Origin of the sequence: Duganella zoogloeoides, from assembly GCF_034479515.1 — a bacterium.
Classification (GTDB): domain Bacteria; phylum Pseudomonadota; class Gammaproteobacteria; order Burkholderiales; family Burkholderiaceae_D; genus Rugamonas; species Rugamonas zoogloeoides.
On record NZ_CP140152.1, the window covers coordinates 913,461 to 971,131 of the forward strand.

40 protein-coding genes (2 of these 40 cut by a window edge) are annotated in these 57,671 nt (G+C 59.8%); 12 read left to right on the forward strand and 28 right to left on the reverse strand.

What is annotated here, in order from left to right:
- Positions 1 to 1,561, reverse strand: the 5' portion of a protein-coding gene (locus tag SR858_RS04025) for an ABC transporter ATP-binding protein (RefSeq protein WP_019923026.1). 194 nt of this gene lie to the left of the window's left edge; 1,561 of the gene's 1,755 nt are visible here — the first part of the coding sequence; its start codon is at positions 1,559 to 1,561; the stop codon falls past the left edge of the window.
- Between the two features lie 342 nt (positions 1,562 to 1,903).
- Positions 1,904 to 2,815, reverse strand: a complete 912-nt coding sequence (gene phaP, locus SR858_RS04030) for a phasin family protein (RefSeq protein WP_019923025.1) — start codon at positions 2,813 to 2,815, stop codon at positions 1,904 to 1,906.
- Positions 2,816 to 3,098: 283 nt separating this feature from the next.
- On the opposite strand from phaP, the gene SR858_RS04035 reads away from it, so the two are divergent.
- The 3 genes from SR858_RS04035 to SR858_RS04045 all read left to right on the forward strand — a co-directional run bounded on the left by SR858_RS04035 (position 3,099) and on the right by SR858_RS04045 (position 5,482).
- Entirely contained in the window at positions 3,099 to 4,373 is a 1,275-nt protein-coding gene (locus SR858_RS04035; RefSeq protein ID WP_019923024.1) for an amidohydrolase family protein, read from the forward strand.
- An 81-nt stretch (positions 4,374 to 4,454) separates the two neighbouring features.
- Complete coding sequence (locus SR858_RS04040) at positions 4,455 to 4,976, forward strand: GNAT family N-acetyltransferase (RefSeq protein ID WP_019923023.1); 522 nt, start codon at positions 4,455 to 4,457, stop codon at positions 4,974 to 4,976.
- Positions 4,973 to 5,482 (forward strand): GNAT family N-acetyltransferase, encoded by a 510-nt coding sequence (locus SR858_RS04045; RefSeq protein ID WP_019923022.1) that lies wholly within the window; start codon positions 4,973 to 4,975, stop codon positions 5,480 to 5,482. Before SR858_RS04040 ends, SR858_RS04045 begins: the two co-directional genes overlap by 4 nt.
- A gap of 55 nt (positions 5,483 to 5,537) precedes the next feature.
- On the opposite strand, the gene wbaP is transcribed toward SR858_RS04045, so the two are convergent.
- The 4 genes from wbaP to SR858_RS04065 form a co-directional block, all read right to left on the reverse strand.
- Complete coding sequence (wbaP, locus tag SR858_RS04050; RefSeq protein ID WP_019923021.1) at positions 5,538 to 6,998, reverse strand: undecaprenyl-phosphate galactose phosphotransferase WbaP; 1,461 nt, start codon at positions 6,996 to 6,998, stop codon at positions 5,538 to 5,540.
- A gap of 257 nt (positions 6,999 to 7,255) precedes the next feature.
- The gene (locus SR858_RS04055; RefSeq protein WP_084670047.1) at positions 7,256 to 7,618 is read right to left on the reverse strand and encodes a diacylglycerol kinase; all 363 of its coding nucleotides are present in this window, start codon (positions 7,616 to 7,618) and stop codon (positions 7,256 to 7,258) included.
- A 91-nt stretch (positions 7,619 to 7,709) separates the two neighbouring features.
- Positions 7,710 to 7,988, reverse strand: coding sequence for a hypothetical protein (locus SR858_RS04060; RefSeq protein ID WP_084670046.1), 279 nt, complete (start codon positions 7,986 to 7,988; stop codon positions 7,710 to 7,712).
- A gap of 193 nt (positions 7,989 to 8,181) precedes the next feature.
- The gene (locus tag SR858_RS04065) at positions 8,182 to 10,809 is read right to left on the reverse strand and encodes an MGH1-like glycoside hydrolase domain-containing protein (RefSeq protein WP_322534436.1); all 2,628 of its coding nucleotides are present in this window, start codon (positions 10,807 to 10,809) and stop codon (positions 8,182 to 8,184) included.
- Positions 10,810 to 11,155: 346 nt separating this feature from the next.
- On the opposite strand from SR858_RS04065, the gene SR858_RS04070 reads away from it, so the two are divergent.
- Positions 11,156 to 13,900 (forward strand): TonB-dependent receptor, encoded by a 2,745-nt coding sequence (locus SR858_RS04070; protein ID WP_019923019.1) that lies wholly within the window; start codon positions 11,156 to 11,158, stop codon positions 13,898 to 13,900.
- A 136-nt stretch (positions 13,901 to 14,036) separates the two neighbouring features.
- Here SR858_RS04070 and SR858_RS04075 read toward each other — a convergent pair whose 3' ends face one another.
- The 13 genes from SR858_RS04075 to SR858_RS04130 form a co-directional block, all read right to left on the reverse strand.
- Positions 14,037 to 15,305 (reverse strand): glycosyltransferase family 4 protein, encoded by a 1,269-nt coding sequence (locus tag SR858_RS04075; protein ID WP_084670044.1) that lies wholly within the window; start codon positions 15,303 to 15,305, stop codon positions 14,037 to 14,039.
- A gap of 1 nt (position 15,306) precedes the next feature.
- Complete coding sequence (locus tag SR858_RS04080; protein WP_019923017.1) at positions 15,307 to 16,407, reverse strand: glycosyltransferase family 4 protein; 1,101 nt, start codon at positions 16,405 to 16,407, stop codon at positions 15,307 to 15,309.
- 51 nt (positions 16,408 to 16,458) lie between these two features.
- Complete coding sequence (locus SR858_RS04085; RefSeq protein ID WP_084670042.1) at positions 16,459 to 17,490, reverse strand: glycosyltransferase family 2 protein; 1,032 nt, start codon at positions 17,488 to 17,490, stop codon at positions 16,459 to 16,461.
- Positions 17,491 to 17,580: 90 nt separating this feature from the next.
- Complete coding sequence (locus SR858_RS04090; protein ID WP_154819972.1) at positions 17,581 to 18,864, reverse strand: hypothetical protein; 1,284 nt, start codon at positions 18,862 to 18,864, stop codon at positions 17,581 to 17,583.
- A 42-nt stretch (positions 18,865 to 18,906) separates the two neighbouring features.
- Positions 18,907 to 19,590 carry an acyltransferase gene (locus SR858_RS04095; RefSeq protein WP_084670040.1) on the reverse strand — a complete coding sequence of 228 codons (684 nt, stop codon included), beginning with the start codon at positions 19,588 to 19,590 and terminating at the stop codon, positions 18,907 to 18,909.
- The gene (locus SR858_RS04100) at positions 19,583 to 20,536 is read right to left on the reverse strand and encodes a glycosyltransferase (RefSeq protein ID WP_019923012.1); all 954 of its coding nucleotides are present in this window, start codon (positions 20,534 to 20,536) and stop codon (positions 19,583 to 19,585) included. The genes SR858_RS04095 and SR858_RS04100 overlap by 8 nt, the downstream gene beginning before the upstream one ends.
- The gene (locus SR858_RS04105; protein WP_026637499.1) at positions 20,529 to 21,794 is read right to left on the reverse strand and encodes an O-antigen translocase; all 1,266 of its coding nucleotides are present in this window, start codon (positions 21,792 to 21,794) and stop codon (positions 20,529 to 20,531) included. Before SR858_RS04105 ends, SR858_RS04100 begins: the two co-directional genes overlap by 8 nt.
- A gap of 108 nt (positions 21,795 to 21,902) precedes the next feature.
- On the reverse strand, positions 21,903 to 22,232 hold the full coding sequence (locus SR858_RS27720) for a DegT/DnrJ/EryC1/StrS family aminotransferase (RefSeq protein ID WP_084670038.1): 330 nt from the start codon (positions 22,230 to 22,232) through the stop codon (positions 21,903 to 21,905).
- 191 nt (positions 22,233 to 22,423) lie between these two features.
- Positions 22,424 to 23,335, reverse strand: a complete 912-nt coding sequence (locus tag SR858_RS04110; protein ID WP_019923009.1) for a GDP-mannose 4,6-dehydratase — start codon at positions 23,333 to 23,335, stop codon at positions 22,424 to 22,426.
- Positions 23,332 to 24,372 (reverse strand): GDP-mannose 4,6-dehydratase, encoded by a 1,041-nt coding sequence (gene gmd / locus SR858_RS04115; RefSeq protein WP_019923008.1) that lies wholly within the window; start codon positions 24,370 to 24,372, stop codon positions 23,332 to 23,334. Before gmd ends, SR858_RS04110 begins: the two co-directional genes overlap by 4 nt.
- Before the next feature lie 60 nt (positions 24,373 to 24,432).
- Entirely contained in the window at positions 24,433 to 25,644 is a 1,212-nt protein-coding gene (locus SR858_RS04120) for a GumC family protein (protein WP_040377973.1), read from the reverse strand.
- Positions 25,645 to 25,719: 75 nt separating this feature from the next.
- On the reverse strand, positions 25,720 to 28,041 hold the full coding sequence (locus SR858_RS04125; protein WP_040377926.1) for a polysaccharide biosynthesis/export family protein: 2,322 nt from the start codon (positions 28,039 to 28,041) through the stop codon (positions 25,720 to 25,722).
- 251 nt (positions 28,042 to 28,292) lie between these two features.
- Positions 28,293 to 31,256 (reverse strand): YjbH domain-containing protein, encoded by a 2,964-nt coding sequence (locus SR858_RS04130; protein WP_026637498.1) that lies wholly within the window; start codon positions 31,254 to 31,256, stop codon positions 28,293 to 28,295.
- A gap of 525 nt (positions 31,257 to 31,781) precedes the next feature.
- Here SR858_RS04130 and SR858_RS04135 point away from each other — a divergent pair.
- The gene (locus SR858_RS04135) at positions 31,782 to 33,200 is read left to right on the forward strand and encodes a mannose-1-phosphate guanylyltransferase/mannose-6-phosphate isomerase (protein ID WP_026637497.1); all 1,419 of its coding nucleotides are present in this window, start codon (positions 31,782 to 31,784) and stop codon (positions 33,198 to 33,200) included.
- Positions 33,201 to 33,288: 88 nt separating this feature from the next.
- Here the strand turns inward: SR858_RS04135 and SR858_RS04140 are convergent, their stop codons facing one another.
- Complete coding sequence (locus SR858_RS04140) at positions 33,289 to 35,103, reverse strand: M2 family metallopeptidase (RefSeq protein ID WP_019923003.1); 1,815 nt, start codon at positions 35,101 to 35,103, stop codon at positions 33,289 to 33,291.
- 67 nt (positions 35,104 to 35,170) lie between these two features.
- A complete protein-coding gene (locus SR858_RS04145; RefSeq protein ID WP_019923002.1) occupies positions 35,171 to 37,615 on the reverse strand; it encodes a glycoside hydrolase family 31 protein in 2,445 nt (814 codons plus the stop codon).
- Positions 37,616 to 37,777: 162 nt separating this feature from the next.
- Between SR858_RS04145 and SR858_RS04150 the strand changes: the two genes are divergently transcribed.
- The 3 genes from SR858_RS04150 to SR858_RS04160 all read left to right on the forward strand — a co-directional run bounded on the left by SR858_RS04150 (position 37,778) and on the right by SR858_RS04160 (position 42,560).
- The gene (locus SR858_RS04150; RefSeq protein WP_026637496.1) at positions 37,778 to 39,103 is read left to right on the forward strand and encodes an MFS transporter; all 1,326 of its coding nucleotides are present in this window, start codon (positions 37,778 to 37,780) and stop codon (positions 39,101 to 39,103) included.
- Between the two features lie 79 nt (positions 39,104 to 39,182).
- Positions 39,183 to 40,814 (forward strand): alpha-D-glucose phosphate-specific phosphoglucomutase, encoded by a 1,632-nt coding sequence (locus tag SR858_RS04155; protein WP_019923000.1) that lies wholly within the window; start codon positions 39,183 to 39,185, stop codon positions 40,812 to 40,814.
- An 18-nt stretch (positions 40,815 to 40,832) separates the two neighbouring features.
- Positions 40,833 to 42,560 carry an alpha-amylase family glycosyl hydrolase gene (locus SR858_RS04160; RefSeq protein WP_019922999.1) on the forward strand — a complete coding sequence of 576 codons (1,728 nt, stop codon included), beginning with the start codon at positions 40,833 to 40,835 and terminating at the stop codon, positions 42,558 to 42,560.
- A gap of 3 nt (positions 42,561 to 42,563) precedes the next feature.
- Here the strand turns inward: SR858_RS04160 and SR858_RS04165 are convergent, their stop codons facing one another.
- The 3 genes from SR858_RS04165 to SR858_RS04175 all read right to left on the reverse strand — a co-directional run bounded on the left by SR858_RS04165 (position 42,564) and on the right by SR858_RS04175 (position 49,152).
- On the reverse strand, positions 42,564 to 44,471 hold the full coding sequence (locus SR858_RS04165) for a sensor domain-containing phosphodiesterase (protein WP_019922998.1): 1,908 nt from the start codon (positions 44,469 to 44,471) through the stop codon (positions 42,564 to 42,566).
- A 205-nt stretch (positions 44,472 to 44,676) separates the two neighbouring features.
- On the reverse strand, positions 44,677 to 47,442 hold the full coding sequence (pulA, locus tag SR858_RS04170) for a pullulanase-type alpha-1,6-glucosidase (RefSeq protein WP_019922997.1): 2,766 nt from the start codon (positions 47,440 to 47,442) through the stop codon (positions 44,677 to 44,679).
- Between the two features lie 108 nt (positions 47,443 to 47,550).
- Complete coding sequence (locus SR858_RS04175; protein ID WP_019922996.1) at positions 47,551 to 49,152, reverse strand: POT-type proton-dependent oligopeptide transporter; 1,602 nt, start codon at positions 49,150 to 49,152, stop codon at positions 47,551 to 47,553.
- Positions 49,153 to 49,347: 195 nt separating this feature from the next.
- On the opposite strand from SR858_RS04175, the gene SR858_RS04180 reads away from it, so the two are divergent.
- From SR858_RS04180 to SR858_RS04195, 4 genes are all read left to right on the forward strand, one after another.
- A complete protein-coding gene (locus SR858_RS04180; protein WP_026637494.1) occupies positions 49,348 to 50,985 on the forward strand; it encodes an alpha-glucosidase in 1,638 nt (545 codons plus the stop codon).
- 218 nt (positions 50,986 to 51,203) lie between these two features.
- Positions 51,204 to 53,075 carry a glucokinase gene (locus tag SR858_RS04185; protein WP_019922994.1) on the forward strand — a complete coding sequence of 624 codons (1,872 nt, stop codon included), beginning with the start codon at positions 51,204 to 51,206 and terminating at the stop codon, positions 53,073 to 53,075.
- Between the two features lie 173 nt (positions 53,076 to 53,248).
- Entirely contained in the window at positions 53,249 to 53,782 is a 534-nt protein-coding gene (locus tag SR858_RS04190; RefSeq protein ID WP_019922993.1) for a PadR family transcriptional regulator, read from the forward strand.
- The gene (locus SR858_RS04195; protein ID WP_019922992.1) at positions 53,779 to 55,062 is read left to right on the forward strand and encodes an MFS transporter; all 1,284 of its coding nucleotides are present in this window, start codon (positions 53,779 to 53,781) and stop codon (positions 55,060 to 55,062) included. Before SR858_RS04190 ends, SR858_RS04195 begins: the two co-directional genes overlap by 4 nt.
- A gap of 36 nt (positions 55,063 to 55,098) precedes the next feature.
- Here SR858_RS04195 and SR858_RS04200 read toward each other — a convergent pair whose 3' ends face one another.
- The 4 genes from SR858_RS04200 to SR858_RS04215 all read right to left on the reverse strand — a co-directional run.
- Positions 55,099 to 55,587 carry an acyltransferase gene (locus SR858_RS04200; protein ID WP_019922991.1) on the reverse strand — a complete coding sequence of 163 codons (489 nt, stop codon included), beginning with the start codon at positions 55,585 to 55,587 and terminating at the stop codon, positions 55,099 to 55,101.
- Complete coding sequence (locus SR858_RS04205) at positions 55,584 to 56,705, reverse strand: DegT/DnrJ/EryC1/StrS family aminotransferase (RefSeq protein WP_019922990.1); 1,122 nt, start codon at positions 56,703 to 56,705, stop codon at positions 55,584 to 55,586. The genes SR858_RS04200 and SR858_RS04205 overlap by 4 nt, the downstream gene beginning before the upstream one ends.
- 13 nt (positions 56,706 to 56,718) lie before the next feature.
- Complete coding sequence (locus SR858_RS04210; protein WP_026637493.1) at positions 56,719 to 57,138, reverse strand: sugar 3,4-ketoisomerase; 420 nt, start codon at positions 57,136 to 57,138, stop codon at positions 56,719 to 56,721.
- A 405-nt stretch (positions 57,139 to 57,543) separates the two neighbouring features.
- Positions 57,544 to 57,671, reverse strand: the 3' end of a protein-coding gene (locus SR858_RS04215) for a hypothetical protein (RefSeq protein ID WP_322534447.1). It continues 439 nt past the right edge of the window; only the last 128 of its 567 coding nucleotides appear in the window; the start codon falls outside the window, past its right edge; its stop codon occupies positions 57,544 to 57,546.

Here is a 57,671-nt window from a genome sequence, read left to right on the forward strand (position 1 = left end):
GGCGCAGTTCTTCCAGGTGTTCGAGGATGCGCGTCTCGGTGCCGGTATCGACCGCCGACAAGGCGTCATCGAGCAGCAGCAGGTCGTTATCGGCCAGCAGCGCGCGGGCAATCGCCACGCGCTGGCGCTGGCCGCCGGAAAGCGTGATGCCTTTTTCGCCCACCTCGGTCTCGTAGCCCTGCGCAAATTTCAGGATGTCGTCGTGCACCGCCGCCAGGTTGGCCGCATGTTCCACCTGGGCGCGCGTGGCCTGCGGGCGTGCCAGCGCGATATTGTCGGCGATCGAGGCCGAAAACAGGAACGACTCCTGCGGCACCCAGCTGATACCGGCGCGCAGCGTGTGCAGCGTGTATTGGTCGAGCGCGTGGCCGCTCCAGGTCACCGTACCTGCCTGCGGCGTGAGCTGGCGCATCAGCACCCGCAGCAGCGTGGACTTGCCGCTGCCGGTGGGGCCCACCAGGCCCAGGGTCTGGCCCTGGGCCAGCGTGAGCGAGATGTCCTGCAACGCGGCCACCGACTGGTCGGCATACGCATAGCGCACGTGATCGAGCACCAGCGCGCCGGGGGCGATGGTGGTCAGGGTGCCATGATCGTCGATGGCCAGCGGCGCAGCGAGCATCGGTTGCAGGCGCTGCCAGGCGGCGCGTCCGCGTTCGATCAGCGACAGCACCCAGCCGGCGGCGAACATCGGCCAGATCAACTGGCCCAGATACATGGTAAACGCGGTGAGCGAACCGATGGTGAGCTGGTCGTGCCACACCAGGTAACCGCCCAGGCCCAGCGTGAGCGTGCTGGCGGCAGCCAATGTGAGGCCCACGGCCGGTTCGTACGCCGCTTCCCACACCTGCGCGCGCAGGCTGGCGTCCGATGCGCGCTGCGCCAGTTCGGAGAACTGCTTTGCGCTGCGCTGTTCCAGGCCCAGCGCGCGCAGCGTGCGCACGCCCGACAGGGTTTCCTGTACATGGTCGTTCAGGTCCGAGAAGCGCTTGAGCGAATCGGTGGACGCGGTGTGGATGTGGCCCGAGATGTACCAGAACGCCCACGCCATCAGCGGGAACGGCAGCAGCGCGATGCAGGCCAGGCGCCAGTCCACGCCGAGCAGCATCACGCCCAGCACCATCACCAGCGTGAGCGCGCCGTCGAAGCCGGCCAGCATCGCTTCGCCGGCCACCATTTCGATGGCGTCAATATCGTTGGTGGCCAGCGCCATCAGGTCGCCGGTGCGCTGGCGCTGGTAAAAGGCGGAGCCCTGTTCGGATAAACGGGCGTACAGGCGCGTGCGCAGCGACACGCCGAGTTTATAGGCAGCGCCGAACAGCAACTGGCGCCATGCCACGCGCAGGAAATAAATCGCCAGGCCGATCAATAGCAGCGAACCGATTTCCAGCAGCAGGGCGTCGCCGGACAGGGTGTGGGCGGCCAGCCCGTCGATCATGGCGCCGACCTTGCGCGGCACCCAGATACTGAGCGCGGCCACGCCCGCCAGCATCAGGCCGGACAGGGCATAGGCGCGCTTGTGCTGGCGGATGAAACCGCCCAGCAGCGCGGAGAGAGTTGACATGTTGCCTCGGTAGCGTTGGGGCTGGCAGCGTACTGCCAGCGCGTAGTCCGCTAGGATACAGCAAGGCAAGCGATCGGGTGGGCGCACGGTCCGAATCGGGATCCGGCGCAGCCCGTTCAGGAGGCCGTTGAGGACCCGTTCGGGACCGTTCGGGAACCCAGGCGGGACCCCAATCGGGAACGCTTCCGGGACCGTTTTGGAACCCAATCGGGAACCCGTTGGGAACCTCTTCGAGGCGCTGTCGCGGCAACGTTCGGGAGCCCGGGGGGCATCCGAACGGCGCGGCGCCAGAGGGAGGGGGGAGGCTTGGCGGGCAGTGATTGCCGGTGGTGCTGACTGCTTTTACTTCTTGTGTTTACCGGCAGGCGCGTCGGCGGACTTGGCTTTTGGCGCGATGGTTTTCAGCTTGGAAGTCTTGGTGTCGACGGCCAGCGCGATCGGCTTGGCGGCCGGGAATGCCGGTTTCACTGCTGCGGATGGCGCGGTATCGGCGGCCGGTTTGAGCGCCGGCTGGATGGCTTCCGGCGCGGTGGGGGCGACGGTAGCGGCCAGCGGCTGCGGCGCCAGTTGCGCCGGGGTGTCCGCGACGGCGGGCCCTGCATCCGAATGCACCGCTGCCGACACGGCTGCCTGGATCGTGGTGGCAGGTGGCGCCGGCTCCTCGGTCACGGCGGCGGTCGTTGGTGCCGCTGCAGGTTCCGCTGCAGGTGCCGCTGCAGGTTCCGCATTAGGGGCTGCGACCGGTGCCGCCGCCCGCGCCGGGGCAGGTTCTGCTGCGGGCAGTACTGCTGCGGTCTCGGTGGGCGTAGCCGCCTGCACTGCCGCGGCCACTGGTGCTGCCGCTGTTTTAGCAACTTCGGCCACTGGCGCTGCTGCTGTTTTAGCCGCCTCGGCCACTGGTGCCACCCAAGGTGCGGCCAGTTGCGGCAAGGTAGTGCCTTGGGTGCTCTTGATCAGCTCGGCCTGGGCGCCGCTGGCGATGGCAAACAGTTCGCGGCTATAGGCCAGCAGGCTGTCGATGCCGGTCGGGGTCTCGCGGCTGGCGCTGAACAGTTCCTTGGCGTCCTTAATGTCCAGCAGCTTTTTGGCGGCGGCGGACGATTTTTCCACCGACGCCTTGGTCGTGTTGATATGCAGCGCAATCAGCTTTTCCGCGCTGTCGACCGCGGTGTGGGCCAGGCTGTTAAAGATCTGGAACTGGGCTTCCAGTTGCGATTTGGTAACGGCGGAAAACTGTTCGGTAATCGAAGACATGGTTTCTCCTGGCGGCGGGTCTGTTGCGATGCAATATTGGAACATTCTAGCCATGAACACCGGGCTTGAAAAGTTATTTTTTGTGCTATGGGGATAAAGGGCGCAATAAGAGTGCTGCAAGAGTGCCATATGGAAAAATGCGGTGTCCAGACTTATTGTGGCACATTTGATCTATCGCAAATTTAAGTCAGAAATATCGGCTGTCGATTACCGCGACGCAACAATTAGTGCAAATCGTTGAAACTGTCTACAATCAATGTCATCAATTACTGAGGGGTGGTTCATGGATGTGGTCATACGTAACGCCAACCTTGCCGACGGCCAAACCGGCGTCGATATCGCCATCGAACACGGCCGCATTGCTGCCATCGGCCATGCCCTGGCCGTCACTGCCGGGCGCGAGATCGATGCCGGCGGCGACCTGGTCAGCGCGCCGTTCGTCGATGCCCATTTCCACATGGACGCCACGCTCAGCTATGGCCTGCCGCGCGTCAACGCCTCCGGCACGCTGCTCGAGGGCATTGCGCTGTGGGGCGAACTGAAACCCGAGCTGACCCAGCAGGCCCTGGTCGAGCGCGCCTTGCAGTATTGCGACTGGGCGGTGGCGCGCGGCCTGCTGGCGATCCGCTCGCACGTGGACGTCTGCGACGACCGCCTGCTGGCGGTCGAGGCGCTGCTCGACGTCAAGCGCCGGGTGGCGCCGTACCTGGACCTGCAACTGGTGGCGTTTCCGCAGGACGGCGTGCTGCGCAGTCCTACCGCGTTCGCCAACCTCAAGCGGGCGATTGCCATGGGCGTCGATGTGGTGGGCGGCATTCCGCACTTCGAGCGCACCATGGCCGACGGCGCCGAGTCGGTGCGCCTGCTGTGCGAATTTGCCGCCGACAAAGGTTTGCGGGTGGACATGCACTGCGACGAGTCGGACGACCCGCTGTCGCGCCACATCGAGACGCTGGCGTACCACAGCCACCGGCTCGGTTTGCATGGCCGCGTGACCGGCTCGCACCTGACCTCGATGCACTCGATGGACAATTATTACGTCAGCAAGCTGCTGCCGCTGATCCGCGAGGGCGGGGTGGCGGCGATTGCCAATCCGCTCATCAACATCACCCTGCAAGGCCGTCATGACAGCTACCCCAAGCGGCGCGGCATGACGCGGGTGCCGGAAATGCTGGCGGCCGGCATCGACGTCGCCTTCGGCCACGACTGCGTGATGGACCCGTGGTACAGCCTGGGCTCGGGCGACATGCTGGAAGTGGCGCACATGGGCTTGCACGTGGCGCAGATGACGGGACAGGACGCCATGCGCGCCTGCTTCACGGCGGTGACCGACACCCCGGCCCGCATCCTCGGCCTGGACGGCTACGGCGTGGCGGTGGGTTGCCATGCCGACCTGGTATTGCTCGACGCGGCCAACCCGGTGGAAGCGCTGCGCCTGCGCGCGGCGCGCCGGCTGGTGATGCGGCGCGGCGAAATCGTGGCCGAGTCGCCGCGCGCCCAGGCGCGCCTGCACCTGGCGGGACGGCCAGACGGCGTCGATTTCCGCCTCGGCCGCTAGGCGGGCGGGAGCTGTGGCGCGCTGGACTTGCCAGCGGAAATCCATGACAATCAGACACCGACGCCATCGCATGGAGCTGTCTTGAAAGAAATCGCGATCCGCCCCGCCACGGAAGCCGACTTCGGCGCCATGTGGGCTATCTTCCAGGAATTGATCGCCACCGGCGACACCTATTATTTTGCCGCCGACACCAGCCGCGACGATTGCCACGCCTACTGGTTCGGTCCCGGCATCGAAAGCTTTGTGGCCGAACTCAACGGCGACCGCCTGCTCGGCATGTACCGCCTTACCGCCAACCAGCGCGACCGTGGCGCCCACGTGGCCAACGCCTCGTTCATGGTGGGGCCGGCGGCGCAGGGCGTGGGAGTGGGCACCATGCTGGGCCGCGACTGCCTGGCGCGGGCGCGCCAGCACGGCTACCTTGCGATGCAATTCAACTACGTGGTCAGTTCCAACGTCGCCGCCGTGCTGCTGTGGAAAAAGCTGGGCTTTGCCATCGTCGGCACGCTGCCGCGCGCCTATTACCACCAGTATCTGGGCTATGTCGATGTGTACGTGATGTACCAGTTACTGGAAGATCCCTCGCACTGGCCCGACGCATGATGATCCTGGAGACGGCGCGCCTGCGCCTGCGCACCATCACGGCCGATGACGCCCCATTTTATTATGAGCTGGTCAACGATCCCACCTGGCTCGAATTCATCGGCGACAAGGGCATACGCAGCGTCGAGCAGGCCCGCGCCGCGATCATTGACGGTCCGGTGGCGATGCAGGCGCGGCATGGCCACTCGCTGTACGTGATGGAGCGCAAGCAAGACTGCAGGGCGCTCGGTCTGTGCGGGCTGATCCGGCGCGATTTCCTGCCCGATGTCGATATCGGCTACGCCATCCGGCCTGAGCATTTTGGCCAGGGCTATACGTTTGAAGCGGCGCAGGCGGTGCTGCAACTGGCGCGCGGACCGCTCGGCATCACCCGCGTGCTGGGGCTGACCGCGCCGGGCAACATTAACTCGATCCGGCTGTTAAACAAGCTTGGATTGCGGTTTCAGGAAATAAAGTTATTACCGCCGGGAGATCGGCCGACGAATATTTATGCGATTGATTTTTGAGACGGGAAAATGCCGAACTGCGGCAAAAGTCCCGCCTCTGTCTTTGCCAGGCCGGTTAGTAAGCGCCGTCTTTCACCAGCAGTACCTTGACGGTACGGATAAGTATCACCAGGTCGGTAAATAGCGACCAGTTTTTGACATACCATGCATCCAGGTTGACCCGGGTTTCATAGCTGACGTCATTGCGCCCACTGATTTGCCACAGACCCGTAATACCCGGGCGAGCTTCAAGATAATAGATGACCTGGTCACCATAGCGCTCCAGCTCAGCCTGGATTACAGGGCGTGGGCCCACCAAGCTCATCTGACCTTTGAAGACGTTCCACAGTTGCGGCAGTTCGTCGAGGCTGGTTTTGCGCAGGAAGCGGCCGATCTTGGTGACACGTGGATCGTTCTTCAGCTTGAAGTCGCGTTCCCATTCTTCACGGGCGGCAGCATCGTTTGCCAACAATTCTTTCAGCAAGACATCGGCGTTTACCGCCATGGTGCGGAATTTATAGCATGGGAAAGGCACGCCGTTCTGGCCAATGCGCATGTGGCCGAAGAACACACCACCACCACCACCCAGTTTTACCTGGAGCGCCACCCACAGGAACAACGGGGACGTCATGGCCAGCAGGATGCCCGAGCAGATTACGTCGAACGCGCGCTTGAGCATTTGCGGACCGCGCTGTGCCAGGTTGTTGCGCATGCCCAGCACCATAATGTCGTGCGCAAAAAAATGGTTGATCGACATGCCGTGCAGGGGCAGGCCGCGCAACGATGGTACGATTTGCAGGTTCGGGCAGTCGCGGTTCAGTTGCTGGATCAGCGTTTGCGACGATTCCATCCCACCCTGGTCCAGCGCCAGCACCACGTGCGGCGAGCCGAGCTGCTTCAGAGTGATGTCGCTTTGCGCCCCCAGATGCAGACAAGGCACCGAGCGTCCACGGCGATCGTGGTACTGGGTGGAGGTGGGGGCGCTGCCCGGCAGGTCCAGGAAGGCGATCAAGTGGTATCCCATCAGGCGTTCGGCTTCGAATACGCGCGCGGTTTCGCGGGCGTTGGCGCCGGTGCCGACGATGACCATCGGGCGGCTCCAGCTGCCGCTGCGCAGCATGCTGAATTTCAGGGTTGCGCGCATGGTCAGCAGCAGCACCGGCGCCAGCGTCCATTGCACCAATGGCAACACGCGAGCCATATCCCAGCCGCTGAAAAACGCCAGGGCTACCTGTGCCAGGAACAAGCCTGCGCACGCGTGCAGCATTTCGCGCACTTCGCGGGCATAGGGCTTGCGCTTGTTGTAGTGGCCTTGATTCCAGAAAATCACCAGCGCCAGCGGGACCAGGACCAGCGATGCCAGCATGCCTTCGGCATTGCTGACAGCGCTCGAGCCGGTTGCGATCAGCAAGGCATGGGCAATGACGGTGGTCAGGACCAATGCCAGAACGTCGCTGCCAAGCAGCAGGCTACGTTCGGCGATTTTACTGGCATGCCATGCTTTGCTTGGCAAAAGGAATGCATCAATCGGCTTCATGCGTCGCGGCTCCGTGCGAAAAAGAAATTGACGCCGGAATCGGCGACATGTGCGCAGATTGCACGCGGCAAGCTACGACGGCATGAGCCGCTGGTGTGTGGAATCACGGTATCAAATACGATCATGTGATCGCTTCATTGTGTTGTTGAAAAGAGAATTTAAACGTTAACGCATTGTACTAGTCGGTGGCACTCTCTGCAATTTCGCTCATGTAACATTCCATATTTGCTAAGCGAGCGATGTTGCGACGCAACACGTCAATATTGCACAAGAAATGTTTCACATAAAAAACATGCAAATAAGGCAACTCCAGTGACACTGAGCAGCAATACGGCACCTGCTGCACAGTCTTTGGCCAGGCCGATGGCGGGATGGGGGGCGGGATGCAAATGGTCGAGCGCATGCTCGAGCGCGCTATTGAACAACTCAGCAGCTAGTACCAGGCCACAATTGAGCAACAGCAGGGCCCACCACACGGGGGCAGGTCGCAGCCATAGCAGGGTGATGATGACACCCACGGCGGCGACAGATTGTTGGCGCATACTCATTTCGGTGCGCCATGCACTGACGATGCCATGCCACGCAAACCCGAGGCGCCTGTAGAAGGGCTGGTTTTTCATGGGGGAGAACAAGAAAACTGCGGCCGGCCCAAGGGCCGGCCGCAGTGCACGATCATTACCGCACCACGTGGCACGGTAGCAAACGCAATAATTAACGAGCGTGGTGGCTGGTTGCGTGGTGGGTGGTGCCGGAGGTCGAATCCGAAGCAGCAGCGCCAACAGCTGCTACGGCTGCGCCGATAGCAACCAGGGCGCCGGTGCTCAGGCCAGCTGCGGCGCCAACGCCGGCAGCAGTACCAGCGCCAGCACCGGCACCAGCGCCAGCAGCGCCGGTCGTGGTGGTGCCAGCAGCTGGAGCAGGTGCGGTTTGAGCGAAAGCTTGGCCAGCGGCGAATGCCAGAACTGCGGCGGTGATAGCGATTTTTTTCATGTTGGTCCTCTGAGGTAAGTAAAGAGACATCTTGACTACGATAACCATTGTACCGGCTTTTGTTTATCAATCAATTGGATATCAAAAATAATTTCTAAATTGCAAGTGATTATTGATAACCTTGCGTTGTTTTTGCATCGATTGTGATATTGGCGCGACAAGATTGAGCGCATCGGCGTGCGTTTAGGGCTGGTCATTTATCGGAGTCAAGGCCGTTTCGGCGCGTGATGGTATCACCGAACTCGCTTGCCTGAGGCTCTGGACGAAAAACGGGGATGATGCGCACCCCGTGCAGATCGACATGGTTGGACGCCCCTTGGGCGCCGCCGGCATCGCCATAAGTACTATTGCTCTTTAAGTAACTCATATTGTAAAAATCGCGCAACTCGATCCGGTAGTTGCCCGGCTTCAGGTTGGCGTGCAGTGGAGTCGAGTATGACGGCCCCGCGCTTTCCGGCGAGTGTGGCATTTGCACCACGCCACCTGCTACCTGGCGTCCCGCCGCATCCGTCACCGCCAGCCATTTCACGCCGCCGCTGATGCCCAGGTTGATCTGGTGTGCGGTATTGCGATACAGAATTTGCAGCGCATAGTCGCCGCCGCGTGCGATACGGATGTTGCGCACGCTAAAAGTGTCGGCGGGGGCGCCCCAGTGGGGAATGCGGCCGGTCCTGGTCTCGGCGCGGCGGTTCGACCGCACGCGGGCGTCGCCGGCGCCGATGGTCTGGCCGGCTTGCACGCACGCCGGTGCGCTATGGTGGCTGCGGTTGCCCGAGCTTGTGTACATCGCTTCCACCGCATAGCAGGCGTTGCCGGCCTTGCCCGGTGAGCGGTCGGTCCAGGTGCTGGCGCTCAAGCCTTGCGCGACCGGTTGGCCGTTGCGGTAAATGTTGTACACCACGCCCTGGGGGGCGCCGGGATAGGCGATACGTACCGTAGCGGCGCCCCTGGCATCCTGTGCCAGCGTGGCGCGCGGCTCGAACGGCGCATACAGCGCGGGATCGACGTGGTATGGCTGGCCGTCCACGCGGCGGATCGCCTGCTGGCCGGGCAGCAGTGCGCCCAGGCGGATCTCGACCAGGTTGTCGTCCGCCAGCGCCGACCAGTCCAGTGCCGCACCGGCCTGCTGGCCGTTCACGGTGATGCGGTCGATGGCGTAGTAGCCATGCCGGCCCACAGGGGCCGTGGCGAGCGGTGGCAGCAGCAGCTTGACCTGCAGGCGTTTGCCGCGCAGTTGCAGGTTGTTCAGGGTGGCGGTATCGCTGGCGCCGAACGCTTCGCGCCGCAGCTTGGCCGTCACGAACGGCCGCAGGGCGAGGCCGGTGTCGGTGGTATGCACGCCGAAGATCTCGCCCACCACCATGCCCAGGTAGCCGCCGATCGACCACAGCATCTGGCGCGAATTGACCACCGGTCCGCTCATGTCCGCTTGCGCCTGCTTGTCGGCCAGCAGCGGTTCGCCCGACAGCCATTCGAAGTTTTCCATGTTCGACAGGTTGAGGGCGGCGCCGCGCAGCAAGGTGTCGTAGGCGGCATCGGCCACGGCTACATTGCCGGTCATGGCGGCGGCCCGCAGGCCGTGCGCCGTGACGAACGGCCACATGGCGCGGTTGTGATATACCGCCACGCCCGGCTGCTGCGGGAAGATCACGGGCGCACCGAGCGGTCCGTGCGGGTAATGGGCCAGGATGCTTTGCGCCTGCGCGGGGTCGGCGATGCCGTGGATGATGGCCAGCGACTGGCCCAGCCAGTCGTACTTGTAGAGCGCCGCACCGTCGAAGTGGCCGGCGGTCAGGCTGCTGTACATGCCGGCGTCAGCCTGCCAGAAGCGGCGGTTGATGGCTGCCTTGAGGTCGGCCGCCCAGCCGGTGTAGCGCGCCGCCAGGGTGGACTCGCCCTGTTCGCGCGCCAGCTTGGCGGCCAGGGTCAGCGCCTGGTAATGGGCGACGTTGGTGGACAGCGCCTTGGCGGTGGCCATGCTGGCCAGGTCGCCGGGGATCCAGGCGGCATAGCTTTGCTCGCGCCAGTCGAGGAACGATTGCTCGCCGTTGTACAAGCCGTCCACCGGATCGAAGGCGGCAAGGCGGTCGTTCTCCAGCGTGTTGCGCAGGGCTTTCAGTGCCGTGACGGCAAATGTCTGGCGCTCGGCGGGCGGCAGCGCCTTCAAGGCTTCAGCAGCGCCGAAGGCCCAGCTCATGCGGTCGGTGCTCACCGGCCAGCTGCCGCCGCTGCCCGTATCCTGGACGATTTGCAGGCCGTCGGCCGTGCCTGCTACTTCGGGGCCGGGCGTGACGCCGGCGCGGTAGCCGGCCAGTTTGAATGCGAGCGAGTTGCGCACCCGTTGCGGGTCGAGCATGGCGAGCGACAACGCGGCGGCGTACGACAGGTCGCGGGTCCACACGTAATGCCACAGCTCACCGGTCTTGAAACAGTCGCAGGCGATCGGCTGGCCGCCGTTGTAGCTGCCGTCCTGGATCTGGCTGACCGCATCGCGCCGCATTTCCACGCCTGCCAGCGCAAACAGCGCATCGAACCCGAGATTGCCAGTGCGGACGGTGGGGAGTTGTGCGGTTTCCGCGTAGCCGGTTTCCTGCTTGCCATCAAGGGCCTCGCCCTGGCGTACGCGCTGGGTGGTCGCTTGCGTGTAGTTGCGCAGGAAAGCGCCGGCGTCGGGCGTGGCATAGCGCACGGTGTTCTGCTGGCCATCCCAGGTGGGGTAGTGCACCGTGGTGCTGGCCGGGGTTTGCGCCATGGCGGGCAGGATCAGCGCCATGGGGAGCGCGGCGACGAGCGCCCGCAGTTGCAACTGTCTGGTGTGCATGAAGTTCTCCGTTGCCGTTCGTAGTCGTACTACACGGCGATTTTTTAGGGAAGGCAGTTTTCTGGCATTTGCTTTCAGAAATGGATGGTTTTTGCGAGAAAACTGTAGTTCTGCTACATATACTTTGCTAGGCTATTGTAGCTGAAATACAACGAGAACCGCGTAATCCCCGGCTGAGCCCTGCAGGGCGCCACTGGTAAAGTGTAGTTGGCGGGAAGTTCAATTGACATTGAATCTAGTTTTAGTACAAAATTCCTTCCGGAACGTCTTTAGAACGTTATTTTCTTGGTTCTCATGTAGTAATTGACTACAGAGAAATTATTAGTGTCGTGTAGAGGGGACATCAATGAGTATCTTCGCCAACAAGCGCAGCACAGCTGCCTTCCAACTCAATCCGGTCGCAGCGGGGTGCGCGTTGTTTGTCGCCGCCTTCGCCATGCCGGCTTTCGCCCAGAACGCGCCAGCCGAGGACGCCCCTGCGGCGGCCCAGGCGCCGATCGCATCCGTGGTCGTGTCGGGCATCCGTCGCGGTATCGAGGACGCCATCTCGGTCAAAAAGGATGCCAATTCCATCGTTGAGGCGATCTCCGCCGAAGACATCGGCAAGTTGCCCGACGTCAGCATCGCCGAGTCGATTTCACGCCTGCCTGGCCTGTCGGCCCAGCGCGTGGCCGGTCGTGCCCAGGTGATCAGCGTACGTGGCCTGTCGCCGGACTTTGCCACCACCCTGTTGAACGGCCGCGAGCAAGTCTCGACCGGCGACAACCGCAGCGTCGAGTTCGACCAGTATCCGTCGGAACTGATGGCGGGCGTGACCGTCTATAAAACCCCGGACGCCGGCCTGGTCGGCCAGGGCTTGTCGGGTACCATCGACATGCAGACCGTGCGTCCGCTGGCGTTTTCCGGCCGCACTGTGGCACTCAACGCCCGCGGCGAGAAAAATTCGCTGGGCAAGATCGGTAACGCCAAGGATACCGGCACCCGTTTCTCGGCCAGTTACATCGACCAGTTTGCCGACCGCACCATCGGTGTCGCGCTGGGATACGCCCGCCTGGAAACCCCGATCCTGTCGAACGAGACCGGCCTGTACGAGCCCTGGAAGCGCGATACGCGCACCGGTCTGCCGGCCGGCACCTTCGCTTCGGATGGCATCAAGGCCGTGGCCCGCAGCGGGCGCAATGAGCGTGACGGCCTGATGGGCGTGCTGCAATACCGTCCGAACAAGCAGTGGACCAGCATCATCGATGTGTACGCGTCGCGCTTCAAGGCTGAAGAGACCGCCAACCAGCTGGAAATCTCCCTGTCACAGTCGGAGTCGAACTATAACCCGGTCACGGTCAACAACGGCACCATCGCTGGTGGCACGCTCAACAACGTGCGGCCGCTGGTGCGTGGCATGTACAACAAGCGCAAGGACGACATTCGCGCCTTTGGCTGGAGCAACGAGTACAAGTCGAGCGACTGGACCATCTTCGGCGATATCAACTACTCCAAGGCCAAGCGTAACGAAACCGGCCTGGAAAACAATCTGCAGTACAGCAATGGCGGCGCGTCGGCCATCCTGGACAAGGTCAACCTTGCTTACGGCAACGGCGGTTACTCGCAACTGACCCCAAGCCTCGACTACAGCAATTCGAACAACCTGTACGTGGGTAATACCATCTACGGCTCCGGCTACGGCAAGGTGCCGAGCGTGGAAGACGAGCTGAAAGGCGCCAAGCTGACGGCCAATGTACGCGCGTCGGGCGAGCTGGAAAAAGCATTCTCGAGCTTCGACTTCGGCGTCAATTACGCCGACCGCAGCAAGAGCAAGACCCAGGCCGAAGGCGCCATCGACCTGGTTGGCGGCGCGGTGGCCGTGCCGGGCAACCTGCAATACGGCGCAGTTGACCTCGGCTTCGCCGGCGCCGGTTCGATCCCGAGCTGGAACGTGCCAGGCTTCGTCAGCCAGTACATGTCGTTCCGTCCGAGCGCGGACCTGACCTACCTGATTCCGAAAGCGTGGACCGTCAACGAGAAGGTCGTCACGACGTTTGCCAAGGCCAATATCGAGGCGGAACTGTCGCCAGCGGTGAGCCTGCGCGGCAACATCGGCGTGCAGATGCAGAACACCAAGCAGTCGTCGGACTCGCGCTACCTGGACAACAGCAAGCCTGCCGGTAACCAGATCCAGCCGATCCACGATGGCAAGAGCTACACCGACATCCTGCCGAGCATGAACCTGGCCTTCGGTTTCGACGGGCAGCAGACCGTGCGCGTGGCCCTGGCCAAGCAACTGGCGCGCCCGCGCGTGGACCAGCTGCGCTCGGCACTGGAAATCAACGTCGACACCACCAAGGGCGAGCCAAACGGCAGCGGCGGCAATGCGCAACTCGATCCATGGCGCGCCAAGGCGTTCGACATTTCGTACGAAAAGTACTTCGACAAGAAGGCCTATTTCGCGGCAGCGGCGTTCTTCAAGAAACTCGATACGTACATCTTTAACCAGACCCGTCGCACCGATTTCTCGAATTATTTCCCGGCCGACTTCTTGATGACCAACGGGCTGCCGCTGCGCTCGCGCATTGGTGACTACAGCGCTGCCTACAACGGTAATGGCGGGATCCTGAAGGGTGTGGAACTGTCGGGCTCGATGCCGCTGAACATGCTGACCAAGACCCTCGACGGTTTCGGTGTGTCGGCCAGCGCCACCTATACCGACAGCAAGATCACCATCGAAGATCCAAGCGGCAGCATCGGCAACAACATTCCACTGCCGGGCCTGTCCAAGCGCACGACCAACCTGACCGCCTACTACGAGAAGAATGGTTTCGAAACTCGCGTGAGCCAGCGTCGTCGTTCCGACTTCGTTGGCGAGATCGGCAACTTCTCCAACGACCGCGCGCTGCGCTATGTTGTCGGTGAAAACATCGTCGACTTCCAGATCGGCTATACCTTCAACACCGGTGCGATGAAGGGTGTGGGCCTGGTGCTGCAAGTGAACAACCTGCGCAATGCCGCCTACGAAACCTATAACGGCGACCGTGCCCAGCAGTTGGAATATGCGAAGTATGGTCGTACCGTGATCGCGGGCATGAACTACAAGTTCTAAGCTGCTGTCTCCGCAGTGTATTTGGACCTCCGCCGGGAAACCGGCGGAGGTTTTTTTATGGTGCGCCCCTCCGACACCTCATTCCACTCAGGGAGCCGGTCGGTTATGCCGGTCGCCGCGACGCCAACGGTAGAAATCAGATATCGAAGATCTGCTTGTATCGGGCTTTGATGCTCTGATCCGCGTAACTACGCAGATAGAGCTGGTAAGAATTGCGCGAGATGCCGTGGTTGAAGTCTTGATCGAGGAGCTTTGCCATCCAGGAGCCGTACTTGGATAGATCATTTTCGACGATACAGTCTTCATTTGCTGCCGATACAGCGACCCCTTCCACGCCGAAATCGGTCGCGATGATCGGCAAGCCGTAGGACAGAGCATCGATCGTCTTGAGCTTGACACCACTGCCAAACAATAACGGCACCAGCATAGCGCAAGCACTATGCAAGACATCATCGAGGCTTTCGACGTAACCCTCGATGCGTACATTTGCAGGAAATTTCTTAACTAATTCCAACAACGACGCGGCCGGATTTTTGCCGATCACCCTGATCATGACATTCGGTATGACCTTCACGATACCGGGCAGATGCAAATCGATGAAGCTCTCGAGACTTACAGCATTATGGGGAACATCAAGGCCACCAAGAAATACAAAAGTGGGCGACTGCTTCCAGGTACGCTCATAAGGACGCACGTTCGAGGAGATATAGGGCGGGAATACATGCACCCCACGTCCACCCCATGAACTCAACAACTGCGCTTCTGCCCTGTTGATCAATAAGTTATCGGGGAAAGATTTCGCCTGTGAAGACTCGGATTTCGCCACCAGCCGGGACTCATAAGAGAGCAGTAATTTCTGTACGAACGAGAATTTTTTAATATATGGCCGCAGGACGGTCGGAACATGCTTTTCAAAATTTCCCAAGGGATTAAAACTCTTCATCTCTGGTAAATTCAACGCGCGTATCATGCTCTGATACCTGACGGAAAAAAGATCTTCGAGGTAGAGTACGTTTCTGGCCCTGCCTGTATCAAGCAAAGGCAAATATTGGCCCATGCGAATGGTATCGAAAACGATAATATCCGCATCAATATCGTCAATAATTTTTTGAAGCTGGGCAGTAACATTTTTCGAAAAAAACAGCGATTCCTGGATGCTTTTTTTTCTCAGGATTGCTGTATGCAAAAAAATATTGATCAATTTTCTTGCACCGCTTGGCAAACTGTAAGTGCAATTTTTGAAACGTTGTGAATTTTGCACCGAAGAATCGGTGATAGGATGGACGAGGAAGAAATTTTCCGGCGAAATAGTTTCGCAAAAGAAGCGTATCATTCCTGTCATTACCACTTTTTTACCAACGTCTGCGGGATACGGGTATAACGTTGAAATCAGCGCAACTTTCATCTTATTTCACGATCCCATAAACTGCGAACATCTTTTCTGCCATCTTGGCGGAGGTAATTTCTTTCATCCGCAGATAGCCCTTTTCAACCAGGGCCGCACTACCGGCCTGATCGCATACCATGCTCAAAATACCGTCGGTCAACTTTGGTACCGACGTCGGATCGACCAAAATAGCCGCGTTGGCCGCCAGCTCATTCATTGGCGGGAGATTCGACGTCAGCAAGGGTTGACCCGAGGCGAAAGCTTCCACAATCGGCAGGCCATACCCCTCCATCAGACTTGGAAACAGCACGCCGTTTGCATGGCCAAGTATGGTCCGCATTTCATGGTCGCTGACCCAGCCGGGAAACTGGATTGCCGGATTACTTGCGTGCTCCTGAGCGAGTGCGCAGTTGGAAGGCATGCCGAGCACCGCCAACTGCCATCCATCGAGCTTGGCCTCAATAAAGGCCTGGACACACCGGGCCGAATTCTTATGTGGACTGACGCCGCCGATATGGAGCAGATAGTTCTTCGACGATATCCATTTCTGGACAATAGCACGCTCGCCAAATTGTTTCGGACAGGTCCGTTCAACAGGAATATAGACGACCTCGGAGTCGAGCTTGAGGCGTGACTTGATCTCGGCAGCAGAATAATGGCTGTCCGTGATGACATTGGTCTTGTACTGTGAGATTAACTGGACGCAAAACTTCCGATATCGGTTGCCCCATCCCTGATAAAAATTACCACCAGAAGAGGTCATGTAGATCAGATCATGAACAGTCACCACGCGTCTGCTTTGAAATAATCTTCCCAAGCCCGGAAAATTCATCAGGACCGGCATGGTGTTGTAAGGGAAGTGAACAACATCTGCGCGTTCCGCTAACACTGTGAACGGTACTGAAAATTGCTCCCACACGGGAAAAGGCAGACGTTTTTTCCGGATATAGCTGATACGCTCGGGGGATACCAGCAAGGTATCAGGGGTGTCGTCAGGTATCATGACCCTGATTGCACAATGCACCGGAGCATATCGTGCAACCGCTGATAGTAACTCCTGCAGGTATCGGCCCATGCCACGCGGCTTATCCAGATAATAACCGTCTATCAACAACTTCATAACTTCAGATTTCCATAATTAGATCAACATGAGAACGCGGAGAATGCGGGCTTATTTTCGACCGCCCAGTTTTGGTGTATAACCCAAAGTATTTCTCGCAAAATTGATCATTTTTTCCACCGTGCCGGCGCCAACGATCCTGATCAGGTAATAATAAACATGGAACATGGGGAAAGCCTTCAAGCCCATGTTGCCGAGTTCTTGATAGTACTTCTTGAACACAGCAGGCTTCTTGTCGGCGTGATAAGCCAACCACGGGAACGAGTAGTTTGCGATATCACGCAAGATGCCGGCCAATGCGCCTTTATGTGTCTTGTCTATCGATTTGGCGATGGTGACGACGCCGGTCATCATGTGGATGCGGGCATCTATCGTGTATTCGCCAGGCGTGTATTTGCCTTTTTCGGTGCTTGAGTGACCGAAATCGGGCGCCTCGTCCGCCCGGCACAGCGCAATGATTTCCGGCGTGAACACACCGTTGTGCTTCAAAATGATATTACCGACCAAGTGCAACTGATAAAACAGAGAACCATCAAATTCCGATGACTCCAGCGCCAATGCGGGCTGACGAGCCACAGTCAGACCAGCCAGAACACACGAACGGCGGAAGAAGAATGCCAGGCTATCGAGTCCCGCTGGCATAAAGCGCTCATCCGGGAAATATTTTACAGTTTGCACGACATTGTCAGGGGTACCATTGAACCAGCCATAGCCGCGCAAAATGACACCGACATCTTCATTGCGTGCAATGACTTCGGAAAGGTTCTTCAGCGCGCCAGGACACAGCACGTCGTCATTTCCAAGGAAGACGCAGTAGTCGCCACTCGCGGTTTTCAACAACTGGCGCAAATTACGGTCAAATCCGAGATTGGTGGCATTTTCGTGATAAACGATCAGGTCGCCATGAATGCTTTGATATTCCCGGGCGATCGCACCAATTTCCTGACGCTGAGGAGAAACATCTTCGCAGATGACGATTTCAAATAAATACTCTTTTTGACTGACCACAGAGTCCAGGACTTGCTTCAGATATTTTGCTCTATTATAGGAAGGGATGCAAACTGATAATCTAGGGGATTTCATATTTTTCCAAAAAATTCTATGCCATCTGAATGGCTATTTAGCTACTGATGTTTTATGCAAGCGTCGTAGTTGTCGCCCAGTTAAATTTTTTCATGCTGATGCTGATGCTGCTATGGTCTTGCTGCCGGGGCGGCGTGAATGAATGGGCAGGAAAATTATCGCTGCGATGAAAATGAATATGAACGCAGATAACACGACATCATTCACGGCATGGTCAGGGCCCAGAATGAGCAGGAACGATTTATAGTAGAAGAACGCAATGACAATAAATCCAAGTCCCAATCTCTTCATCTGGTTTAGTGCCCGGTTCAGCAAGCCTATGATTGCGCCTACCACAAACGATAATATGGTTGTCAGTACCGGGCTTTGTGTCAGCAACAGCCATAACACGTTGTAGCGGAATGTTGGGCCGAACAAGAGATCATTTTTATTAACTACTTCATTGATTGCATAGCCGTAATTCAGCGGTGCCGCATCCCAACTGACCACGCGAAAAGATGCCAAAAGCGAACCAAACAGCTGATAGAAAAATCCCTGAGGTGGCAATAGATCAATTGTATCGTCGACAAACGCCATATAGTAAACGTCGCCCGAGGCAAGCAGCCTTGTCATCAAACCGCCTATCATTGCTCCAATGTCGGTCGTGCCCAACACCACCGAGAACATCATGAGCATTACAACGATTCCACCCAAAGTCAGAAGAAATTTTTTCTTGAATGAAAGCGGTGTCGTTCTGCCGTTGGTCAAGAAATAAATAAATATATAGAACAAGAAAAATGCCTTGTAGCCGCTTAATGCACCGAACATTATGCTGATCAGAAACAGCAGGCGTTCAATTTTGGAATTCGGCTTACCGGTGATTTTTTTCTTCACATAATAAAACAGAACGAACAGCGCCGTGGCAACTTGCGACAGACGCAGCATGACCCCAAAGCCACCGGCAGACGCGTCGTTACGGCTTTCTAGCAGTAGCGGAATTCCGTTGGTAACATATACCATCAGGTTCGCCCCAATGGCGATGATCATCGTAAACAGCATCCCGAATTTAAGTTGTTTGACGAATTGCTCCGAAGGTGTCTGCACCTGAAATGTCGGTTGCGGTCGTGCAAACAGTAAAATTCCTAAAAGCAGTGCTGCTTCCGAAAATATGTAAGTCAGCGTGTAGTACATCTTTATTTCGTTGTACATCGCCAGAAAAATTACATTGGCCGTGCAAATCGAATTGGTAAAAATAACGTAGAAATAAAGCGGATCCAATATTGACTGGACAGTTTTCCAGAACAATAGCCGATATAGCAAAAAAAGCCCCAGCCATAGCGCAATATATGCCTCCATGTGTTGAAGCGCCAGAAGGGAAAATTCAAGGGTTGTCATGTTAGTTGGTATTTTTAACCGAAAGACACAAGTCCGGCATGATTAGATTTTCTTCCACGTGCCCGACTCTTTATCGAATCGTTTGATGGCTTTGGCGGGCGCCCCGGCGACCATCGTCGCTGCCGGCACATCGCCCTTGACCACGCAATTAGCACCAATTACAGCGCCCGCACCGATTCTGACAGGTCCCAAAATAATGACGTTATCACCGATCCACACATTGTCTTCGATGATGACATCGCCGCGCTTTGCCAGTTCACGTTCTGCAGGCGGTTCCTCGGGACGACTCTGGCCCACGCCTGTGTAACGGCCGTGGTTATGATCGGAAACGTGGACGCGGCTGCCGAACAGGACACCGTTGCCTATTTCAATCTTATTGACGCTGGTAATATGGACATCCAATGAGAAAGAAACATTGTCGCCGATAGTAATCGTCGGGGAAAATGATTGATGACGGTAATGCTGAACCGCCTCCAGCCATAATCCACCATAAATGGAAACGCCGCTGCCCATGGAAATACATTGGGTACCACGAATGGAACAGCGCGGGCCGATATTCAAGCCTGGGGCTTTGAGCAAATGCGCGTACACTTTGTTGCGCAACCGCGAAAAGATCCATGCGCACAGCATGTACAGCGCCCATGGCAGCGGCTCTGATGTGAACTGCTTAATGCGTCGAGCCAGCTTGCCCTGCTTCGCACGAGGCATATTCTCTGAATCAGACATCTTGAGTCTGCCCTAAAATTTTTGTTCTATAAAAATCATAAGCGACACGGGCACCCAGAATTCCTGCGTAAGCCGCTGCCACGAACGGCAATAACAAGCGCGATGCCAGTCCATCTCGCCAGCGATTATACGTAAACGCTTGCATGCCTACTACGGCGCGACGCCATATCGGCATGCCGATCATTGCGTGTTTACGGGAGTGGTAAATGTTTTTTCTTAATTTTAAAACATTGCTCTGGGTATGCGATGTATTCGTAGTATGGATGCGGTATTTTGCCACCGGTTGATTCAGGTAGCGCAGAGAATCTTTCGAGCTCAGGAGATAATACAGCTGCATGTCCTCGCTGAATATTTCCAGATTTAATACGGAACTGCCATCCGGTTTCAGTATTCCCTCGCGCCGACACATCAACACGGAGCCATAGATATTCCAGCGGAAAATCAGTTCCCAAGGCAGCGTACGGGGATCGCACAATGCCACGCGCGAACTCGGTTTGCCGATCTCGCCAATGGCGCTGGCGCCCGTGATTTTGCTCTGCGCATCGATTGGAATCGCATCGCCGAATACGGCCATGACACCAGGCTCGTTAAGCAAGCTCAAACGTGCTGCGATGGAACCGGGTAGCAGTACATCATCACTGGCTACGATCGCAATAATATTGCCGGTACTGTTGCGCAGCAGTCGGTCAAAAGTGTGGGTAATTCCGGCATTTTCCTGGCGTTGGAATTCGATGCGTGCAAAGCGGCTACCGTGCGTTTCCTTCCACTGCTGCGCCACCTGAAAGCCATTATCCGAAGAACCATCGTCGATGAGCAAAAGCTCGATGTTTGAGGGGTCCTGTTGCAGGACGCCGTCAAGACATTCGACAATATACGCGGCATGGTTATAAAGCGGGATTAACACCGAGGTGAGTTGCCTGGTCCCGTGCGAATTTAAACTAGACATGTTTGGTTTCCATTTTGTTCATTTCATTTCTGACTAGTATCCACATGGCAATCCAATATAGTAAATAGTTGGCAGCATATGCCATCGCGACGCCCTGGAAACCATATATTTTGGAAAGCATCACAGTAAAACCGTAAAAAGAAAGTGAAAAAATTACTTCTGTCAGGACAAAGGCGCGAACCATGGCTCTTCCCAGCATGATGTAACTGAGGATCCATGAACCAATTTTCAAAATATCGCCAGTTAGTTGCCAGAAAAATAACTCTCGCATGGGTGCAAAATCCTTGGAGAATAATTTTTCAATAATGAAGTCGCGTAAAAAATACATCACAACTGCGCCAAGTATAACCATTGGTAGCACTACGCTATAGACCTTGGCAATCTCTTTGCCCAGTTCCGTGCGCGTCTTGATTTCGGCCAGGCGTGGAAGGTAATACATGGATAATGTGAGCGTAATCAGCATCAAATAAATCTCGCTGATTTTCCAGGAGGCTTGCCAGTAGCCGGCGGCATCCAGGCCCAGGGTCTGCGACAAATGATTTCGGATGAACATGAAGGCGAGGGGAGACATGATGGCACTTGTCAGACCCATCAATCCGAATCCCGACAGTTCTTTTACAACCGGCCGGTCGAGCTTGCCCCATAAGTACGCGGCCTTGAACCAGCCGCGGCGCGCTACCAGCGCGCCCGTTGCCAGCAACGATGCAGCGGGACTGATGGCGATGGCCAGCAGAGCGCCGTACAGGCCTCCCAGATAGGTCAGCGCACCCACTACCAGCAGGCTGAGGAGGCTGCCCACGATATTGGCGCTGACATAGGTGACCACGTCCTTTTTACCATTGATAATGGCAAGCAGGAGATTATTCAGGGCAATCGCTGGCAGAGCAAGGCCAAGTCCTATGAACACTGTATCCATATCGGCACGCTCCAGCAACTTTCCTGACAGCCATTGATGGGCGACGATAAACAGCAGGCTTGCCACCAACGTAGCCGACAGGGTCAGCTTTACTGCTGTTTGCCAGATAGTATGCTGCTGCGATTGATTGTCAAAATGCTGTGCAGTACCCTTGGTAACCCCGGGGCCCATCACGCCACCACTCAAGCTCAAGGCGACGGCAAGGGCGTTTTGAAATTGCCCTATCACCGCATAACCGGATGGTCCCACGTACAGTGCAAGCACCTTGTTCAGGATCATTGCGGCACCGACCTTTACTACAACGGCAATACCGTTCAGCAGGCTTGATTTAACTAGACTCATTGTTTAAACGCACGTACGCCCGAGGCAATCAGTGCTCGGGTGATGTTGAAAGTACGGGCGCCAGGCTCGACCGGTGCCACGGGGCGCTCCGCATTGAGTAACGGCGAGTCAGGTCGCAATAGACGTGTTGGTTGGCACAATGATTTCGTCGCCAGGTTCCACATCCATGACGCGCAATGCCAGGTGCGTTGCGTCAAGCCCGTTGACCAGGCCCCTGCACTGGGTGGCACCGTAAAACTGTGCATATTCGGCTTCGAACGCCGCCACTTCGGCGCCGCCGATGTAATATCTGCTATGCAAGACCTGCTGTATGGCCGAGTAATCTCGGTCTGGCATTCGATATAGGCAGCTTTCAGGTCCAAGAAGGGAACAGTCATGCTCATGCCTTCGCGGGCACTGGGAACTTCGGCAGGGCGACCGTCTTGCAGGCGTCGACATAAAAGTTGTTGATGATAATTGACATATCGTAAATCAAGAATGAAACGGGCGTCGCCCACTGACCTTAGCGCCATAAATTGTTCGCAGCAGCAACAGCAACGCCAACAACCGCGCATGCGGAGGGAACTAGCAAGAATTTCGGCAAACACATAACTTAGGGCAACAAAACGGCATTGCACACCTTAACAGTATTACCGGTGCGTGACATCCTGTTCGTCTGTAGTCCGTTGCTGTAACTCCTGCTCTTTAACCAACAACATGTTACGCAAGGTTTGTTCCAGGCTCAGTGGTGCGGGCAGGGGAATGGCAGGAGGGGGTAATGCCGTCAAGCGTGATGGGTTGCCGCAAAGCCGATGTACTTCGCCGGCGCGGACGAATGCCGGGTTGACGGTGACGTCCATGCGGTGACCCGTGATCCGGGTCAGCAGTTCGATGACCTGCTTTAGTGCGTAGGCGTTCCCCGAGCAGATGTTGTAAGTTTCGCCTGCCACACCATGCTCAATCAGTTGTAAATAGGCAGCACTGATCATGCTCACGTCGTTGAACTCGCGTTCAACATGGAGATTCCCCAGTTCGATCGACGACGCGCGGCGCGCAAAATGATTCACCAGCTTCGGTATCAAGAACTGATTCGCCTGCCCCACGCCGGTGTAATTGAACGGCCGAGTAAACACCAGCGGCAGCCGATCACCGACAGTCCTCGCCATGTGTTCCATGGCCAATTTGCTCGTGGCATAATGGTTCATCGGTGAAGGCGGCTGGTTTTCTCCAATGGGCGAGGCATCACAGTTCCCATACACGTTGGCACTGCTGGCTAACAATACGCGCTGCGGCAACTTGGGCAGCGCCAGCAACGCGTCAAGCAGATTCATCGTGCCTACCACGTTGACAGCATAAAACGCGTTCTCGTCCGCCTGCCCTACAAAACTGATTGCTGCCAGATGCACCACGCTGTCAGGCGCGGCAGCCAACACTTCTTGCCGCAACTCGACTTTGTCGGCGAGGTTACAGGCGAGCGCGACTACCTCGTGACCTGCTTCACGGGCCATGTTGGCGAAGTGCCTCCCCGTGAAACCGGATGCGCCTGTCAGCAGGATCTTCAAAACGAGAAGCCCAGCTTGTTGCGAGCCAGATCTGCATCGTACATCAGTTTACACAGCTGTTCGAGCGTGGTCTCAGGCTTCCAGCCCAGCACGCGCTCGGCTTTGGCAGGATCGCCGATTAACAATTCCACTTCGGCCGGGCGGTAGAATTTCGGGTTGATGCGAACAATGGTTTTGCCATTGCTTGTATCGACACCGAATTCGTTTTCGGCAGCGCCTTGCCATTCCAGCGTGATGCCAGCAGCCTTGCAGGTCATGGTGACGAAGTCACGGACAGTTTCGGTACGGTTGGTGGCGAGCACGAAGGTGTCAGGCTCATCAACCTGCAGCATCTGGTACATGCCCTCGACGTATTCCTTGGCAAAGCCCCAGTCGCGCTTGGCATCGATATTGCCCAGTTCGAGACAGTCGAGCTTGCCCAAGCTGATCTTGGCGATGCTGTCGGTAATTTTACGGGTCACGAATTCACGGCCGCGCAGCGGCGATTCGTGGTTGAACAGAATGCCGCTGGCGCCGAAGATACCGTAAGACTCGCGGTAGTTGATCGTCATCCAGTGGGCGTAAAGCTTGGCCACACCGTACGGGCTGCGCGGGTAAAACGGCGTTGTTTCCAATTGCGGAATCTCTTGTACTTTGCCGAACATTTCCGACGTCGAGGCCTGGTAGAACTTGATTTTCGGATTGACGAAGCGAATCGCTTCGAGCAAATACAGCGCGCCCAAGCCGGTGATGTTTGCCGTGGTTGCAGGTTGGTCGAAGGAAACTCCGACGAAGCTCTGCGCCGCCAGATTATAGATCTCGTCCGGTTGGATACGATCAACCAGGCGCAGCACACCGCTTTGGTCGGTCAGGTCGAATTCGACCAGGTGAAGATCCGGGTGGTTTTGAACGCCCAGCTCCTCGAGGCGCCAGAAATTTGTCGAGCTGGTGCGACGGAAAGTTCCGTAGACGGTGTAGCCGAGTTCCAGCAAGTGTTGAGTCAAGTAGGCGCCATCTTGGCCCGTAATGCCCGTGATGAGCGCGATTCTTTTGGTCATTTTTTTAATAAGTTAGTTAAAAATAAATATTTTTCAATGCTACTAATGCTGATTTGATGATTATCTTGATCGTACCAGGGCCTTCAATTCATCCCATTGGGCTTTACCCTCGGGATCGGCGAGAAGTTTTTTTCGCTTTTCTAACATAAAGGATAATCCTATCGCCGCAAACAAACCCAGTATTGCGGAAAGCAGAATGAGCATCACGCGTTTTGGCTTGAATTTACGTTCCGGTTCCATTGCAGGATCGAGTACTTGCACCAAGGCTGTATCCTTGGCTTCTTCAAGGCGTGCCATTTCATATTGTTTTGCAAGCAACTCGTAGAGCATCTGGTAATATTTTACATCACGTAATATCTTTATATTTTCCAGGCCAACCTGTTTGATCGAACCCTCCGCCTTATCGCTATCGATGGCCGGACGGCCATTTTCCAGCCTGGACAGTTCGGCACGCAAGCTGCTGAGCTCTTCCTGGGCGCGTTTGAACTCGGGGTTGTTAATTGTGACAAACGCCCTCATCGAGCTCAGCTGAATTTCCTTGGCCGAAATCTGGGCGCGCAGACGGCCCACGGTCTCGACGATGGCGCGGCTATCGGCGTCGACACTGATTACCCCGTGGGTATCAAGGGCGCCCTTCAGCGCCATTTCGGCTTTGGCAAGATTATCCTTGGACTGCTCTAGCTGCCGCTCGAAGAATACCCGGCGCTGCGACGCCTCGGTAACGGCAAGCACCTTGGTCAAATTCACCAACTCAGTTACATATCCGTTGGCAAGTTTGGCGACGAGTGTCTTGTCTTCGTCCTCCACGTCGATCGTGATGAGTCCGTCTTTCCCCGCGACGATATTGCTGTTAGCTTCGAGAATGGTACGCGCCTTTTCCCGCGACTCCACGTCATACACTTTTTTCAGGTCAAATTTTTCAACCAGTTTATCCGATACGCTACGGCTTTTTAACATGCCTACGTAGAGATCATTGGGATTCTTCAGACCTGCTGCTCCGGCCAAGGCACCCGCCGCGCCGCCCAGCTGCGACAGCAGGGCCGATGCCCCGGATTGCGCTTGCTGCGGTGGCAATAGCTTCGCATTCGCCTTATACACACTCGGCAGGGCAAAGCTGATTCCAGCCCCCAGAATGGCTGCCACTACCGGTAGCCCAAAAATCAGTTTTTTGTGCTTTGCCAAAACAACCAGGATATAGAGCAAGCTAAAGTCGCGTTCGCTCGTGTCCCCGGTATCCGGTAACGAAGGGGGTTGTATCTGATTAATACTCATGTGCTGTTTATACTGTAAAGACCAACTGGAAAGTATGAGGCTGAATGCAGGCTTGAAGCTCAAGCCTGCCTTTCATTAGTCACGCAACGTTTTGAAAGCTGCCGCACCAAGGCCGAAGTTCGCCAGGATTTGCGTCCATTCGCGAGCGCCACCCATGAATTTTGTCCAGCCCGTTTCCTTGTCAAACTTCTCAGGAACGACAATGTTGTCGCCGGGCATGACTTCTGTGCCGCCGAAGCCGCCGGACAACCAGCTACCGGAATCGCGCGACACGACACTGCCGTCCACCCGCAACAGGAAAATATTGTCTTGATCGGCATCTGCCGTCAGTCCCGATTTCTCCAGATAGTCTTTCACGCGTAGACCTTTACGCCACAATTGAGAGGATTCGACATTGACCGCACCGTAAATTTCGACAAATGCCGGGCGCGCAGGTACCAGCAAACGGTCACCATTTTCCAGTTTCAGCTGCGGCAGAATGGCAAAGCGCGTCTCCTGCGGATCTAGTCCGAAAGATATACGACCGGTTGGTTTAAGCCGGCGCAGGCGATCTACTGCCTGTTGTGCTGCAACCGCTTGTGCCTGAAGCCTTACCTCGGCCAGTTGAGCATCGGCGACGGAGCGGGCATTGGACGCTGCGCGCGATTGGTCAGAGCGTGCTTGGCTTTCCAGCCGATTGGCAAGCTTTTCAAGATTTGCTTCCTGCTGCTTGCGCACCTGTTCTCGATAGAAACCCGTACCGAACAGGTAGGCATTGCTGGTAGGCCCCCCAGCCTTTGCCAGCATCGACTGCAAGGTTTCACCAGCCGTCATCTGGTACACGCCGGGCGTCTTGACTTCACCTTCAATCCGGACAAAGATACGGCGCTTGTCCATCGGTACGGCGACGTCCTGTTGCGAAAAAATTGTTACCGTGTCGCCAGGCTGCAATAGTACATTGTCGGCGCCGGACGGGTTGCTGAATACATTGCCAAGGTTGAACGGCACCAGGCTGACACTCAAGTCATCCCTATTGATGCGCTCGATGACCGCATAGTCCCAATTGATCTCGTCGATCAGGCCGCCGATACGAGCGGCAATATTGCCAGCCTGGTCATTGGTACGATTTTCATCCTCGGGATTGACAGCTTCATTTTGTCGTTTAATAGATTTGCGAGAAATAAGGTACTGGCGGTTTGGAATCAGGTCGCTGATACGCATGCCGGACGTGAACGGTGTGCGCACCGACTGATCTACATTACCACGCAGTACAACCGCATTCGAAAAATCAGGAGTGATCGAGGTGATGTTAAGGACGTCGCCATCCTTCAGGGTCCGCTTCATTCCTGCAGTATTCAAAGCAAATTGCTCGACAGTGCGTGGCTGACTCTTGCCAGCATCTATACGCTCCAGAAATGCGCGGCGCGGATCTGCCAGTACCGGCACACCGCCAGCGTAGGCAATCAACGATTCTATCGTGTCGCTACTACTTTTCAACTCATAGATGGCCGGCGTGTTAACCTTGCCGATGAGTGCCACGTGGCCAACTGCGGCAGGGATAAAAATCGTATCACCATCCTGGAGCTTGATGTCGGCCGACTTGTCGCCCTTGCCGATGAAAGCGTACAGGTCGAGTTCGGCTGCCACCTTGCCGCCGCGCTTGATTTGCACATGGCGCATGCTGCCGTTGGCATTGGGACCGCCGCTAGCGAACAGGGCAGTGACCAGTGTGGACAGACTGGACATATTGTAAGTGCCCGGACGGCTGGCCTGGCCAACCACATACACGGTAATCGAACGCAGGCGCCCGAAGTTCACGTTGATCGTGACACCTTTGTACAGGCGGCCCACGGCGTTGCGAATGACTTCTTCAGCATCGCCGGCACGTACGCCGGCCAATGGCACGCTGCCGATGGTGGGAATCGAAATCAGGCCGTTGCGATCAATGGTTGCACGATAATCGATATCGATGCTGCCCCAGCCACGAATCATCAGTTCATCCCCAGGGCCGAGGGCATAATCGTTCACCACGGGCGCATTGGCGACAGGAGAAAACACCGGCTGCGAGTTGGCAAAAAATTCAGCGCCGAAAATCGGCAGGGTGGTATTGCCGCCTACACGATCGGAAACAAATTGCTGGAACTCGCTAGGATTGCTTTTGCGTGGCGCTACTGGACGAGGGGCATCGGAAGCGGAGCGCCCAGGGCTTGGCCTGGTTGCCTGATTGTCGGCTGCGTCATCACCAATCGTAGGCTGGTTGACGATACTCACCCGCTTGGGCGCTGCGACAGGCAGACTATTGCCCGTGTTGGAATCCTGGCCGAACAAATCATCTCGGTCCGGGCCGCTCTGTGCTGAAACGGCCAGCGAGGCAGAGGTCAAAGCAACGGCGATGAAACAATTTTTAAGTTTTGACATTAAACTGTGTAAGTAAATAGTGAACCATAAGGGACAGGTTTCTTCAGTCGGGCATCTTACCGCATATCGCTGGTTTGAAGAACAAATACTTGGCGTTAGACAAAGATTATGCCTGGCCCAGTGACGCCTTTACGACATGAGAATGGCGCTGATTTATTATTGCATGAGGGAATTTTTAATTTGTAATTTGTAATTTAATATATCAAGAAGTAATTAAAAATAAAGCAATTCTATTTTTATTTAATTAATCATTAATAACTTTTTTGCCAGGTTATACTGATTTCCTTCGGCCCTGGCGCGATTGTCAACCCGGACTTGCTTTGGTCTCGTTGTGCTTCCCATAACCAACTTCCCATTGCATATCCAATAATGCCGCCAGCAACAGTGTCTGACACCCAATGCTTGCGGCCTGCAACGCGCCCCGCTGAGCCCAGTGCTGCCAGACCATATAGCCATGGCGCATCGTATTCTTTGGCCAACGGAGTCACGGCGGCGAAGGCTATAGCGGAATGGCCTGAGGGAAAAGCGGCGTCCGAGCGCGATTTGCCATCGCCTACGCTGGTCCATGGACCGCGATTTTCGTCGGGGCGCGCACGGCCCACTGCGTATTTGCCGAGCACTGCCATACCGGTCGCGGCTGCTACGGACTGCATGGAAATCATACCGATGTTTTGCCCGCGCTCATCACCAAATGCAATCGCAGCACCTGCTGCTCCGACCAGCACGAACGGCATTGCCTTGCCTACCTTATCCCAGTTGCGAAGCACGGTTGAATCCTGGTGTTTTTTTACGAACCGGTCGACGGGCTTGTCGCTGAGTGCGGATGCCACCACTACCCCCCCGATCAGGGCGGTTGCCTTGACCCACTGGGCCGGCTCGGGCAATGCGGAGGACGACTGTTCCAGTCGTGCCCGCATGATTGGCCAAGGGTTGGCAAATGGGCGTACCGGTGGATTGACCGCTGGAAGGTTTTGCTCATCGGCACGTTCGGCAAAATTACCCAAGCCATCGTAGCTGAGCATGTCGGCGCGAGGGCGTTCGATCATGTTATACAGATCGCCTGGCGACGCTACCATTTGGCCGATATCGCGGGTCCATGGAGAGAGCGAAAATCCCGCATTGGCCTGGGTATCCATTGCCAACATGGTATTGAGCGGAACCGACAGGAAGACGCCGCGATCCTGGTACGGTTTGGATGGCGTGCCCGGCGAGGTAATATCGTTGCCGTTTGTATGGGTGTACCAAGCGCCAACTTCGATGCCGGACTGGAACCTGCGCTTGAACTCCATGCGCACCCCGGTATCCTTCGCGAGGAAGCGGCCGGCGCGCGCAGTAATCGTAATGTCGTGTGGCAGGCGATAGTGTAGCGAACCAATTGCCGTCACCGTCTTGTAGTCGCGGGTTGAGAGGATGCCGTCATAGCCACGCTGTTGCAGGGCATCGATGCTCAGATCTACCGCCCAGCGCTTGTCTTTGGGCAGGTACAGCATCTGGCCACCGACTCCGCGGAACATATCCTCGTAAAGCCCGGCCGACAACCGGGTGTACACCCGTTCTGCGGGATTGTCATACTTGTTGAGCAGCACGCGGTTAACCGTGAAACGGTTGCCACGCAAGTATTCCGCCACATCGCTGCGCACGTGTGGCAGGGTGCTGTTGGAAGGTTGCTTGACGCCTGAAACGGTTTCGACCAATTGTAAACTGGCCGCGCTGTTTAGATAGAGGCCGTCGCCGAGGCGCCGGTCATAATTTGCTGCTGCCGAGATAGAATAGCGGAATGCGCCGCTGGGGTCGTTGAAGAAAAAGCCGATCTTGGGAGCGATTTTAAAGCGATTGGCTTCACGATCCAGTGATTTTACCTGGACCACATCGCCATCCACACCCACGCCTATGGCCAGTGTGCTGGCAGTAATATCAGGCTCGGGGCGCTTCACCAGGGCGGGTACCGGGATGATGGATGCCGATGTGGCCGATGGCTGCGCCGGCGTGGTAGCCGAGGTAGTCGCTACCGGCGCCGCAGGTAGCGCACGGACTGCTGCAACCGCAGTCGCTGGTGGCCGATCCAGGAATTCGTTGAGCCATGACTGTTGGGCGTCGCGTATCACATCGCCTTTATCAGGATAGCGTAGCAGCACGAAGTTGAGGAACTCTTGGCGATCGATCTTGCCCTCGAAATAGTCGTTGAGCTTTTGCAGGTCCAGGAAATCATAAGTGGCAACGGGTTGGTCCAGCGTCGTATAGGTGATGCGCAGACTGGTCACGCCAACCGGTGTAAACGCCACTGCGGTGCGTGCGGCGCGGCCAACGGCGCGCCCCAGGTTCGAAATCCGACTATTGGTCAGCGTCAGGGCGAGCGTATTACCTTCTTGCTCAACGCGCACATTTTTGTAATCCTGCTTTACCAGCGCGTTGACCAGATCGGCCCCGTAACCGGGGTTGCTGTGCCATGCATCGCGGCTGGGGCGAGGCGGCGGATCCTTGTCATCGATAAAGTAAGCGGGTTCGAAGATCTTGGGAACGAATTCACGTTCGTTAAACGGGATGCTGATAAAGGCATTGACACTGAACTGGTCGCGGTTGCGGGCTGCCTGCAGCGCAAGCCAACCCCAGCGGTACTCGATGCCGGCGGAGACTCCCTTGTTGCGCTTGCCGGCATTGGTCTCGGCGGCGCGGAAGTCGCGTCGATAATCGGTTGTGTCGTATTCAGCCACCAGCGACCAGCGGGGCAATCCGGTCGGCGTCCAGCGCATCCCGGCAAACGGCCCATCGGGCCGGTGGCGTGCATAGCCCAGGCTGGCCTCGATATTTTTGTTCGCCCCCAAAGTCTTGGTCGCGACGATATATTGCCCTTTGAATAATTCGGTGCCAAACAAGTCGGTCATGCCAACGGCAACCGATGGCATATAGTCTGTTTCGGCCCACAGGCGCAATTTTCCGTCGACTACCTTGTCCTTGTAACGGCCATAGTTGCTGCCAATTTCACCTTTCTCATTGGTGAAACCTGGAATTCCGGTAATCGACACGTACCGTCCCGTCATTTGCAGGAAAGGCAGGAGATTCGCAGTTGCCCACATCTGTCCATATGGACTGTCATAGCTGTAACCGGCGCTGAAAGTGCCATCGGCTTCCACCACCGCGCTGGGCATGTTGATGTAGCCAGACTGTCCCCCGTGGTTGGGTGTGGCTGCAAGAGCGCCGGGAGCGCCAAGGATCATGCATCCACACCAAGTGTATTTAACTGATTTTCTAAGTACGCTTAACAATTTGATTCCTAACCTGTCTTGCATCTGGAATTTCTGACAAGGTACTAGAGTCTGGCACTCCAGAGAGACTTGGAAGAAACAAAAAAGCCAACCACAGGGGAAGGGTTGAGTAACGCCAGACATCAGTTCGCCACTAAAGAATCGTTCGTAGGGTCTTCGCCTGGCGTCAGAAATCTATGCGCCGGGATTTTAACATTGTTTCTTGTGTAAATTGTTCGTGCTGACAGAGTGGCGGGCATTTTTTCGCTGTTGTCGATGTGACTGCGCTTATCTCAGAGTGGCATGGCTGTCCATCGGCGCTGGTTGCATAATATGCCATCCGGGCACTATAATTGCGCCCACTTTAGTGGTCTCGGCGGAGCTCTGCTCTTTGGCGTGAAGATCGTAAGCGGTGCGTTATTCGAGGCGCGATGTTTTCGTACGACGTTAAAAATTTCGCGCCGGGGCTGAGGCCGTAACAAAAAAAGAGAGTGTCACTTGAAAATTTATCCAGTCATTTTGTCCGGCGGCGCCGGTACCCGTTTATGGCCGCTGTCGCGCGCGATGATGCCCAAGCAGCTGTTGCCGCTGGTATCGGAGCGCTCCATGCTGCAGGAGACGGTATTGCGCTTGCCCGAGGGCGCCACGATGGCGGCGCCGCTGATCGTTTGCGGCAATGAACACCGCTTCATGGTGGCCGAACAAATGCGCGAAATTGGCATTACACCGCTGGGAATATTGCTCGAATGCGTCGGACGCAACACCGCGCCTGCGGTGGCCGCCGCCGCCCATTTCCTGCTGGCGCAGGATCCCGACGCAGTCATGCTGGTACTGCCGGCCGACCACGTCATCAATGACCGCGCCGGTTTCCACGCCGCTATCGCCCACGCGGCCGAGCTGGTCAAGGATGGCGCGCTGGCCACCTTCGGCATCGTGCCGACCGGGCCTGAGACCGGCTATGGCTATATCCGTCGCGGCGACGCTGTGGCGGCCGAGTCCGGCAGCTACAAGGTCGAACGCTTTGTCGAAAAGCCAGACCTCGCCACCGCGCAGGGCTTCCTGGCCGACGGCGCGTATTACTGGAACAGCGGCATGTTCCTGTTCCAGGCCAAGACCTATCTGGACGAGCTGCGCGCCCTGCAGCCAGCCATGGAAGCGTCCGCTGCCGAAGCAGTGCGCCTGGCGTACCGCGATCTCGACTTTTGCCGCCTGGACGAAGCATCGTTCGCCGCGTCGCCGTCCGAATCGATCGACTACGCGGTCATGGAGCACACGCGCCGTGCGGTCGTGGTGGCTGCCGACATCGGCTGGAACGATGTCGGCTCGTGGTCGGCGCTGTGGGAAGTGCAGCAGCGCGATGCCGAGGGCAACGCCAGCCGTGGCGACGTGTACCTGGACGGCGTGACCAACAGCCTGGTGCGCGCGGAAAGCCGCATCGTGGCCGTGATCGGCGTGCAGGACCTGGTGGTGGTGGAAACCGCCGACGCGGTACTGGTGACCCATCGCGACCACGTGCAGCGCGTCAAGAAAGTGGTCGAGCATCTCAATGCCGACGACCGTACCGAGCACCTGCACCACACCAAGGTGTACCGCCCGTGGGGTTCGTACGAGGGCATCGACATCGGCGAACGCTTCCAGGTCAAGCGCATCACCGTCAATCCGGGCGGCAAGCTGTCGCTGCAAATGCACCACCACCGGGCCGAGCACTGGATCGTGGTCAGCGGGACCGCGCGCGTGACGTGCGGCGAGAACGTCACCTTGTTGTCGGAAAACCAGTCGACGTATATTCCTATCGGCATGAACCATCGCCTGGAAAATCCGGGCAAGTTGCCGCTGCACCTGATCGAAGTGCAGTCCGGCAGCTACCTCGGTGAAGACGACATCGTGCGTTTCGAGGACGTGTACCAGCGCACCTGATCGCTGGCGGTCATGATGACAGCGTAGTCGAGCACGAATGCAATGCAGAGGACCTCCACCGGGAAACCGGCGGAGGTTTTTTTTGCTGTTACTTTTGCTGCGCTGCGAATGCCGCGTTCTGCTGGTCGAGCCAGACCTTCAGCGGCGCGAAATACTCGAGCAGGGCGCCGCCGTCGATTTTATCTTCGCCCGAAATCGCCTTCAGCGCTTCCGGCCACGGCTTGCTGGCGCCCATGGCCAGCATCTGCTGCAGCTTGGCGCCGGCTTTGGGGTTGTCGTACACCGAGCAGCGGTTCAGCGGTCCCGTGTAGCCGGCCTCGCGGCACAGCGCGCGGTGGAACTGGAACTGCAGCATGTGGGCCAGGAAGTAGCGCGCATACGACACGTCGGCCGCCACGTGGTACTTGGCGCCCGCATCGAAGCCACCGGCGGCCATCGGAGCCGGTCGGCTCACGCCCATGTACTGCTCGCGCAATTGCCACCAGGTTTTGTCGAAGTCGTCCGGTTTGGTTTTGCCGGCGTACAGGTCCCAGCGCCATTTATCGACCGAGTAGGCAAACGGCAGGAACGCCACCTTGCCCAGCGCGCGCTTGAGCAGGTCGCCGATGTCGGCGTCGGCCGGCGGCGTCTCGTCCATCAGGCCCACTTTTTTCAGGTAGTCGGGGGTGATCGACAGCGCGATGGTGTCGCCGATGGCTTCGTGGAAGCCGTCGTTGGCGCCGGTGCGGAACAGCAGCGGTTGCTTGTTATAGGCCAGGAAGTAGTACACGTGGCCCAGTTCGTGGTGGATCACCGTGAAGTTCTCGGCGGTGGGCGTGATGCACATCTTGATGCGCACATCGTCCTTCTCGTCGATCGGCCACGCCGACGCGTGGCACACCACGTCGCGGTCGCGCGGCTTGGTCAGCAGCGAGCGTTCCCAGAACGTGGCCGGCAGTTTTTGCATGCCCAGCGACGTGTAGAAGCGCTCGGCGTACTGCGTCATCTGTTTGGCATCGGTCTTGCGCTCTTCCAGCACGCGGGTCAGGTCGTAGCTGCTGGCGCCGGTGGCCGGTTTCAGGATCGGGTACAGGTTGTCCCAGTTCTGTGCCCACATATTGCCGAACAGGTGAGATGGAATCGGTCCGGTCAGCGGCACCACGTCAGGGCCGTAGGTCTCGCGCAGCTTGTAGCGCGTGTACGTGTGCAGCGATTGATAGAGCGGCGCGACCTGCTGCCACAGGCGTTCCATCTCGGCGGCAAAGGCCTCGGGCGGCATGTCGTACTGCGAGCGCCACATGGCGCCGGTGTCGGCAAAGCCCATCTGCTTCGCGCCTTTGTTCGACAGCGCGATGTAGTCGATGTACTTCTGCTTGTAGGCCGGCGACTGCGCGTGCCAGCCCACCCACATCTCCCTGAGTTTTTTCTCATCGTGGCTGTCGGCCAGCACTTTTTCCATCTCGCCCAGGGCCAGGCACTGGTCGGCGCCGTCAGCTTGCTTGACGCAGTACTTGGCCTTGCCGTAGGCGCCGTTGAGGGCGGCCTGCAGTTGCGCGAACTGTTCGCGTTCCTTCGGATCGGCAAACACCAGCGACTGCTGCAGCAGCATGATCTTGCGCGCCTGGTCCGGCGCCAGTTTCAGGCCGTTGAAGCGGCGCGCCCCGATGGCGGCCTCGCCGGTCGCGGTGAGATAGCGCTCGGCGAACCAGGAGCTGATCGCCTCGGTGTCGTCGGTGATGAAGTTGGAGCCCACCCAGGCGGCGCGGGCCTGTTCGTTATTGAGCTTGTTGAGGCGTGCTTCGGTGTCGGTCAGGAACCGCTGGGCTTCGGCGGTGGTAGGCTTTTTCTCTGCGGCGGCATGCGCGGTAACGCTGGCTGCCATGGCCGCTACGGTCAGCAGCGTGCCGATGGTACGTGATGTCATTGCATCTCCCTGGTGGATATTTGCGGGCCACCGGGCTGTTGCCCGATGGCCCGCAAATCATACACGGCTAGAGAACGATGGCGACACTCCGCGCTGCTGCCATGTTGGCCGGCAGCGTCACCGTCAGCAGCTTGCTGGCAGCATCCCACGCAAAGGCAGCAGCCTTGCCATCGACCTTCACGCTGGCCGGCTTGTTTGCCACGTTATGCACGCTGACATCGAAGGCGCGGGGCTGGCGGGTTTGCTGCCGGCCCAGCTCCGACGCCACGTTCAAGGTCAAGGTGCGGCCTTTGAGTACGCTGGCAAAGCGCAGCAGTTCGTACTTGCCCTGTTCGTAGGCCTGCGCGGTGGCGCCGTCGTCGTCATACAACTGGCCGCTGCCGGCGGTGGCCGAGGCGTCGTGGTAGTAGTGCAGGGCGATGCGGCGCGTGTTGTAGTCGCGCGTGGTCTGCACCACGGTCGTCATCGGAATGAAGGCGCCAGCGCGTACGTACACGGGAATGTGGTCGGCCTTCAGTGCCACGGTTTTGCTGGCGCCGCCCGCATGGCGCTCGCCGGTATAAAAGTCGAACCAGGCGGCGGTGGCCGGGAAGTACACATCGGCCGTGGTGGCGCCCTTGGTCATGACCGGCGTGACCAGGAAGTCCTTGCCCCACAGGTAGGTGGACGACATCGACTGCGCCCTGGGATTGCCCGGTTCCTCGTACACCATCGGGCGCATCAGCGGCAGACCGCGCTGGTTGTTGTCGAAGCCCAGCGTGTAGTTATACGGCAGCAGCGCGTAGCGCAGCCGGATCGCGGTGCGCGCCAGCGCCTTGGTGGCCGCGTTGCGGTACACCGGTTCCGACGGCACTTCTTCCTGCGCGTGCGGACGGAACACGGGCTGGAACACGCCGTACTGGAGCCAGCGCGCATACAGTTCGTCGTCTTCGACCGGGTTGGCGAAGCCGCCCAGGTCCGAGTGCATATAGCCGGCGCCCTGCATGCCCATTTGTAGCGCGATCTCGGGCTGCGACTGCAAACCGCCCCAGCTGCGATCGACGTCGCCCGACCACGGGATGATGCCGTAGCGCTGCGTGCCCGAATACCCGGCGCGCATCAGGATGAACGGCCGCTCGGTCGGGAAGTCTTTCTGGTAGCCCTCGGCCACCAGGCGCGCCCACTGGTGGCCGTAGATGTTGTGGACTTCGTCGGCGCTGCCGGTGGCGTGGCGCATGGCGGTGGGGTGCAGTTCCGGCTCGCCCAAATCGCCCCATACGCCCTTGACGCCCTGCTGGCGCAGGCCTTTATAGATATCCCACAGCCAGTCGCGGCCCGGCGCGCCGAATATGTCGATCAGGCCCGTATGGCCGAAGAAGAAATCGTACGACAGCGGCTTGCCATCCGGCCCTGTGCCGAGGATTTTTTTATCGACGGCTTCCTGCCAGCGGCTCGACGTGTTGACGATGAACGGTTCCGAGATCACCACCGTCTGCACGCCCTGTTTCTGGAAGTCAGCGATCATGCCGGTGGGGTTGGGGAAGTTGTCCTTGTCCCACGCCAGGTTGCCCATGGTGCCCTTGACCTCCTTGCCGAACCAGTACAGGTCCATCACGATGGCGTCGAGAGGGATGTCGTCGAGGGCGAACTGGTTGACGGTTTTGCGCGCCTCGGCCTCGGTGTGGTAGCCGAAGCGCATGGCGAAGTTGCCGAAGGCCCAACGCGGCGGCAATGGCTGCTTGCCGGTCAGGCTGGTGTAATTGCCCACCACGTCCTGCCAGGTGTCGCCAGCGACCACCTGGTAGGTCTTGCGGCCGCCGATGGTTTCCCAGGTCAGGCTGTTGTCCTTCTTGCTGTCGAAATCGAGGTAGCCGGTTTGGGCATTGTCGAAATGGAGCGCGTACATTTTGGACGACAGCGCGATCGGCATGCCGTAATTGAGCTGCTTCGACGTGGCGCCATAGCCATAGTCGGCCTTGTTGTACAAGGTAAAGCGGTTGCCGCGCCGGTTCATGCCCACGGCGCGCGCGCCGGCGCCGTACAGCGCTTCGTCGGCGTCGAGCGCAAATTCGATGGCGTCCAGTTCGCGGGCCTCGCCCTTGTTGATGTCCTTGCTGCCGGTGGCCACGTCGTCGCGCACTTTCAGGAAGCCGCGCTTTTCCGCCACTAGCGGTTTGCCCTTGTAGCTGTAGCTGATACGGAATGGCGACTTGGTGATGGTGACCGCGATACCGGGCGTGGTGTACTCGATGCGATCCGCGTGGTCCTGCACCGTGGCCTTGACTGCCGCTGGCGCCAGCACGACCGCGTGTGACGCCGGATCGTAGCTTTCGCCGGCGGGAATGAAGGTGGTCTCCACGATGGCGGCGGAGTAGGGTTTGATCACGTAGCGGCCATCGCTGGTGCGGATGTCGAGCTGGCCGCTCGCGGCCACCATCGACTCGAAAGTGCGCTCGGCAGCGGCCGCCGGGGCCAGCGCCAGGACAGCCAGCGGTACACTGGTGGCGAGTTGGGAGAAGGAAATGCGTATCATGGATATATCGTGTCTCGTCGTTTTGTTGTTTGGCTACATTTGACTACAAAAATCGGTGGTGAAACTGTGGTTTGCCGTTATTTTACTAGGGAAAAGTTCATTTGACACACCTGTGTCTGCATGTTATTTTGCTACAAATTCAAAATACTCGGGACGCGCAGCATGCACTCACACCTCAGGAAGCCCATATTGTCGTTCTGGCAGTTGTGGAATATGAGCTTCGGCTTTTTCGGCATTCAATTCGGCTTCGCGCTGCAAAACGCCAACACCAGCCGGATCTTTTCCACCCTCGGCGCCGACCCCGACAACCTGTCGCTGTACTGGCTGGCCGCGCCGGTCACGGGCCTCTTGGTGCAGCCCATCATCGGCTACCTGAGCGACAACACCTGGCACCCGACCTGGGGCCGGCGCCGGCCGTTCTTCTTCCTCGGCGCGCTGTTCGCGTCGATCGCGCTGTTCCTGATGCCGCACTCGTCGGCGCTGTGGATGGCCGTGGCCGTGCTGTGGATGCTCGATGGCGCGATTAATGTGTCGATGGAGCCGTTCCGCGCCTTCGTGGGCGACAAGCTGGGACCGTCGCAACAGACCGCCGGCTTTGCCATGCAGACCTTCTTCATCGGCTGGGGCGCGGTGATCGCCTCGCTGCTGCCCACCATTTTTGAAGACTACCTGGGCGTGTCCAACGTGGCGGTGGCCGGCGCCATTCCCGATACCGTGCGCTACTCGTTCTACGCCGGCGGCGCCATCTACATGAGCGCCGTGCTGTGGACCGTGCTGACCGCGCAGGAACTGCCGCCCGACGACATGGAAGCGTTCCGCGCCGAACAGCGCCGCAACAAGGGCCTCCTGCACGCAATCAAGGAAATCCTGGCCGGTTTTGGCGGCATGCCCAAGACCATGGTGCAACTGGCGGCCGTGCAGTTCTTCACCTGGATCGGCCTGTTTGCGATGTGGATTTATACCAACGTCGCCATCGGCAAAAACGTCTTCGGCACCACCGACGCGCAGTCGGCCGCGTTCCAGGCGGCGGGCAGCCACGTGGGCGTGATGTTTGCCGTGTACAGCGGCGTGGCCGCGCTGGCCGCGTTCGTGCTGCCGGTGCTGGCGCGCCACACCAGCCGCAAATTCACCCACACGCTGTGCCTGGCCATCGGCGGCATCAGCCTGATCAGCCTGTTCGCCGTGCACGATGTGCAACTGTCGTACCTGCCGATGGTGGGCGTGGGCATTGCCTGGGCCAGCATTCTGACCATGCCGTACGCGATCCTGGCCGGCGCGCTGCCACCCAAGCGCATGGGTTACTACATGGGCGTGTTCAATTTCTTCATCGTGATTCCGCAGATCGTCAGCGGCCTGCTGCTCGGCTTTGTGACCAAATACCTGTTCATGGGCGAGGCGGTCAAGACCCTGATGCTGGGCGGCGTGTGCATGCTGGTGGCGGCAATTTTGACACTGGCCGTGCAAGATAACGCAGCCCCTGAACGTTAATAATGTAATATTGCCCGTGAGATAATGGCAACTACGGCGGCGTGGCAACGCGTCGCCCCTTCATTCACGCGGAGCGACTATGAGCATTCAAACCATCACCACCCAACCGATTTCCGGCCAGCGTCCCGGCACGTCCGGCCTGCGCAAGAAAGTCACCGTCTTCCAGCAGGCGGGCTACCTCGAAAACTTCGTGCAAAGCGTGTTCGACACGCTCGGCGACGTCGCCGGCAAAACGCTGGTGGTCGGCGGCGATGGCCGCTACCACAACCGCGAAGCGATCCAGGTCATCCTGCGCATGGCGGCGGCCCACGGCTACGCCAGGGTGCTGGTCGGCCAGGGCGGCGTGCTGTCCACCCCGGCGGTGAGCTGCGTGATCCGCAAGCACGGCGCGGCTGGCGGCATCGTGCTGTCGGCCAGCCACAATCCCGGTGGCCCGGACGGCGACTTCGGCATCAAGTACAACATTGCCAACGGCGGACCCGCTCCCGAGAGCATCACCGAAGCGATCTACGCCCGCACCGAGGCGATTACCGCGTACCGCATCAGCGACGCGCCGGCCGTGGACCTGAACGTGCTCGGTACTTCGCACATCGAGCAGACCGAGATCGTCGTGATCGACTCGGTGGCCGACTACGCGGAGCTGATGCAGGAACTGTTCGACTTCGACGCCATCCGCAAGCTGTTCGGCGGCGGTTTCCGCATGTGCTTTGACGGCATGTCCGCCGTCTCCGGTCCGTACGCCAAGGCCATCATCGAAGGCATGCTGGGCGCACCAGCCGGCACCGTCATCAACGGCGAACCACTGGAAGACTTCGGCGGCCTGCACCCGGACCCGAACCCGGTCAACGCCGCCCAGCTGATCGAGATCATGGCGGCCGATGACGCACCCGATTTCGGCGCCGCCTCCGACGGCGACGGCGACCGCAACATGATCGTGGGCCGCAAGTTCGACGTTACGCCATCGGACAGCCTGGCGGTGCTGGCTGCCAACGCCACCGTGGCGCCAGGCTACCGCGCCGGGCTGAAAGGCATCGCCCGCTCGATGCCGACGTCGCAGGCCTCGGACCGCGTGGCAGCAGCGCTTGGCATCCCGAGCTTCGAGACACCGACCGGCTGGAAATTCTTCGGCAACCTGCTCGACGCCGGCCAGGCCACCCTGTGCGGCGAAGAGAGCTACGGCACCGGTTCCGATCACATCCGCGAAAAGGATGGCCTGTGGGCCGTGCTGTTCTGGCTCAACCTGCTGGCCGCGACTGGCAAGTCGGTGGAAGAACTGGTGAGCGAACACTGGGCGCGCTTCGGCCGCAACTACTACTCGCGCCACGACTACGAGGCAGTGGAAACCAAGGGCGCCAATGAACTGATGGATTCGCTGCGCATCAAGCTGGCGACGCTGCAGGGCGCGGACCTGGGCGCCTACGTGGTCGATTTCGCCGACGATTTCGAGTACACCGATCCGATCGACGGTTCGGTGTCGAAAAAGCAGGGCATCCGCATCGTGATGACCAACGGCTCGCGCATCGTGTTCCGCCTGTCGGGCACCGGTACCGAAGGCGCCACCCTGCGCGTGTACCTGGAACGCTACGAAGCCGATCCCGAACTGCACCACCTGCCTACCCAGCAGGCCCTCTCGGCCCTGATCCTGCTTGCCGAACAGGTGGCCGGCATCGAGGGCTGGACCGGACGCGCGCGTCCGACCGTCACCACGTAAAACCATAAGGAAGACAGCATGACATACACACGGTGGACCAAGCTTTCCCTGGCACTGACAACGGCCATTACCCTGGCTGCAACTGGCGGCAACGCCGCAGCCCAGGCCACCGGCGTCAAGAAGAAAGGCCCGCCGCGCATCGAGGTGCCCAGGCAGGCTAAGCCCTTCTTGTGGGAAAACGCCACTGTGTATTTCGTGCTGACCGACCGTTTCAATAATGCCTTTACCGGCAACGACCTGGCCTATGGCCGCGAGAAGGACGCCGCGCCGCTGCGCGGCTTCATGGGCGGCGACCTCGCTGGCCTGATCAACAAGATCAACGACGGCTACTTCGACGCACTGGGTGTGAACGCCATCTGGCTCACGCCGCCGGTCGAACAGATCCACGCCGGCACCGACGAGGGCACCGGCAAATCGTACGGTTTCCACGGCTACTGGGCCCGCGATTTTACGGCGGTGGACGCCAACCTGGGCACCGAGACCGATTTCCGCAACATGGTCGAAGCAGCGCATGCGCGCGGCATCCGTGTGATCCTCGACGTGGTGATGAACCACACCGGCCCGGTCACCAGGATCGACCCGGTATGGCCGCAGGACTGGGTGCGCACCGACCCTACCTGTACCTATAAAGACGCGAAAACCACCATCGACTGCACGCTGGTGAAAAACCTGCCGGACATCCGCACCGACAGCGACGCCGAGGTGGAACTGCCGCCGCAACTGGTGGAGAAATGGCGCCGTGAAGGGCGCTACACGCAGCAAATGAAGGAGCTCGACGAATTCTTTGCCAAAACCGGCTACCCGCGCGCACCGCGCTACTACCTGATGAAATGGCACACGGACTGGATCAGGAAATTCGGGGTGGACGGCTTCCGCGCCGACACCGTCAAGCACGTGGAAGCGAAGGTGTGGAAGGAACTGCGCACCGTGGCCGATGCGGCGTACGACGACTGGAAAAAAGCCAACCCGGACAAGAAGCTCGGCGACAAGTTCTACATGACCGCCGAAGTCTATAACTACGACATCGCCCACGGCCAGACCCATGACCTCGGTGGCGGCACCATCGCCAACTACTACCAGCAGGGCTTCGACAGCCTGATCAACTTCGGCCTGGTGCGCGATGCGAACCAGGATTACGAGGCGCTGTTCTCGAGCTACTCGAACATGCTGCACGGCGGCGCGCTGCAAGCCTACTCGGTATTGAACTACATCGATTCGCACGACTACGAGCCGCCGTTCGACGCTGCGCGCAAGCGTCCGTTCGAAAGCGCGACCAAGCTGCTGCTGGCGCCCGGCGCTGCGCAGATCTATTACGGCGACGAAACCGCGCGCAAGCTCGATGTGCTTGAGGCCACCGGTGATGCGAAACTGCGCTCGTTCATGAACTGGGACGAGCTGGCGCAAAACACCCAGCGCGACGGTTACAAGGTCGGCGACGTGTACACGCACTGGAGCAAACTGGGCCAGTTCCGCCGCGCCCACGTGGCGGTGGGCGCAGGCGTGCACCAGCAACTGCAGGCACAGCCTTACGTCTTCAAACGTACGTACGACAAGGATGGCCTGCGCGACCAGGTGGTCGTCGCCCTCGATCTGCCGACCGACAAGGCCAGCGCCATCAAGGTACACGGCGTGTTTGCCAACGGCCAGAAGGTGCGCGACTACTACTCGGGCAAGAGCGCCGTGGTGCGCGGCGGCAGCGTCAATTTCGGTACCCGTAACCCGATCGTGCTGATCGGGCAGGAATAGGCTTTAGCGCACCAGGGGCCGGCGCCGCGCTGCTGCCAGCAGCGTGCGTGGCGACGGCGTGGTGCACAGCACGCGCGGCGCGCGCATGGCAAACGCCCGTTCCACCGCTTCCAGCGCGCCTTCCACGTCGAGCGCCGGCGCCGCATCCGGCATGGCCTGGCGCTGGTGCCAGCGCCCGAAGTCGGCCACTTCCAGCGGCCGCGCGAACAGGTAGCCTTGCGCCTCGTCGCAACCGACCGAGCGCAGGAAGGCCAGCGCCGCGCCATTCTCCACGCCTTCGGCCACTACCCGGTGGCCCAGTTCCTGCGACAGTGAAATCATGGCGCGCACCAGCCCTTGCTGGCGCTGGTCGTGTTCGATGCCGCGCACGAACGACTGGTCGATCTTGACCACGTCGGCCGGCATGCGCTGCAAATAGGCCAGGCTGCTGTAGCCGGTGCCGAAATCGTCGATCGCCAGGTGGATGCCGGCCTGCGCCAGCGCATCGAGCGTGGCGTGGGCCTTGGTCGGATGCTCCATGATGGCGCTCTCGGTGATTTCCAGTTCCAGGCAGTGGTGCGGCAGGCGGCGCCGTTGCAGTCCCTCGACCACGCGGTCGGCAAAGTCGGCTTCGAGCAGGTTGGGCGCCGAGACGTTGAGCGACAGTTGCAGCACCAGGCCCGCATGGCGCCAGGCCAGTTGCTGGTCGAGCGCGGTATTCAGGACCCAGGCGGTGGCCGCCTGCGCCAGGCGCGAACGCTCGACGATGGGCATGAATTCGCCGGGGCCGATGGCGCCGAGCGTGGGGTGGTTCCAGCGCAGCAGCGCCTCGGCGCCCACGCATTCGCCGCTGGCGATATCGATGCGCGGCTGAAACACCAGGCGCAGCTGGTCACGGCTCTCGAGCGCCGCGCCGAAATCGTTGAGCAGGTTGAAGCGGCGGCGATACACCTGGTCTTCGCCGGCCGAGTACATGGCCACGCTGCGGCCCGATTCGATCGCGTCCTGCACCGCGCTCTGTGCGCGGCGCAGCACGCTCAGCGCGTCGGTATTGCTCAGATCGAAAGGCACGACGCCGATGGTGGGCGTGGCAACAAAGCGGGTCTTGACGGTGGCGATCGCATGATCGAGCTTGGCCTCGAGCAGGGACGGGTAGCGGTCGATCTCCACGGTGGGCGTGTTGAGCATGGCGAACTGCGTGGTGGCCACGTGGTAGACCTTGCGCCCGGCCCCCAGTTCGGCGCGGATCCAGGCTGCGGCATCGGCCACCAGTTCGTCGAGGTAGCGCGGGTTCATGGCGCGCACGGCGTGCGCCAGCTGCGCTGGCGTGGCCAGGTTGATCAGCACTGCCACGCGCTGGGCGCCGGTGGCGCTGTCGCGCTGCAGGTCCTGGAAGTCTTCGATGAACTGGTTGCGGTTGGGCAGGCCGCTGATCGGGTCGATGCGGCCCAGCGCATGCATGATCTCGATCTGCGACATCACCATCGCCGCCAGGTCGCACAGCATGGTCAGCTCTTCCGGCGTGGTATCGCGCGGCTCGGTGCCCAGCACGCACATGGCGCCCAGGCAGTGGCCGTCGGCAGTCACCAGCGGTGCGCCGGCGTAATAACGGATGCCGCCGGCGGCCAGCGGGCTGTCGCGGAAATACGCGTCGTCCTGCAGGTCGGGGATGATCAGCAGGTCGCTATTGTCGGCCACACTGCCGCACGGGGCCTTGAGGCGCGGGATCGACCAATGGTCGACGCCCACGCGCGACTTGAACCACTGGCGGTCGCTGTCGGTCAGCGAGACCGCTGCGATCGGCAGGTTGAACAGCCGCGCGGCCATGCGCGTGATGCGGTCGAACGCTTCACTGGGCGGCGTGTCGAGGATATTGAGCTTGTAGAGCGCGTCTAGGCGCTGGGCTTCCGTGGTCTGGCAAGAAATAGTCATGGTCGTTTTCGTTTTGGTGGTGCCAGCGGGCGATGTCCTGCCCACTGCGGGACGTGCGTGACAACGAGCTACTCAATGCGGGGTGGCGGCACTACAATCGATTGCATCAATTGAAATATTATTGCGCTCGTGAAATTAATAGTACCATGATTTAAGTTTTTGCCGGCGTGCACGGTTTCAATTGTGCGCGCCGGCAACACCCATCTTACTCTGCCACGAACACCACGGCGCTGCGCGCCGGCACTGAAAATGTGCCGGTGGCCGTGGTGTATTTGGCGCCGGCGGCGATGCGCCGGTCGGCCGCCCCGGCGCGCAGGTGCACCGGGTGCAGCCGGTAACGGCGGCCCTGTTCTTCCTTGACAGTTACTTGCCGGGCCACCTTGTCGGCGTTGACCACGTAGGTGATGGCCTGGAAGCGGCCGCCCGGATAGCCGGCGCCGTCGAGGTGGCCCACGATCACGGTCGGCACCTGCTGCGCGCCGGTGTTATAAAAGCGCAGGCGCTGTTCGACATCCTTGGCCGTGCGCAGGCGGAACAGCGTGCTGCTGGCGCGGATGGCCAGCAGGTCGCGGAAGGCGTCGCGGGTCCAGGCGATGTCCTGCGGCGTGGGCTTGATATCGGCCGCGCGCGCCAGCAGGGGACGCATCAGCGCATAATCCTTGCCGTTGTCCTCCTCGCGTGGCAGACCGGTGCCGAAGTAGTTGTGGCGGTAGGTCCAGTCCAGGCGGTTGAACCAGTCGCCGGACTCGAAGCTGTTGCGGTCCAGCGATTTCGAGCGCAGGATGTCGAAGCCGGCGTGGAAGTAGGGCACGCCCTGGCTGAACGCATTGATCGCCGCGCCCAGTATTTGCACCTGCGCCCGTTCAGCCGTGGTGGTACCCAGCGGCAGCTTGAAGACATTGATGTCGAACAGGGTCTGGTTGTCGTGGTTTTCCACGTAGTTGACGGTCTCGCCCGGTTCGCTGGCGTAGCCGGCCGGCTGGTTGCCGCCATAGACCATGTCTTCGAGGCGCTTGCGCTCGCCCTGGCGGGTTTGCATGGTGAAGCCGCGCAGCGAACCGGCCAGGCCCACCTTGACCATGTCGGCTGCATCCATCAGGTCTTGTTTGGTGCGTGGCGCCGCGCTGGCGTTGGCGTCGTATGCCAGGCCATTGATCCAGCCCTGCTGGCTGGCGATTTGCGCGCTGCCGTCGGCTGCGCCGCCGCCGCGCATGGCGTCGCGCGCGCGGTCGCTGAAGGTGCCGATGCCGGTACCGTTCAACGACAGCTGCGACGCCTGCACAAAGCGTGCGCCGTCGGCCACTTCACCGAAGTTCCAGCCTTCGCCGATCAGGTTGATGTGGCGGCCGGTGGCCTGGTTCACGCGCGCCTGCAGTTGTTCCATCGCCGCGCGCGGCTGGTGGCCCATCAGGTCGAAGCGGAACGAGTCGATCTTGTATTGCACCGCCCACAGCTCGGCCGAATCGATCATCAGCTTGGCCATCATGGCGTGTTCGGTGGCGGTGTTGTCGCAGCAGGTGGAGCGCTCGATCGCGCCTTTCGCATCGAGCCGATGGTAGTAGCCGGGCACCACGCGGTCGAGAACCGATCGTTGATCCTGTCCGGCGATAAAGGTGTGGTTGTACACCACGTCCATGCCCACCCTCAGGCCGATCTTGTGCAGCGCCTGCACCATGCGGCGGAATTCGACGATGCGCGCAGCGCCATCGTCGGCGTTGGTCGCGTAGCTGCCCTCGGGGGCGCTGTAGTGGTACGGGTCGTAGCCCCAGTTGTAGCAGTCGGTGAACTTGACGGCGGTGATGGCCGCCTGCTGTGCCAGCCCATCGGGTGTCAGGCCGGGCAGGGCGGCAATCTCCGCCAGCGTGGACTTGCAGCCCTGTTCCGGCACGGTGGCGATGTCGTATACGGGCAGCAGGTGGATGTCGGTCATGCCGGCTTTGCTGAGCGCTTGCAGGTGGCGCATGCCGTTCGAGCCGGTCTCCGTGAAGGCCGCGTATTTGCCGCGGTTGGCGGCGCTCACGGTGGCGTCGTTGATCGAAAAGTCGCGCACGTGCAGCTCGTAGATCGCCATGTCCGGCTGTGCGGCCACCCGCTTCGGTATCGGCGTGCGGTCCCAGCCTGCCGGTTTGAGGCTGGCCGCGCCGAGGTCGGCGATGTAGCTGCGTTTTGAATCCGTGGTCAGGCTGACCGAATACGGATCGGTGACCAGGTTGCGCACCAGGCCTGCGGTGGGCGCCACCACGTCCACCAGGTACTGGTAGTACTGGTCGCGATGGCCCGCGAGTTTGCCGGGCAGCTCGGCGGACCAGATGCCGGTGGCATCGTCGCGGCGCATGGCGGTCAGCGCTGTCGCTGTTGAAGAACCGCTTGCGTAGGTGCACACGGACACGCTCTGTGCGGTGGGCGCCCACAGCTTGAAGCCGGCGGCGTTGGCGCGCACGGTCACACCGAGGTCGGGCGCTTTGGCGGCGCTGGCGTACAGATCGTCCAGGGCGCCGGGCAGTTGCGCGGTGGTGGCATCGAGCACCGTGCCATCGGGCGCTTCGCGCACCAGCAGCAGCTGCCCGGTGAGCAGGGCCGGGATGCGGGCGGCGTCGCCTGCCGCCACGGCCAGCAGCGGCCCCTTGCCGATGAATTTGAAGCGCTGCGCCAGCGCGGCCGGAGCCGGCGTGATCGATGACGAGAGCAGCACGGCGCCGTCCGCGCCGGTCACGCGTTGGCCGGCGGTGGCGCGCAGCTGCGCGGTGGCCGAGTAATACAGTTTGAAGGCGCCGGTGGTGTCGGCGGCCGGCCACTGGATCAGCTGGCTGTCCAGCCAGTAGGCGCGCGCCTCGGCGGCAGGCGCGGCGCCGGCCTGCAGCACGGTGGCAAACGGGCCGTCGCAGTCGGCGATGGTGGGGGCGGCGGTCGCCGCGGCGCAGCTCAGCGCCGCGAGGACGCCGCTAAAAACGCCGGTAATAATCTTGGCCAATCTCGTCTCCAAACTATAGATTTAGTAGTGCTGTTACAAAAAAGCCGGCAATTCAAGGAGAATTGCCGGCCTATGGTAATCTAAAAGCTGTAGTTTTGGTACGGACGGTTATGCTTTGCGGTAGTTATCGACCATCTTGTAGCGGGTGGCATAGAGTGCGAACAATCCCGCGCACACCAGCGCAAAGCCGGCAAAGAAGAACATCTGGAAGGCGCTCTCCGACAGCCCCGTGCTGGCGATGTGGCCACTGACCGTATCGTTCTTCACGCCGGCGTTGACGATCAGCACCCACAGGTTGCCGATGGTGGTGCCCAGGTACCAGAAACTGAGGATGATGCCCTTCATCGGCTTTGGCGCCTGGCTGTAGGCGAACTCCAGGCCGGTGGCCGACACCAGCACTTCGCCCAGCGTGAGTAGTGCGTATGGCAGCAGCTGCCAGAAGATCGAGACCTTGTCGCCCGCGTCCATATTGAGCTGGATGGCGCCCACGGCAATCCAGGACAGGCCCGAGAGCGCAATGCCGGCGCCCATGCGGCGCAGCGGCGTGGGGTTGATGCCGATCGCGCGCATCAGCGGATACAGCACCACGTTATTCAACGGGATCAGCAGCATAACCAGGATCGGATTGATCGCCTGCATTTGCGCTGGCAGCAGTGTGAAGTCCCAGCCGAACAGCGACAGCTGCGGGCTGTTCATGGCGTTGGCCTGCACGATCCAGGTGGAAGCCTTCTGGTCGAACAGCGACCAGAACGGCGTGATCAGCGCGAACACGATCAGGATGCGCAGCACCGAACGCACGCCTTCCACCGCTTCGGCAGTGTGGATGCCATGGGCGCGATCCAGTTGCATCGACACGCCGAAGCAGCCAAACGCCAGCACCACCACCAGCGCGGTACAGAAGGCGATCACGAAGCCGGCGTCGAAGTAGAGCGGTATCGCCAGCAGAGCGATTACGGCCACCATCGCGCCCACGCCAGCGACCATCAGGCCTGGCCGCGACTGGCCGGCCACGCGCGCCAGCAGCGCGGTGCGCGCCACGCTGCTGAACGAATCGGGATTCGGCGCGGCCGGCGGCACGTGCACGTATTTTTTGCGGCCCATCCAGAACACCAGCGTGGCAATCGCCATCAGGATGCCGGGTATGCCGAAGGCCACCGACGGACCGTAGTCGCGCAGCAGCACCGGCATCAGCAGCGACGCGAAGAACGAACCGAAGTTGATGATCCAGTAGAACGCGTCGAACACCAGGCGCGCGCGGTTCTTGTTGGTCTGGTCGAACTGGTCGCCCACGAACGCCACCACCAGCGGCTTGATGCCGCCCGAGCCGAACGCGATCAGCCCCAGCCCGAAATAGAAGCCGTTGATGTTGTGCTCGAAAATCGCCAGGCACGCATGGCCGGCCACGTAGATCAGGGAAAACCAGAAGACCGTGTTGTACTTGCCGAAGTAGCGGTCGGCCAGCCAGCCGCCCAGGAGCGGGAAGAAGTACACGCCGATGACGAAGGTGTGGAACACGTGCTTGGCTTCGTTGGTGCGGTATTCGGCCGGAATGAACAGCAGCAGGGTACTGAGCAGGAACGGCGTGAGGATGTTGCGCATGCCGTAAAAACTGAAGCGTTCACAGCCTTCGTTGGCAATGATGTACGGGATCTGCCGAGGCAAGGGCCCGTTGCCGTCCTTGATATCGACGGTGCTGGCGTTGCTGCTCACTGGTCTTTCTCCTGATTTTATGTAGTTTGACTACTGATTTCTACCTTTGAAATTCCTGTTGAAATCTCTAAGTATTTGATTTTGAAGAACTAAATGTGATAATTCCCCACCGGCAAGCGCATTGAAAAAAACATGTTCGTCATGTATATTCTGTACAAACTCTTTTTCTTTGCCCAGCCAACCCCGGATTCTCTTATGACTCAGCAACTAACTCAAGTGTCGCCGCATGCCAAGGACTGGTATCGCGAGTCCATCATTTACCAGGTGTACCCACGCAGCTACTACGACACCAACGGCGATGGTATCGGCGACCTGCCGGGGATTACGGCAAAGCTGGACTATATCGCATCGCTGGGCGTAGACATCGTGTGGATTTCGCCTTTCTTCACGTCGCCGATGAAGGATTTCGGCTACGACATCGCCGACTACTGCGACGTCGATCCGATGTTCGGCACGCTGGCCGATTTCGACGCGCTGATCGCCCGCGCCCACAGCCTGGGCCTGAAAATCATGATCGACCAGGTGATGGCGCACACGGCCGAAGACCACCCGTGGTTCAAGGAGAGCCGTGCCAGCCGCGACAACCCCAAGGCCGACTGGTACGTGTGGAGCAATCCGAAGGACGACGGCAACCCGCCCAACAACTGGCTGTCGGTGTTCGGCGGCTCGTCGTGGCAGTGGGATACGCGCCGGCGTCAATACTATATGCATAATTTCCTGGCCAGCCAGCCGCAGCTCAATTTCCACAACCCGCAAGTGCAGCAGGCGCACCTGGACGCGCTGCGTTTCTGGCTCGAGCGCGGCGTGGACGGCATCCGCCTCGACGCGTGCAACTACCACTTCCACGACCAGCAGCTGCGCAGCAATCCGCCGGCCACCAATCGCGATTCGATCACGGTCACCGATGTGAACCCGTACGGCATGCAGGCGCACGACTACGACAAGACCCGCCCGGAAAACCTGCCGTTCCTGCAAAAGCTGCGCGCGCTGCTCGACGAATACCAGGCGATTTCGATCGGCGAAGTGGGCTCCGACGATTCGCTGGCCACCATGGCCGAATACACGGCCGGCGGCGACAAGCTGCACATGGCCTACAGCTTCAATTTGCTGGTCAATCACCTGTCGTCGCACTACATCCGCCAGCAGGTGGAGCAGTTCGAGGAGCGTGTCAAAGGCGGCTGGGCGTCATGGTCGGTCGGTAACCACGACGTGCCGCGCGTGGCCTCGCGCTGGGGCGGCCCGGACGCGCCGCCCGCGTTTGCCAAGCTGGCGCTGGCGATGCAGCTGTCGCTCAAGGGCACGCCGTGCCTGTACCAGGGCGACGAACTGGCGTTTGCCGAAGCGGACGTGCCGTTTGAGCTGCTGCAAGACCCGTACGGCATCACGTTCTGGCCCGAATTCAAAGGCCGTGACGGCTGCCGCACGCCGATGGCCTGGACCGGCGACGACCATGGCGGCTTCACCAAGGGCGCGCCCTGGCTGCCGGTCTCGCCGCAGCACCGCGAACGCGCGGCGGCCGTGCAGGAAAACGATCCGGCATCGACGCTGGCCTTTACCCGCGCCTTCATCGCCTGGCGCCGCACGCTGCCGCAACTGACGCGCGGCGCGATCAGCTTCTACGATGCGCCGGAACCGGTGCTGGCGCTGCGCCGCGATCTCGACGGCGAGCGCGGCGTGATCGCCGTGTTCAACCTCGGCGCGGAACCGGTCAGCTTTAATCTGCCGCAGGCGAGCGGTGCGCAGCAGCTGGAAGGCTACGGCTTGCCGGGGACGGTCGATAACGGCGTGGTATCGCTGCCGGCGTTCGGTGCGTGGTTCGGCTACGCCGCCTGACAGTCAAGACAGCTTCAAAGCCGTCATCCTCGCGAACGCGGGGATCCATACGGCCTGTGAAGCGTGTTGGCGAATGCATATGCTGGCACGCTCAAGCGTTCTATGGATCCCCGCATGCGCGAGGATGACGGATCCAAGGATGACAGTATGTCTGACGTTGACTTCTTGATACGCACTATTTCGGGTATGCTTCCGCCAACTGCCTTGACTGAATCAACATGAAACAATCCGAAGTGGATCAAAAACTCAACCGCACGGCCTTTGCCGACGGCCCGCGCCTGCTGGCCGACATCGGCGCCACGCATGCGCGCTTCGCCTTGCAGACGGCGCCGGGCGAGTTCCGCGCCGTGCGCGTGCTCAAGTGCGACGACTATGCCGACATCGTCGCCATGCTGCGCTCGTACCTGGCCGACCACGCCGACATCACGCTCAACCACGCGGCGCTGGCCGTGGCCAACCCGGTCAGCGGCGACTACATCCGCATGACCAACCGCGACTGGGAATTCTCCACCGACGAAGTGCGCCGCGCCCTGGGCCTGCACACTTTATTGGTGGTGAACGATTTCACGGCGCTGGCGATGTCGCTGCCGGGCTTGAAGCCCGCAGACCTGATGCAGGTGGGCGGCGGCAAGCCGGCGCTCAACTCCGTGATCGGCGTGCTGGGACCGGGCACCGGCCTCGGTGTGTCGGGTGTGATTCCGACCGTGGACGGCTTTGTCACGCTCGGCTCCGAGGGCGGCCACACCAACTTCGCGCCGGCCGACGAGCGCGAATACTCGATCCTGCAGTACGCCTGGCAAACCTGGTCGCACGTCTCGACCGAGCGCCTGATTTCGGGCCCCGGCATGGAAATCATCTACCGCGCCATCGCCAAGCGCAACGGCCGGCAAGTGCGCGACCTGACCTCGCAGGAAATCATGGCCGGCGCGCTCACCGATAAAGACCCGCTGTGCCTGGAAGTACTCGAATGCTTCTGCGCCATGCTCGGCGGCGCCAGCGCCAACCTGGCCGTCACGCTGGGCGCCTTCGGCGGCATGTTCATCGGCGGCGGCATCGTGCCGCGCATGGGCGAGTGGTTTGCGCAGTCGCCGTTCCGTTCGCGCTTTGAAGCGAAAGGCCGTTTCACCAGCTACCTGTCCGAGATTCCGACCTATGTGATCACCACGCCCAACCCGGCGTTTTACGGCGTGGCCACCATCCTGTCCGAACACCTGCGTGGCCGCAGCGGCGCCAACACGCTGATGGAGCGCGTGCGCCACTTGCAGCACGAGCTGACGCCGGCCGAACAGCGCGTGGCGCAGCTGGTGCTGGAACAACCGCGCCTCGTGCTCAACGAGCCGATCGCAGACATCGCGCGCCTGGCCGAAGTGAGCCAGCCGACCGTGATCCGTTTCTGCCGCTCGCTCGGTTTCCTCGGCCTGGCCGATTTTAAATTGAAGTTCGCCAGCAGCCTGACGGGCGCGATTCCCGTGCGTCACAGCCAGGTGCGGGTGAGCGACAGTACGCACGACCTCAGCGCCAAGGTGATCGATAATACGGTTTCCGCGATCCTGAAATTCCGCGACCAGCTCGACGTGCGCTCGATCGACAAGGCCATCGCACTGGTGGCCAAGGCCAAGCGCGTGGAGTTTTACGCGATGGGCAATTCGCGCGTGGTGGCGCTGGACGGTCAGCACAAGTTCTTCCGCTTCCGCATTCCGACGTCGGCGTACGGCGACTCGCACTTGCTGAACCTGGCGGCCGAGCTGCTCAAGCCGGGCGACGTGGTGATCGCCATTTCCAACTCGGGCAAGCTGCCCGACCTGCTTGAAGCGGTCGATGTGGCGCGTGCGGCCGGCGCGGACGTGATTGCGATCACGGCCAGCAATTCGCCGCTGGCGAAAAAGGCCAGCGTGTGCCTGGCGGTCGATCACTCCGAGGACAGCACCACGTTCCTGTCGATGATCTCGCGCATCTTGCAGCTGCTGCTGATCGACATCCTGTCGGTGGGGATCTCGCTCGACGCACAGCACGGCAAGCTGGTTGTCGAACATAAAACCAAGGGCGAGGCCGATGGCCGCCGGCTGCTGATCTCGCACCTGGACGGCTGACCGTCGTCCGTCCCCCTTGGACAAGGCAGACCAGCGCGGTCTGCCTTTTTTTTTCGCCTGTTACAAATTGCAGCTTGAACTTTCGCGGGAATGGAATAAGATATGTCTTACTAAGTTATATCTTAACTCGTTATGTCGTAACGAGTGTTTCTCCACCTGACAAGGACATTGCCATGCTGACCAATCCACACCACCACTCCCATCGCCACCATGCTGCCCACGGCCATCACGGTCATGGCGGTGGCGGCGGCCGCGCGCGCGGCCCGAAAATGTTCGACGCCGGCGCCATGCGCTACATCGTGCTGCAACTGATCGCCGAAAAGCCGCGCCACGGCTACGAGATCATCAAGGAACTCGAACAGCGTTCCGGCGGCGGCTACACTCCGAGCCCCGGCGCCATCTACCCGCTGCTGTCGATGCTGCTCGATATGGGCCATGTTTCCGCCTCGCCCGACGGCAACAAGAAGCTGCATACCATCACGCCGGAAGGCGAGGCGTTCCTGGCCGAGAACCGCCAGTTCGTCGATGCCATCGTGGCGCGCATGAGCGACCCGGCCGAGGCGCGCGACGACCTGCGCACCATCATGCATGAGCTCAAGCACGCGGTGATCGCCCAGGGCCAGGAAAACCATCCGACGCCCGCCAAGCTCGAGCAAATCCGCGCCATCCTGCGCCAGGCCACGGCCGACATCACGGCGCTGGCATGACCGCGCCTGGCTTATTGATCCCCGCGCCTGGTTCGGCACTGACCCCGGCGCGCGAGCGCCTGGTGCTGTGGCTGCTGGCGCTCACGCAATTCACCGTGATCATGGATTTCATGGTCATGATGCCGCTCGCGCCGCAGCTGATGACTGCGTTTTCGATCACACCCGCCGCCGTCTCGGGGGCGGTGTCGGCATATGCCTGGTGCGCCGGCTTGTCCGGCCTGCTGGCGGTCATGTATATCGACCGCTTCGACCGCAAGCAGCTGCTGCTGTGGATGTTTGCGCTGTTTACCTTGTCCAACCTGGCGTGCGCGCTGGCGCCCACGTTCGAGGTGCTGATCGCCTCGCGCGCGTTCGCGGGCGTGACCGGTGGCGTGCTGGGCGCCATCATCATGGCCATCATCGGCGACCTGATTCCGGCCGACCGGCGCGGCGCCGCCACCGGCGTGGTGATGACCTCGTTCAGCATGGCGGCCGTGGCCGGCGTGCCCACCGGCGTGATGCTGGCCGCGCACTTCGGCTGGGCTTCGCCGTTTTATCTGCTGGTGGTGCTGTCGGTGCTGGTCTGGCTGCTGGCCGCGCGCGCGTTGCCAGCGATCGATGGTCACCTGGGCCACCCGGTGCCGCTCAAGGCGGTGCTGCCGAACCTGGTTGCGCTGTACCGGGTGCCCAATCACCTGAGAGCCTTCCTGCTGTCGTTCATGAACATGGCCACGGGCATGCTGGTGATTCCGTTTATTTCACCGGTTATGGTCAGCAATCTCGGCATCGCGCCGGCGGAGGTGACGTATGTGTATCTGGCCGGCGGCGTGGCCACGCTGTTTACCGCGCGTCGCATCGGCCGCTGGTCGGACCGGGTGGGGGCGCACAAGGTGTACCGCTACATGGCGCTGGCGTCGGCGGTGCCGATGCTGTTCGTCACCCATATGCCGGCCATGCCGCTGGTGGCGGTGATCCTGTTCTTTCCGTTCTTCATGACGGCGGTGTCGGGCCGGACGATCCCGTTGCAGGCCTTGATGACCACGGTGCCGGAACCGTCGCGTCGCGGCGGTTTTCTGTCGGCCAATTCGGCAATCCAGTCGATCGGCAGCGGCACCGGCGCGCTGCTGGGCGGCATGACGCTGCACACGGACGCGGCCGGGCACATCGTCGGCTACGGCCTCAATGGCTGGCTGGCGGCGGGATTGACCGTGGTGTCGATATTGTGGGTAGGCAAGGTGCGGCGCGCGTCAGAGCTTGCAGTCATTGGATCCCCACCTGCGTGCAGCGGGCAGCTTCGCTGAATACGGCGCTACAACGTAGCGCAGACCAGCTGGCTTTTATTCTGACGCCGCTACAGTGTCTGGCGTCAGATAACGAATGATACGCGCCGGATTACCGGCCACCACCGCATGTGGTGGCACGGAACGCGTCACGACCGCGCCGGCGCCTACCAGCGCGCCAGCACCAATAATCAATCCCGGCAAGATGGTGGCGCCCCCTCCGATCGATGCACCTTCTTCGATCACAGTCTGTGGGAATCCCTGTTCCGGATACTGCTTGGAACGCGGATACATATCATTGGTGAATGTTACGTTGGGGCCAATGAATGCGCGGTCGCCCACCCGTAAGCCATCCCACAGATAATTGCCGCATTTGACCGTCACTTGATCGCCCACCACGACATCGTTTTCGATGAAACAATGGGCGTTGATATTGCAGGCCGCGCCAATGCGGGCGCCCTTCAAAATGACCGTGAATTGCCAAACCTGGGTGTCGGCACCGATGTAGGACGATTGGACGTCGGCCAACGCATGGATGCGTGTCATACCGCAGTGCCGATCTCGGCCAGCGCAGCGCGCACTGCTGCCACCACTTCGGCAGCGTCGTCGAGTGTCATGACCGGTGACACTGGCAGACTCAACACTTCGCGGTGGATCGCTTCGGCCAGCGGGAAGTCGCCTTCGCTAAAGCCCAGTTCGGCGTATGCAGGTTGCAGGTGCGGCGCTACAGGGTAGTGGACGATGGTGCCGATCTTGCGCTCGGCCAGCAGTTGCGCCAGGCGGTCGCGTTGTGCATGGCGCACCACGTACAGGTGCCAGACCGGCTCGGCCCATTCCGGTACCACAGGCAGCGTCAGGCCCGGCAAGCCGGCCAGGTGTTCCTGGTAGTACGCGGCGATGGCGCGGCGCTGGACGTTGCCGTCGTTTAGGTGTGGCAGCTTGACATCAAGTAGCGCGGCTTGCAGCTCGTCCAGGCGCGAATTATAGCCAGGCACTTCGTTGTAGTACTTGACCTTGGAACCATAGTTGCGGAAAGTGCGGATGCGTTCGGCCAGCGCATCGTCATTGGTGGTGACGGCACCGCCGTCACCCAGTGCGCCCAGGTTTTTGCCCGGGTAAAAGCTGAAGGCTGCTGCATCGCCCAACTGGCCGACCACGCTGCCGTTGACGCGCGCGCCGTGGGCCTGGGCTGCGTCTTCGATCAGTTTCAGGTTATGGCGGGCAGCGATCTCGCGCAGCGGCGTCATATCGGCCGGCTGGCCGTACAGGTGCACGGCCAGGATGGCGCGGGTGCGCGGCGTGATGGCTGCTTCGACCAGCGCCGGGTCCAGGTTGTAGGTGGCTTCTACCGGCTCCACCGGTACCGGTCGCGCGCCGCAATGGCTGACCGCCAGCCAGGTGGCGATGAAGGTGTTGCTCGGGACGATGACTTCATCGCCAGGGCCGATGCCATATCCCTTGAGGATCAGGAAGATCGCGTCCAGGCCGTTGGCCACGCCGATCCCGTGCTTGCTGTCGCAATAGGCGGCAAAGTTTTTTTCAAAAGCGGCGGTTTCGCTGCCTAGTACATACCAGCCGGAATTAAGCACGCGCTTGAAAGCTGCTTCGAGTTCGGCGGCGTGGGCCAGATTGATTGCTTTAAGATCGAGAAAGGGAACGCTCATGATAATTGTCTGATTACTTCTGTGGTTGACGGGTTGCCGCGACGAATTCGTCGTAGTCGTGATAATAATCTTTGGGATCGTACAGGGTCGAAGCCATCACCAGGCAGACGCCGCCGGACGAGAAATTTTCCACTTCGCGCCACATCATGCCGGGTACGTAAAGCCCATAGTAGGAGCGGTTCAGCGAGAACTTTTTGCGGCGCGTACCGTCGTCGACAATCACGTCGAAGCTGCCCGACATGGCGACAAACAGCTGCTGCAGTTCGATATGACCATGGCCGGCTCGCGAGGACCCGCCCGGCACGTCATACAGGTAATAGACACGCTTGAGATCGAATGGCACATGGATACCACTCTCGATCACGGAAAGATTTCCGCGCGGATCACTATGCTTAGGCAGTTCGATGATGCGGCATTGGTCAATATGGGACATAAAATTCTTTCAAAATAACGGGCTAGCATGTTTGAGCGTAGTGGCGCGGTCATGACAGCGCTTGTCTCAAATGGGCTATCTGGCCCGGCGCGGCGACCCTGCTCACTGTGGGAGACGTCACATGAGTGTAATGGCGAAGCGGCAACAATCAATGCGTCTGACCAGCGACGCATACCAGGCACGCAGCATTGCTATGTTAATCTTTAATAATGACAGATTAAGTACTCCACTGCAAGTGTGCTACTGCGCGGAGGCTCCGGCTGCGCACCTGCGTGGCATCTGGGCAATCAGCTGATTAATAGTCGGCGCCACCAGGATAGTCCATCGATGTCGGTGAGCAGGTGATGGCGCTTTGCCAGTGTGCCTGCGTGGGGATGAGGGTGCAAGCGTGCATGGTATGACGCATCAGCCATCAACGCTGGTGCGTTTTTCCGGGTGCTTTTCACGGCGCCAGCGCGCCAGGCTGATCACTTCATCGTTGGTGGCGTCTTCCACCAGGATCTCGTCGTCATTGGCCGAGACCAGGAAACTTT

Bases quoted from the DNA above. Each gene is read 5' to 3' on its own strand.
- SR858_RS04140 (WP_019923003.1), bottom strand. From the start codon at position 35,103: ATGACATCACGTACCATCGGCACGCTGCTGACCGTAGCGGCCATGGCA.
- gmd (WP_019923008.1), bottom strand. From the start codon at position 24,372: ATGACCAAAAGAATCGCGCTCATCACGGGCATTACGGGCCAAGATGGC.
- wbaP (WP_019923021.1), bottom strand. From the start codon at position 6,998: ATGAAGCCGATTGATGCATTCCTTTTGCCAAGCAAAGCATGGCATGCC.
- SR858_RS04165 (WP_019922998.1), bottom strand. From the start codon at position 44,471: ATGACTATTTCTTGCCAGACCACGGAAGCCCAGCGCCTAGACGCGCTC.
- SR858_RS04100 (WP_019923012.1), bottom strand. From the start codon at position 20,536: ATGTCTAGTTTAAATTCGCACGGGACCAGGCAACTCACCTCGGTGTTA.
- SR858_RS04210 (WP_026637493.1), bottom strand. From the start codon at position 57,138: ATGTCCCATATTGACCAATGCCGCATCATCGAACTGCCTAAGCATAGT.
- SR858_RS04130 (WP_026637498.1), bottom strand. From the start codon at position 31,256: ATGATCCTTGGCGCTCCCGGCGCTCTTGCAGCCACACCCAACCACGGG.
- SR858_RS04075 (WP_084670044.1), bottom strand. From the start codon at position 15,305: ATGAAAGTTGCGCTGATTTCAACGTTATACCCGTATCCCGCAGACGTT.
- SR858_RS04055 (WP_084670047.1), bottom strand. From the start codon at position 7,618: ATGAAAAACCAGCCCTTCTACAGGCGCCTCGGGTTTGCGTGGCATGGC.
- SR858_RS04045 (WP_019923022.1), top strand. From the start codon at position 4,973: ATGATGATCCTGGAGACGGCGCGCCTGCGCCTGCGCACCATCACGGCC.
- SR858_RS04080 (WP_019923017.1), bottom strand. From the start codon at position 16,407: ATGAAGTTGTTGATAGACGGTTATTATCTGGATAAGCCGCGTGGCATG.
- phaP (WP_019923025.1), bottom strand. From the start codon at position 2,815: ATGTCTTCGATTACCGAACAGTTTTCCGCCGTTACCAAATCGCAACTG.
- SR858_RS04085 (WP_084670042.1), bottom strand. From the start codon at position 17,490: ATGAAATCCCCTAGATTATCAGTTTGCATCCCTTCCTATAATAGAGCA.
- SR858_RS04155 (WP_019923000.1), top strand. From the start codon at position 39,183: ATGAGCATTCAAACCATCACCACCCAACCGATTTCCGGCCAGCGTCCC.
- SR858_RS04125 (WP_040377926.1), bottom strand. From the start codon at position 28,041: ATGTCAAAACTTAAAAATTGTTTCATCGCCGTTGCTTTGACCTCTGCC.
- SR858_RS04120 (WP_040377973.1), bottom strand. From the start codon at position 25,644: ATGAGTATTAATCAGATACAACCCCCTTCGTTACCGGATACCGGGGAC.
- SR858_RS27720 (WP_084670038.1), bottom strand. From the start codon at position 22,232: ATGTCGACGCCTGCAAGACGGTCGCCCTGCCGAAGTTCCCAGTGCCCG.
- SR858_RS04105 (WP_026637499.1), bottom strand. From the start codon at position 21,794: ATGAGTCTAGTTAAATCAAGCCTGCTGAACGGTATTGCCGTTGTAGTA.
- SR858_RS04195 (WP_019922992.1), top strand. From the start codon at position 53,779: ATGACCGCGCCTGGCTTATTGATCCCCGCGCCTGGTTCGGCACTGACC.
- SR858_RS04160 (WP_019922999.1), top strand. From the start codon at position 40,833: ATGACATACACACGGTGGACCAAGCTTTCCCTGGCACTGACAACGGCC.
- SR858_RS04190 (WP_019922993.1), top strand. From the start codon at position 53,249: ATGCTGACCAATCCACACCACCACTCCCATCGCCACCATGCTGCCCAC.
- SR858_RS04150 (WP_026637496.1), top strand. From the start codon at position 37,778: ATGCACTCACACCTCAGGAAGCCCATATTGTCGTTCTGGCAGTTGTGG.
- SR858_RS04095 (WP_084670040.1), bottom strand. From the start codon at position 19,590: ATGTCTGATTCAGAGAATATGCCTCGTGCGAAGCAGGGCAAGCTGGCT.
- SR858_RS04065 (WP_322534436.1), bottom strand. From the start codon at position 10,809: ATGCACACCAGACAGTTGCAACTGCGGGCGCTCGTCGCCGCGCTCCCC.
- SR858_RS04185 (WP_019922994.1), top strand. From the start codon at position 51,204: ATGAAACAATCCGAAGTGGATCAAAAACTCAACCGCACGGCCTTTGCC.
- SR858_RS04200 (WP_019922991.1), bottom strand. From the start codon at position 55,587: ATGACACGCATCCATGCGTTGGCCGACGTCCAATCGTCCTACATCGGT.
- SR858_RS04145 (WP_019923002.1), bottom strand. From the start codon at position 37,615: ATGATACGCATTTCCTTCTCCCAACTCGCCACCAGTGTACCGCTGGCT.
- SR858_RS04205 (WP_019922990.1), bottom strand. From the start codon at position 56,705: ATGAGCGTTCCCTTTCTCGATCTTAAAGCAATCAATCTGGCCCACGCC.
- SR858_RS04060 (WP_084670046.1), bottom strand. From the start codon at position 7,988: ATGAAAAAAATCGCTATCACCGCCGCAGTTCTGGCATTCGCCGCTGGC.
- SR858_RS04180 (WP_026637494.1), top strand. From the start codon at position 49,348: ATGACTCAGCAACTAACTCAAGTGTCGCCGCATGCCAAGGACTGGTAT.
- SR858_RS04070 (WP_019923019.1), top strand. From the start codon at position 11,156: ATGAGTATCTTCGCCAACAAGCGCAGCACAGCTGCCTTCCAACTCAAT.
- SR858_RS04035 (WP_019923024.1), top strand. From the start codon at position 3,099: ATGGATGTGGTCATACGTAACGCCAACCTTGCCGACGGCCAAACCGGC.
- SR858_RS04090 (WP_154819972.1), bottom strand. From the start codon at position 18,864: ATGACAACCCTTGAATTTTCCCTTCTGGCGCTTCAACACATGGAGGCA.